52 protein-coding genes (1 of these 52 running past the window's edge) are annotated in these 57,671 nt (G+C 40.7%); 39 read left to right on the top strand and 13 right to left on the bottom strand.

Translation table 11 applies throughout. The features are described from left to right. Both FTU06_RS00260 and FTU06_RS00255 read left to right on the top strand, forming a co-directional pair. Positions 1-1,962 carry the end of an RHS repeat-associated core domain-containing protein gene (locus FTU06_RS00260; RefSeq protein WP_180144225.1) on the top strand. Its footprint begins 2,757 nt before the window's first position, so the window shows 1,962 of its 4,719 coding nt (coding positions 2,758-4,719); the start codon falls outside the window, past its left edge; its stop codon occupies positions 1,960-1,962. 19 nt (positions 1,963-1,981) lie between these two features. Beyond that, positions 1,982-2,476, top strand: a complete 495-nt coding sequence (locus FTU06_RS00255) for a tetratricopeptide repeat protein (RefSeq protein ID WP_180004529.1) — start codon at positions 1,982-1,984, stop codon at positions 2,474-2,476. Between the two features lie 100 nt (positions 2,477-2,576). Here FTU06_RS00255 and FTU06_RS00250 read toward each other — a convergent pair. The 4 genes from FTU06_RS00250 to FTU06_RS00235 all read right to left on the bottom strand — a co-directional run bounded on the left by FTU06_RS00250 (position 2,577) and on the right by FTU06_RS00235 (position 8,784). Then, positions 2,577-3,328 (bottom strand): IS5 family transposase gene (locus FTU06_RS00250; RefSeq protein ID WP_373683053.1). Its coding sequence is split into 2 segments (ribosomal slippage): positions 2,577-3,094 and positions 3,094-3,328, totalling 753 coding nucleotides; the frame shifts between segments, so codons are not numbered across the junction. Between the two features lie 716 nt (positions 3,329-4,044). Further along, positions 4,045-5,448, bottom strand: a complete 1,404-nt coding sequence (locus tag FTU06_RS00245) for an efflux transporter outer membrane subunit (protein ID WP_180144224.1) — start codon at positions 5,446-5,448, stop codon at positions 4,045-4,047. Positions 5,449-5,458: 10 nt separating this feature from the next. After that, positions 5,459-7,438 (bottom strand): MacB family efflux pump subunit, encoded by a 1,980-nt coding sequence (locus tag FTU06_RS00240; protein WP_180144221.1) that lies wholly within the window; start codon positions 7,436-7,438, stop codon positions 5,459-5,461. A gap of 2 nt (positions 7,439-7,440) precedes the next feature. Beyond that, the gene (locus FTU06_RS00235) at positions 7,441-8,784 is read right to left on the bottom strand and encodes a MacA family efflux pump subunit (RefSeq protein WP_180144219.1); all 1,344 of its coding nucleotides are present in this window, start codon (positions 8,782-8,784) and stop codon (positions 7,441-7,443) included. Positions 8,785-9,298: 514 nt separating this feature from the next. On the opposite strand from FTU06_RS00235, the gene FTU06_RS00230 reads away from it, so the two are divergent. Then, positions 9,299-9,748: a bacteriohemerythrin gene (locus FTU06_RS00230; RefSeq protein WP_180007206.1), complete on the top strand. Its 450-nt coding sequence runs from the start codon at positions 9,299-9,301 to the stop codon at positions 9,746-9,748. Here FTU06_RS00230 and holA read toward each other — a convergent pair. The 4 genes from holA to FTU06_RS00210 form a co-directional block, all read right to left on the bottom strand. Beyond that, entirely contained in the window at positions 9,745-10,743 is a 999-nt protein-coding gene (gene holA, locus FTU06_RS00225; protein ID WP_180144216.1) for a DNA polymerase III subunit delta, read from the bottom strand. The two genes, FTU06_RS00230 and holA, sit on opposite strands and share 4 nt — an antisense overlap. Positions 10,744-10,752: 9 nt before the next feature. Beyond that, positions 10,753-11,286, bottom strand: coding sequence for an LPS assembly lipoprotein LptE (gene lptE / locus FTU06_RS00220; protein WP_078192675.1), 534 nt, complete (start codon positions 11,284-11,286; stop codon positions 10,753-10,755). A 215-nt stretch (positions 11,287-11,501) separates the two neighbouring features. Beyond that, positions 11,502-14,123 (bottom strand): leucine--tRNA ligase, encoded by a 2,622-nt coding sequence (gene leuS / locus FTU06_RS00215; protein ID WP_180144213.1) that lies wholly within the window; start codon positions 14,121-14,123, stop codon positions 11,502-11,504. Between the two features lie 127 nt (positions 14,124-14,250). After that, positions 14,251-14,592, bottom strand: a complete 342-nt coding sequence (locus FTU06_RS00210; protein ID WP_257234196.1) for a DUF4124 domain-containing protein — start codon at positions 14,590-14,592, stop codon at positions 14,251-14,253. Positions 14,593-15,289: 697 nt separating this feature from the next. On the opposite strand from FTU06_RS00210, the gene FTU06_RS00205 reads away from it, so the two are divergent. From FTU06_RS00205 to der, 22 genes are all read left to right on the top strand, one after another. After that, a complete protein-coding gene (locus FTU06_RS00205) occupies positions 15,290-17,017 on the top strand; it encodes an acetolactate synthase 3 large subunit (protein ID WP_078192673.1) in 1,728 nt (575 codons plus the stop codon). Continuing rightward, complete coding sequence (ilvN, locus tag FTU06_RS00200; RefSeq protein WP_078189625.1) at positions 17,014-17,505, top strand: acetolactate synthase small subunit; 492 nt, start codon at positions 17,014-17,016, stop codon at positions 17,503-17,505. The genes FTU06_RS00205 and ilvN overlap by 4 nt, the downstream gene beginning before the upstream one ends. Positions 17,506-17,614: 109 nt before the next feature. Continuing rightward, positions 17,615-18,631 (top strand): ketol-acid reductoisomerase, encoded by a 1,017-nt coding sequence (gene ilvC / locus FTU06_RS00195; protein WP_078192867.1) that lies wholly within the window; start codon positions 17,615-17,617, stop codon positions 18,629-18,631. A 704-nt stretch (positions 18,632-19,335) separates the two neighbouring features. After that, positions 19,336-20,160: a hypothetical protein gene (locus FTU06_RS00190; RefSeq protein ID WP_257234195.1), complete on the top strand. Its 825-nt coding sequence runs from the start codon at positions 19,336-19,338 to the stop codon at positions 20,158-20,160. 837 nt (positions 20,161-20,997) lie between these two features. After that, the gene (locus FTU06_RS00185; RefSeq protein WP_180011654.1) at positions 20,998-21,498 is read left to right on the top strand and encodes a hypothetical protein; all 501 of its coding nucleotides are present in this window, start codon (positions 20,998-21,000) and stop codon (positions 21,496-21,498) included. 92 nt (positions 21,499-21,590) lie between these two features. Further along, the gene (locus FTU06_RS00180) at positions 21,591-22,319 is read left to right on the top strand and encodes a molecular chaperone (protein ID WP_180005391.1); all 729 of its coding nucleotides are present in this window, start codon (positions 21,591-21,593) and stop codon (positions 22,317-22,319) included. Positions 22,320-22,324: 5 nt separating this feature from the next. Further along, a complete protein-coding gene (locus tag FTU06_RS00175; protein ID WP_180144207.1) occupies positions 22,325-24,634 on the top strand; it encodes a fimbria/pilus outer membrane usher protein in 2,310 nt (769 codons plus the stop codon). 13 nt (positions 24,635-24,647) lie between these two features. Next, on the top strand, positions 24,648-25,058 hold the full coding sequence (locus FTU06_RS00170) for a hypothetical protein (RefSeq protein ID WP_180025983.1): 411 nt from the start codon (positions 24,648-24,650) through the stop codon (positions 25,056-25,058). Between the two features lie 369 nt (positions 25,059-25,427). Beyond that, positions 25,428-27,002: a 7TM diverse intracellular signaling domain-containing protein gene (locus FTU06_RS00165; protein ID WP_180082327.1), complete on the top strand. Its 1,575-nt coding sequence runs from the start codon at positions 25,428-25,430 to the stop codon at positions 27,000-27,002. 57 nt (positions 27,003-27,059) lie between these two features. After that, positions 27,060-27,344: a sensor histidine kinase gene (locus tag FTU06_RS00160; protein WP_168378455.1), complete on the top strand. Its 285-nt coding sequence runs from the start codon at positions 27,060-27,062 to the stop codon at positions 27,342-27,344. Positions 27,345-27,463: 119 nt separating this feature from the next. Next, positions 27,464-28,741, top strand: coding sequence for a glycosyltransferase family 4 protein (locus FTU06_RS00155; protein ID WP_373684678.1), 1,278 nt, complete (start codon positions 27,464-27,466; stop codon positions 28,739-28,741). A gap of 192 nt (positions 28,742-28,933) precedes the next feature. Next, positions 28,934-29,485 (top strand): phosphatase PAP2 family protein, encoded by a 552-nt coding sequence (locus tag FTU06_RS00150; RefSeq protein WP_180144203.1) that lies wholly within the window; start codon positions 28,934-28,936, stop codon positions 29,483-29,485. A 120-nt stretch (positions 29,486-29,605) separates the two neighbouring features. Continuing rightward, positions 29,606-29,806 carry a Fe-S cluster assembly protein IscX gene (gene iscX / locus FTU06_RS00145; RefSeq protein WP_078189615.1) on the top strand — a complete coding sequence of 67 codons (201 nt, stop codon included), beginning with the start codon at positions 29,606-29,608 and terminating at the stop codon, positions 29,804-29,806. A gap of 109 nt (positions 29,807-29,915) precedes the next feature. Next, on the top strand, positions 29,916-30,347 hold the full coding sequence (gene ndk, locus FTU06_RS00140; RefSeq protein WP_078189614.1) for a nucleoside-diphosphate kinase: 432 nt from the start codon (positions 29,916-29,918) through the stop codon (positions 30,345-30,347). Positions 30,348-30,470: 123 nt separating this feature from the next. After that, a complete protein-coding gene (gene rlmN, locus FTU06_RS00135; RefSeq protein WP_078189613.1) occupies positions 30,471-31,706 on the top strand; it encodes a 23S rRNA (adenine(2503)-C(2))-methyltransferase RlmN in 1,236 nt (411 codons plus the stop codon). 15 nt (positions 31,707-31,721) lie between these two features. Beyond that, a complete protein-coding gene (pilW, locus tag FTU06_RS00130) occupies positions 31,722-32,525 on the top strand; it encodes a type IV pilus biogenesis/stability protein PilW (protein ID WP_078189612.1) in 804 nt (267 codons plus the stop codon). Continuing rightward, positions 32,516-33,310, top strand: coding sequence for a RodZ domain-containing protein (locus FTU06_RS00125; protein ID WP_180144201.1), 795 nt, complete (start codon positions 32,516-32,518; stop codon positions 33,308-33,310). Before pilW ends, FTU06_RS00125 begins: the two co-directional genes overlap by 10 nt. Positions 33,311-33,333: 23 nt before the next feature. Then, entirely contained in the window at positions 33,334-34,455 is a 1,122-nt protein-coding gene (gene ispG, locus FTU06_RS00120; protein ID WP_180011668.1) for a flavodoxin-dependent (E)-4-hydroxy-3-methylbut-2-enyl-diphosphate synthase, read from the top strand. A gap of 3 nt (positions 34,456-34,458) precedes the next feature. Then, positions 34,459-35,754: a histidine--tRNA ligase gene (gene hisS, locus FTU06_RS00115; RefSeq protein WP_180144198.1), complete on the top strand. Its 1,296-nt coding sequence runs from the start codon at positions 34,459-34,461 to the stop codon at positions 35,752-35,754. 30 nt (positions 35,755-35,784) lie between these two features. Then, positions 35,785-36,483 carry a tetratricopeptide repeat protein gene (locus tag FTU06_RS00110; protein ID WP_078192660.1) on the top strand — a complete coding sequence of 233 codons (699 nt, stop codon included), beginning with the start codon at positions 35,785-35,787 and terminating at the stop codon, positions 36,481-36,483. Then, entirely contained in the window at positions 36,480-37,625 is a 1,146-nt protein-coding gene (gene bamB, locus FTU06_RS00105) for an outer membrane protein assembly factor BamB (RefSeq protein ID WP_180144196.1), read from the top strand. Before FTU06_RS00110 ends, bamB begins: the two co-directional genes overlap by 4 nt. A gap of 174 nt (positions 37,626-37,799) precedes the next feature. Next, positions 37,800-39,209, top strand: coding sequence for a ribosome biogenesis GTPase Der (der, locus tag FTU06_RS00100; protein ID WP_078189606.1), 1,410 nt, complete (start codon positions 37,800-37,802; stop codon positions 39,207-39,209). A gap of 76 nt (positions 39,210-39,285) precedes the next feature. Here der and FTU06_RS00095 read toward each other — a convergent pair whose 3' ends face one another. Next, positions 39,286-39,855: a hypothetical protein gene (locus tag FTU06_RS00095; RefSeq protein ID WP_180144193.1), complete on the bottom strand. Its 570-nt coding sequence runs from the start codon at positions 39,853-39,855 to the stop codon at positions 39,286-39,288. 277 nt (positions 39,856-40,132) lie between these two features. Here FTU06_RS00095 and FTU06_RS00090 point away from each other — a divergent pair, with 277 nt between their 5' ends. Beyond that, positions 40,133-40,774, top strand: coding sequence for a 4'-phosphopantetheinyl transferase superfamily protein (locus FTU06_RS00090; RefSeq protein WP_180144191.1), 642 nt, complete (start codon positions 40,133-40,135; stop codon positions 40,772-40,774). Between the two features lie 87 nt (positions 40,775-40,861). On the opposite strand, the gene FTU06_RS00085 is transcribed toward FTU06_RS00090, so the two are convergent. After that, on the bottom strand, positions 40,862-41,281 hold the full coding sequence (locus FTU06_RS00085) for a hypothetical protein (protein WP_180144188.1): 420 nt from the start codon (positions 41,279-41,281) through the stop codon (positions 40,862-40,864). Positions 41,282-41,446: 165 nt separating this feature from the next. After that, positions 41,447-42,223, bottom strand: a complete 777-nt coding sequence (locus FTU06_RS00080; RefSeq protein WP_180144186.1) for an SDR family oxidoreductase — start codon at positions 42,221-42,223, stop codon at positions 41,447-41,449. 104 nt (positions 42,224-42,327) lie between these two features. Between FTU06_RS00080 and mazG the strand changes: the two genes are divergently transcribed. From mazG to yjgA, 9 genes are all read left to right on the top strand, one after another. Beyond that, complete coding sequence (gene mazG, locus FTU06_RS00075; protein WP_180144183.1) at positions 42,328-43,122, top strand: nucleoside triphosphate pyrophosphohydrolase; 795 nt, start codon at positions 42,328-42,330, stop codon at positions 43,120-43,122. Then, positions 43,100-43,531: a ComEA family DNA-binding protein gene (locus FTU06_RS00070; RefSeq protein ID WP_180005384.1), complete on the top strand. Its 432-nt coding sequence runs from the start codon at positions 43,100-43,102 to the stop codon at positions 43,529-43,531. Before mazG ends, FTU06_RS00070 begins: the two co-directional genes overlap by 23 nt. A gap of 134 nt (positions 43,532-43,665) precedes the next feature. Then, positions 43,666-45,135 (top strand): polynucleotide adenylyltransferase PcnB, encoded by a 1,470-nt coding sequence (gene pcnB, locus FTU06_RS00065; protein ID WP_180144180.1) that lies wholly within the window; start codon positions 43,666-43,668, stop codon positions 45,133-45,135. Then, entirely contained in the window at positions 45,132-45,617 is a 486-nt protein-coding gene (gene folK / locus FTU06_RS00060) for a 2-amino-4-hydroxy-6-hydroxymethyldihydropteridine diphosphokinase (protein ID WP_078192650.1), read from the top strand. The genes pcnB and folK overlap by 4 nt, the downstream gene beginning before the upstream one ends. 46 nt (positions 45,618-45,663) lie before the next feature. After that, positions 45,664-46,473 (top strand): 3-methyl-2-oxobutanoate hydroxymethyltransferase, encoded by an 810-nt coding sequence (gene panB / locus FTU06_RS00055; RefSeq protein WP_180020987.1) that lies wholly within the window; start codon positions 45,664-45,666, stop codon positions 46,471-46,473. Between the two features lie 3 nt (positions 46,474-46,476). Then, positions 46,477-47,325, top strand: a complete 849-nt coding sequence (gene panC, locus FTU06_RS00050) for a pantoate--beta-alanine ligase (RefSeq protein WP_078192648.1) — start codon at positions 46,477-46,479, stop codon at positions 47,323-47,325. 22 nt (positions 47,326-47,347) lie between these two features. Beyond that, entirely contained in the window at positions 47,348-48,199 is an 852-nt protein-coding gene (rapZ, locus tag FTU06_RS00045; protein ID WP_078189595.1) for an RNase adapter RapZ, read from the top strand. Beyond that, positions 48,196-48,465 (top strand): HPr family phosphocarrier protein, encoded by a 270-nt coding sequence (locus FTU06_RS00040; protein WP_067763492.1) that lies wholly within the window; start codon positions 48,196-48,198, stop codon positions 48,463-48,465. The genes rapZ and FTU06_RS00040 overlap by 4 nt, the downstream gene beginning before the upstream one ends. Positions 48,466-48,467: 2 nt before the next feature. Beyond that, positions 48,468-49,001 carry a ribosome biogenesis factor YjgA gene (gene yjgA, locus FTU06_RS00035; RefSeq protein ID WP_180144177.1) on the top strand — a complete coding sequence of 178 codons (534 nt, stop codon included), beginning with the start codon at positions 48,468-48,470 and terminating at the stop codon, positions 48,999-49,001. A 175-nt stretch (positions 49,002-49,176) separates the two neighbouring features. On the opposite strand, the gene FTU06_RS00030 is transcribed toward yjgA, so the two are convergent. Continuing rightward, positions 49,177-50,817 (bottom strand): acyl-CoA synthetase, encoded by a 1,641-nt coding sequence (locus FTU06_RS00030; protein ID WP_180144174.1) that lies wholly within the window; start codon positions 50,815-50,817, stop codon positions 49,177-49,179. Positions 50,818-51,354: 537 nt separating this feature from the next. Between FTU06_RS00030 and FTU06_RS00025 the strand changes: the two genes are divergently transcribed. The 4 genes from FTU06_RS00025 to infC all read left to right on the top strand — a co-directional run bounded on the left by FTU06_RS00025 (position 51,355) and on the right by infC (position 56,646). Continuing rightward, positions 51,355-52,635 carry a D-arabinono-1,4-lactone oxidase gene (locus FTU06_RS00025; RefSeq protein ID WP_180144443.1) on the top strand — a complete coding sequence of 427 codons (1,281 nt, stop codon included), beginning with the start codon at positions 51,355-51,357 and terminating at the stop codon, positions 52,633-52,635. A 57-nt stretch (positions 52,636-52,692) separates the two neighbouring features. Then, a complete protein-coding gene (locus tag FTU06_RS00020; protein WP_180144171.1) occupies positions 52,693-53,844 on the top strand; it encodes an alanine racemase in 1,152 nt (383 codons plus the stop codon). Between the two features lie 325 nt (positions 53,845-54,169). Continuing rightward, positions 54,170-56,092 (top strand): threonine--tRNA ligase, encoded by a 1,923-nt coding sequence (thrS, locus tag FTU06_RS00015; protein ID WP_180020981.1) that lies wholly within the window; start codon positions 54,170-54,172, stop codon positions 56,090-56,092. A gap of 5 nt (positions 56,093-56,097) precedes the next feature. Then, entirely contained in the window at positions 56,098-56,646 is a 549-nt protein-coding gene (gene infC, locus FTU06_RS00010; protein WP_180144441.1) for a translation initiation factor IF-3, read from the top strand. Positions 56,647-57,335: 689 nt separating this feature from the next. Here the strand turns inward: infC and FTU06_RS00005 are convergent. Beyond that, a partial coding sequence (locus FTU06_RS00005) for an IS5 family transposase (protein ID WP_180144168.1) occupies positions 57,336-57,671 on the bottom strand: 336 nt, incomplete at its 5' end.

Raw genomic sequence — 57,671 nt, 5'->3', positions numbered from 1 at the left:
TATATGCATGTGCAAACAAGTCATAGTCAAACCGAAGAATTCGAATACAACCTGAATAATCAACTCAGCCAGGTGACAAATAAAGAAAGCCAAATTAACTTTTATCGAAATCCGCTCGGGCAGTTGGTACGCGAACATCAGCACTATAACGTGCCAAATTTAAAGCCGCTGACTGCAGTGTTGCGTTACGAATACGATGAGTTGGGCAACTTAAGCAAGACTATCCGCCCAGATGGACAAGTCCAAACCAATCTGACATATGGTTCAGGGCATATCTATGGCATCGCCTTTAACCAACAAGATATGGTGGCATTCCAACGTGATGATTTGCATCGTGAAACAGTACGCATGTTGGCCAATGGCTTAATTCAAAGCAAAAATTATAATGATGTCGGTCTGCTGAGTTCACAAATTATTCGACCAGAACAAGAAACTACAGGTCGTGTACAGCATCAAGCAGAACGTCATTATCAATACGATAAAAACTACTTACTGACCCAAGTTGAGGACAGTCGCTTAGGTCAACTCAACTATCAATACGATGTAATTGGACGATTGATCAAAAGCCAAGGTCCGCAACTTACAGAAAGCTTTGCCTTTGACCCAGCGGGTAACTTGATTGACCCGATTGCGACACAATCATCACAAGTGAAAAATAACCTGATTACGCAATATCAAGGCAAACACTATAAATACGATGCACTGGGCAATGTGGTTGAAACCACCCAAGCTGGTAAAACGCTTAAATTGACTTGGGATAACCTGAATCGTTTAGAGCGAAGTGACAATAATGGTCAAGTCACGACTTATGGCTATGATGTCTTTGGGCGACGCTTATATAAACATAGCCCGATAGAAAACAGCTTAACGTTATTTGGTTGGGATGGTGACTTAATGATTTGGGAGTCACAACAATCCAGTAATGAACAAACACAATATACCAAACATTATGTTTATGAGCCGAATAGCCTTGTACCATTATTACAAACAGGCTATGCAGGATTTATTAAATTAATCGAAACGCCAGATTACTTAAAGTTCCAAACAGAACCTTACTCAGTTTATAAAGACCCTGTATGGAAAACTGAAACACGGAAGAATAAGGCTGAGTTAGAACGGGTTACGTTTTATCATTGTGATCAAGTGGGTACACCACAAACACTAAGTAATGAGTTAGGTGAATGCGTTTGGGAAATCAAACAGGATACATGGGGCACTTCTTTAGGGATCAAGGCGAGTGAAAACTCACTTGAACAAACCAATATCCGATTTCAGGGACAATACTTTGATCGTGAAACAGGTTTACATTATAACCGTTACAGATATTATGAGCCACATAGTGCAAGGTATTTGAGTAAGGATCCAATTGGCTTATTTGGGGGGGTAAATAATAGTAGTTATGTAAGTGATCCGAATCTGTGGGTGGATCCATTAGGGTTGATACAGTGGACGGGCAGTGCATACCAAGTAAGTTTAGCATTTGCTAATGGGGGGGATTTTACCCTAACGAGTGAGTGCAAGAATGGGCGAAGAGCAAAAGTACAAATTTATGCTGGGGGAGTAGGTTATTCCAAAGGGCTTTCTGTTGGCGCTTTTGGCATGAATTCTGTAACGTTTGAAGATGGGCTTAGTAGAATTGAACCTGATGTTTTTAACGGGGATTGGGTAGATAAAGGAGTTGCGCTAAGCGTTGTAAAAGGTGTTTCAGTTGGTAATACACATATAGGAAAAGCTCGATCAGTAGGATGGTATACATGGATTACTAGAGGCTATGTGGCGTCAGTTGGTGCTACAGGGGGGGAAGCAAGAGTTACTAGCCAAAGGTTTGAGAGTTGTAGAAATTACACATGTGATGATACGTGTAGAGAGGAGATTAAAAGAAGAACTGAGGAAGCGAAAAAATATCCAAAGCCAGATCCAATTTATATTCCACCGTCTTCTCAGTGGTTTAGTGGATTTTAATATTTATTGAGGTTATCAAATGAAAAAAAGTGTTTTAGTTTTAATGGTGCTATTAATCTGTTCTTGTTCTAATACAAAGAATGTTATGAATGATATTAAAAATAATCAAGAGGATAAGCATAATGTTGAAATTAATGTTTTAAGTGATAATGAGAATTATGAAATAGCTATTAGCTATAAAGATTCAAATCCAAAATTATATATTCAGTATCTAACAGAAGCAGCTCAAGAAGGAGATCCAATAGCACAAGATGAATTGGCGGGCGAATATGCATTTGGAGAAAGACTAGAAAAAAATCCTAATTTATATTTATATTGGGAGGAAAAATCTGCTTTACAAAATTATAGTTTGGCTCAATTAAATTTAGGGTTGTCCTATTTGTTAGGTACGAATGGGTTAAAAAAAGATAATTTAAATGCAAAAAAATGGTTAAATAAGGCTGCTTTAAATGGTGAGGAGGTAGCGCAAGAGTATTTAAAAAGACTTGAAAATGGTGAATTTAACTCTAAATAACTTTACATTATTTGTGGGTGTCTTAAATTATTATAGGTATTATGTTGAGATATTTTGATCATAGTTTTTTTTGATGATATGTAATTACTAGGGTGTGTCCTCATTTGGCTTTGCACCAAATAAATATACAGGCTATACGAATCATAGATTTATAATTGCGTGCCAGTTTATCAAATCGAGTTGCAATAGCACGGAAATGTTTTAATCTCGCAAAAGCATTTTCAACTAAATGTCTTAATTTATATAGATATTTATCAAATTCCTTATTCGATCTCTTACTGTTTGATCTCAATGGAATAATGGGAATCATATTCTTGTTCTTGGCATATATTCTAATGTGCTCAGCATCATACCCCTTATCAGCAATGAGATAAGTTGCCTCGTCTACCGTATCAATCAGTTGTTTTGCAACTTGACTGTCGTGGACGTCACCCTCAGTGATTTTAAAATCAATCGGTAATCCATTCACGTCGGTTGCAAGATGTATTTTTGTTGTTCGTCCACCGCGTGATTGTCCAATTGCTCTTTCGAAACCATGCCGAGCTCCACTTGCATGTTGATGCACGCGTATGTAGCTTCCGTCAATGAATACCCATTCTTGATCCAAGATGCCTCGTAATCTAAAAAAAATTTATCCCACAATCCCTTGCTTGCCCAACGATTAAAGCGATTGTAAGCAGTTTGCCAAGGACAAAATTCTTGGGGAATATCACGCCATGTGGCGCCTGTACGCAGTTTCCATAAGATCGCTTCCATGATATTTCTACTATTCTTTGAACAGTAACAACCGTGTAATCGCATAGTATCTTGAATTTGCTGCCAGATATCATCGGTGAGAAGAGTACGTGCCATTGAAAAAATATAGAAATCAAAAGAGCTTAAAGGAGGATTTTAAGTATTTAAAACCAATTTTTCAAATGAGGACACGCCCTAAAATAATTCTTAAATGGATTTCTTAATGAGGCAAAGAAATCTATTCAAGAATTATCAATTTCGTATGATTGAATAATTGGTGAGTATACTAAGTTGGAAATTAGTATAGATAAAAGTGGAATTGATTTATCGGGATAGCTTTATTAAATTATCATTAAATACTTATTTGGTAATATAATATTGGTATGAATAAGTCTGCACCTAAAATTTATTATACAATCAATCATCATATAATTAAGTTTTTATTAATCACGATAATATTGGCTATTAGATTTAATTTTAAAACTCAATGATATACGTAAGAAAATAATAAACGAGCTAGAAATTAAACTTACTCTGATACAGCGCTTCAATGTTATTTAATGATCAAATATCTATTTTGACTTTTTTGTGAGTGGTCACAGGTTTTGTTCAGAGTGTTGTTAAACTCTATGGATAGACTTTCTCTGAATATCAAAAAAGTAGTGATGGACAGCATCTATTCATTGATTTCACTGGCATGGAATTTTCAGGTACAAAGTTAAAAACGTTATATCAGTATAAAGATATTATAGAAAATGGTAGTTAAGTGGTAACTCAAAGATTAAATAACAGACTTTTAATGAAAAGCCCCTCTAGGGCTTTTTATCTATAACTTAAGGCAACTGCTTTATCGGACTACCACCTAAAGCTTGCATCAAGATCACATAAGCATTGTATTGACTTTGCTTGGTTTGAACCAAAGACAGTCGAGCATTACGTGTGGTTTCTTGTGCATCGAGTAAGTTTTTCAACGCAATGGCACCATTTCGATAACGTACTTCTGTTAAATGTTCAGTCTTCTCTGCAAGCTGTAAATTACGTTCTTGTAATGCAACTTGTTGGCTTAACTCAGTACGATTGGATAGTGCATTTTCCACATCGGCAAAAGCCTGATACAAGGTCTGACGATATTGAATAATAGATTTTTCATAATCTAAATCACTAATCGCAAGGTCTTTCTTCATATCGTTATATTGCAAGAAAGGTAAACTTAAACTTGCACCCAAAGCCAAAGCTGGGTTTTGTAATAAATTACTCAAAGACGTACTGCTCGAACCTAAACTGCCAGTTAAACTGATTGAAGGATAGTAACTGGCTTTCGTTGCATCTTTATTTGCCAAAGCTTTACGTAATCTTAATTCGCTCGCTTGTAAATCTGGACGGCGAGACAACAACTCGGCAGGTAAACCTGCTGCAATCGTCGGTAATGCAATTCGAGGTAAACGCTGTGGCTCAGCAATATTCAGTTGCTGTACAGGCTGATGCAATAACACAGCCAATGCAGTACGTGTTTCCACTTTTTGTTGGGCAATTTGGCTTAAGGTCGCTTTTTGACTTTGTACAGATTGTTCCGCTTGCGTTAGATCTAAACCTGATACGGCGCCAGCTTTGTATTGCACCTTGACCAAGTCATAGGTTTTTTGCGTACTGGCTAAGTTTTGCTGTGCAATACTGTAGCGCTCATTTAAATAGCCGAGCTGCCAATATAGATTAGCTGTTGTTGCAATCAAGCTTTGAGCAGTGGCTTGCAGGTCTTGTTCAGTTGCTAAAGCTTCCCATTTTGCGGCCTCTGTCTGGCTAGCCAAACGACCAAATAAATCTACTTCATAACTAACACCACCGTTGAGTGACACACCTTTTGATGAATCATCACCTGAGTTAAGGTCAAAGTTATGTCCAGTTGAAACACTTGAGCTCACGCGTGGCCCTTGTTTATTTTCAGCCAAACCTGCTTGTAGTCGAGCTTGCTGTAAATTAATACCTGCAACAGCGAGGTCAGTATTGGCAGCTAAAACTTGATTCACCAACTGGTTTAATTGAGCATCATTAAACAATGTCCACCATTGGTCAGCATACGTATCGGCATGAACTTGCTGACTCATGGCTTTCGCATTTTGAAATTGCGTCGGGATTTGTGTTGCAGGAGCTTCATACGGCGTCTTAACCACAGCGGCACAGCCGACTAGGCTACTTCCGAGAATGAAGGCACTTGCAAGTTTAGTTAAGGTCATTTGCATCATTATTTCCTTATTCGCGAGAAAGCGCATCGACAGGGTTAAGCTGTGCGGCATTACGTGCAGGAATAAAGCCAAACACAATACCAATCATACTTGAGCAGACAAATGCAGCAACGATAGATGTCGTTGAATAGGCCATTTGGAATGTTCCACCGGCAAAATGACTAATCAATTGTCCAATACCCAAAGATAATAAAACTCCAAGTACACCGCCTAAAATACACACCAACACCGCCTCAATCAGGAACTGTTGCAGAATGTCACTTTGACGGGCGCCCACGGCCATACGCACACCAATTTCTTGAGTACGCTCAGTCACAGAAACCAACATAATGTTCATGACCCCGATACCACCGACGATCAATGAAATCACCGCAATCGCAGACACCAATAAGGTCATAGTTGCTGTGGTTTGTTGAATGGTTTCACGGATACTATCGGAGTTCTGTGTAAAGACATCTTGCGCGCCATGACGTTGCACCAATAAGTTTAATATGGCGTTCTCAGCAGCAGCACTTGGGTATTCATCTTTTACGCGGACAATGATGCTGCGTACATTCGACTGACCTAACATACGACTCATGACCGTGGAATACGGCAAATACACATTCAGGCTATCTGAGTTACCCATCATGCTTTTTTGTTCTTCGATCACACCAATGATACGGCTCGGCACACTGCCTAATAAAATCACTTGACCCACAGGGTTGGTGCCATCGGCAAAGAAGGTATTTTTAGTATTACTATCAATCACCACATCTTGCGCTTGCTCAGTCACGCTTTCTTTATCAAAAGGCTGACCCGAAGCGAAGTTCATTCCTTTGACATAGAAAAAATCTTCACTCACGCCATTCACTGTGGTCGACGCTTCTGTGTCTTTAAAACGTGCTGTAACAGATGAATTGACTGAAGGACTAACGCCATCGACATAAGGTTGTTCCGCAAGGGCCGTCGCATCGGCTGGAACCAATGTTTTTACTTGCGATGATCTTGAGTTATCACCAAATCCACGACCTTGATAAACCGTGATGGTATTGGTACCTAAACTGCTGATATTTTCTAAAATTTGCTTTTGTGAACCATTCCCAAGAGCCACAACAGAAACCACAGAAGCGATACCAATAATGATCCCGAGCATGGTTAAAAATGTACGCATCCGGTGTGCATTCATGGCAAGAATCGCCATACGGAATGCTTCACCAAGGCGGTCAACGGCTGAGCGCCAGCTCGAGGTTTTTTTCTGTGTGTTTGGAACGAGTTGTTGTTTTTCTAAAGGTTCATCACCTGTTTCAGGTACATTGGGCTGATCTGAGATGATATTACCGTCAGAAATTTCAATAATTCGAGTCGCATTTTTTGCAACATTATGGTCGTGCGTGACCAAAATAATGGTATGACCTTTGGCATTGAGTTCGCGCAAAATCCGCATCACTTCAATACCACTATTCTTATCCAATGCACCGGTGGGTTCATCGGCAAGAATAACGTCACCACCATTCATGAGGGCGCGGGCAATCGACACACGTTGTTGCTGACCACCCGAGAGTTGGCTCGGACGGTTTTGAGTTTTTTCACCCAATCCTAGGTCGGTCAGCAGTTGCTTGGCACGTGCATTACGTTCGGTTGCATCTGCACCGGCATAGATAGCGGGAACTTCGACGTTACCCGCAGCATTCAAATCACCGAGTAAGTGATAACGCTGGAAAATAAAGCCGAAATATTCACGGCGTAACTGTGCCAGTTCATCAGGTTCAAGTTCACGGGTTTCACGCCCCTTGACCTTGTAACTACCTTTGGTTGGCTTATCTAAACACCCCAAAATGTTCATGAGGGTAGATTTACCAGAACCGGACTGACCTACAATCGCCACCAGTTCACCTGGGTAAATCTCAAGATTAACCCCTTTTAGAATCTGGACTGTGCTTTCACCAGCAGGGAATTCACGAGTCAGATTCTTGACCTCGAGTAGAGGCGTCTGATTTTGACTCATCATTACATTCTCATTGGGCCGCCGCGATTACTGCGTTTTGCAGAATCATTACTAGTGTCTGAACCGTCGGCAATCACGACTTGATCACCTTGTTTTAAGCCACGAATCACTTGTGCGGTCACACGGTTATTTAAGCCAAGTAATACGGGTTGAGGTTGCGCAGCGCCATCCGCTTGTAATACACGCACCATGGCAACGCTCGCTTTACCTTGTTTGACCAGTGCCTTTTCAGCTTCAGTCAGTTCTAAACCTTTAGGACGATTTGGATGGTCTTTGTTCGATTTAGCTTCTGCGTTGGCATTTTTATCCGCAGATCGACCATCGGTAGACGTATTATTTCGGCTACGTTGTGGACGGTTTGAGGTTTGTACGGCAGCGGCAGGTACCGTTAAGACATTCTTGGCTTCATCTAAAATGATATACACCTGAGCGGTCATATCGATACGCAATTTGCCATCTTCATTTGGGACATCAAATAACGCATTGTAGTAAACCGCAGTACTTGAAGACGAAGAGGTATTGCTGTTGCTTTCGGTGTTAATTGAATTTGGTGCAGGTTCAACTTGGCGCAGGGTAGCATAGTGTTTTGTTTCACTGTCGCCCAAGGTTGTAAAATAAACGTTTTGACCTTCTTGGACTTTCATCACATCGGCTTCTGAAATTTCAGCTTTAATGGTCATGGTGTCGAGTTTTGCCAATTTCACAATGGTTGGCGCACTTTGGTTGGCATTTACGGTTTGACCTTCTTCAGTCACAATCGCCACGATGGTTCCATCCATAGGTGCAACAATTTGTGTATAGCCTAAGTCTTCTTTTGCAGTCGCTAAAGTTAAACGTGATTGTTCGATTTGTGCATTAATGGCTGCAATATCAGCTTGCGCAGTTTTATAACTTGCTAGCGCAGATTCAAGTTCTGCACGACTAGTCGCGTCTTGAGCGTACATTGCTTGTTGACGATTATATTCAGCTTGGACTTTTGCAAGATTTGCTTGTTTAACTGCCAATTGCGCTTGTTGGTTTTTGATGCTGGCTTCTGCAGTTTTTAAATCATTTTCCTGACGTACCGAGTCAATTCGGGCAATCAGCTGACCTTGTTTCACTTCATCACCGAGCTGCACATACATCTTTTTCACCTGACCAGAAACCTGTGCACCAACACTCACCATTTTGGTTGCTTCAAGTACACCTGTTGCAAGCACAGAGTTTTCAATGTCACCACGACTCACTTCAGCAGTAATATATTGCGGCTGAGTTTCTTTAGGTTTTAGGAAATGCCATGCAGTGACAGCGATTGCCAAAGCAACGATGATGGCTACGATCAATTTTGCTGGTTTTATTTTTGGCATGATTGGCAGTTAAAAGTTTAGAAAGATGATTGAATTATAAGATTTAAATACGGATAAATTGTGAATATTTTAGCAAAGAAGTAATGATTATTATTTCCTTTTAGGCTTTCCGATTGATATGAAGGGACTTAGCAGAATCTGTAAACAGACTCATTCTACTGCGTAAAATAATTTTTTAACTGTAACTAAATGCCAATTAAAGTACAAAAAGCATATTTCATGCCTATTTATTTGAATCTAATTTCAAATTAGAAAAAAGTTGAATGAAAATTAAAAAAAGTGGTGATATAAAGCTTTTTTGTAGCCTATGTTAATGATATTAAAATAAAAATATGCATTGTGTTTGTGCTTTAGTGTGCACAGTTTTTGTTGAGCGTGTGTGATTTTTTGCAATAGTCTTGTTCTAAAAATGCAGCTAAGATCAAAACCCATAAAAAAATTATGGGTTTAATGATAAGTGGTTTTTTTTCATTAAATATACAAAATAAAATAGGAATATAAGTCGGGGTTAGATATGGAATGGAATGAAAAATATAATATCGGCATTGATGTTATTGATAATCAACATCGCCAGATTTTAGATTATATCAATACGTTGGAAGCAATCCTCGTGAATGGCAGTCGAGAGAAAATCAAAGAGGTTTTGGATGATTTGATTGACTATACACAATCGCATTTCAGCTTTGAAGAAAATTTATTGGAACAGGTACATTATCAGTATTTGCCGTCTCATCGTGGGATTCATGAGCATTTTGTGAGGCGACTGAATGAGTATCGAACCAAATTTGAAAATGGTGTTTCGGTTGAACAAGATTTATATCGTTTATTGTCTAAATGGCTGATTAATCACATTCAGCATGATGATCAAGATTATGTAGATTCAGTGCGAGACAATATGCTGCACTATCTGCGCTCGCAGGAACAGAAAAAAGGCAAAAGTTGGTTTGCTCGCTTTTTTAGTTAAGTCAACAGGGACGGAAATAACCTTTTACCGCACATCTGAGCAATGGCTTGCATAATCAGATGTTCGGCATTTTCATGTCCCAAACCTTTAATCGAGGCATCTAAACGTAACAGTAGGGCAGGCCAAGTCAAAAACTCATTGGCATTTAAACGGCGTAAAGCTTGTTGATACAGCCCGACTTTGGTTTTCCAGATACCAATTTGTAAGGCATTTTGTGGTTGCTCAAACAGTTGCATAAGCAAGCGCATTTCCTTACTGATACTCCATAAAATGAGTGACATTGGCTCACCAGAGGCAATCAAATATTGAAAAATTTTAATTGATTGCGCCAAATTGCCTTGCAGCATTGCATCATTTAAATCATAGGTGGTGTAGCGTGACTGATCTTGTAAGCAAGAGTACAGATGATCTATCTGGATCATCTCTGCCTCAGGAAAAGTATCTGCGACACGCATTAAACTATTTTTTGCAGCCAGTAAGTTGTGCTCATGATGCTGTTCTAGCCATTGCCAAGCATCATTGGCGAGTTTAATGCCGAGCTTTTGTGCTTCAACGGCCAAAATTTGCTGACGATCTTTAGGGTAGTTTGCAGTCAGTGCAACATTGACTCCATTGGCATCAATGGTTTGGAAAAAACTGGTCTTTAAACTCGCACTGTCTTGCTTCGGCATGACCACGAGCAGCAAGTTACTTTCATTTTGCTGCAAATAGCTTTTTAACAATTTTAGTCCATTGGCATCGGGTTTAATGCTGCCATGTGCCTCAATTGCCAGTTGACTGGAAAATAATGACAAGCTATTTAAAGCATTAAAGACATTTTTCCAATCGGACGCAGAGCTAATGTCATACCGTTGACGCTCGATTTCTCTAGCGTTCCAACTCTTACGAAATGCATCGAGGAGATTTTGTTCAAGTAATGGCTCTTGACCATGTAGCACCCAGGCACCTTGCGCTTCATCTACACGTTTTAATGCCTGAAGATAGTCAAGTTTCATAAATCAAAATTACTCAGCTTTGGTCGGTGCAGTTAGTGGGTTTGCTTTTGGTAAGCGGTTTGATGAAATTTGGCGCACGATCTGTTGTGCAATGTCATCAATAATCACTTGTTTTAAATATTTTTCTTCTTGGTCATCAGTGTTCACGGTTGCTACGTCGTATTGGTAGCTACGTGTTGCCATCAATGTACGTGGTTCTGTCACAGGGTTACCTTGAGCATCTTCAATTTGGAACGTCACATTCAAGCGCAGTAAAGTTTCAACCAATTTACCATTGAGTTCTAAACGACGTGGAGTGTAATCCAACACATGTAAGACATAGGCATTTTGATTATTACTCAGTTGCACACCCGCAGAACCTAAATAAATCGCTAACTTTTCATGTAAGTCATCCGTATCTTCAGGAAGTGCCAATCGCATATTGGAATAGGCCACAGGTACAGCAGCAGGGTTGGTGCCTTTTAAATGAAAACCACAACCGACCATGCCTGCGCTAAGGCCCATAGTTAATACAATTGCAGCAACACGTTGAACCAAGTGCATAAAGTGTCCTCTGTTTCCCGAAGGGATAATGTTGAAATCCTGTGTGGATTGTAAAGTCAAAGCCCGTTGACTGGCAACGGGCTTTGTTTGGGAATTGTTTTTTAATCCCTCCCGACCTCCCTTTAAAAAAGGGAGGAGATCCGATTTTTTGTTGGGAGCGGGAAGTCCCCCTTTTATAAAGGTGAGAAGCAATGCTTCGCAAGAGGGGGATTAAATTAAACCACCAAATTCACTAATTTATTCGGCACAACAATCTCTTTCTTGGTTGGACCAGTCAAGAATTGCTGAACTTCAGGTAATGCTTTTGCTTGCGCCAGAATGTCATCTTTAGAGGCATCGACAGACACTTCTAATTTGCCACGAAGTTTACCGTTCACTTGCACTACAATCGTTTGTGTATTGCGAGTCAGCGCAGATTCATCTACCGCAGGGAAGCGTGCTGATGTTAATTCGATACCAAACTCAGCCAATAAGGTTTGGCTTAAATGTGGTGCAAAAGGAGCAAGTAAAGTTAGAAGAGTCGTGATTGATTCACGTGCAACGGCAACGTCATTGTCATCTTTCGCTTCAAACTTATTGTTGGCATTCAAAAGTTCCATCATCGCAGCAATCGCGGTGTTGAAGGCATGACGACGTGCAATGTCATCACTCACTTTTTGAATGGTTTCGTGTGTTTTACGACGCAAGTCTTGTGCAGCGGTAGATAGTGTCGCTTTGTCGATGTTTGCAGCAGAGTTGCCTTGTTCAAGGAAACCAGATGCTAGGCGCCATACACGTTTTAAGAAACGGTTTGCACCTTCAACACCTGCGTCAGACCATTCTAGTGATTGATCTGGTGGAGCTGCGAACATCATGAATACACGTGCAGTATCTGCACCGTATTGGTCAATAATTGCTTGTGGGTCGATCCCGTTGTTCTTCGATTTCGACATTTTTTCTTGACCACCAACGATCACGTCTTGACCATCTTCTTTGTATTTCGCAGAAGTGATACGACCTTTTTCGTCACGCTCAAGTTCGATGTCAGCAGGGTTAAACCATGTTTTCTTACCTGATTCCGCTTCACGGTAATAGGTATCCGCAAGTACCATACCTTGTGTTAACAAGTTGGTGAATGGTTCGTTGCCTTGGACTACACCTTCATCACGCATCAATTTGTGGAAGAAGCGTGCATAAAGTAAATGTAGAATCGCGTGTTCAACACCACCGATGTATTGGTTTACAGGTAACCATGTTTGACCTGCAGCAGGATCCACCATGCCGCCAGTAAAGTCTGGAGATGCATAACGTGCGTAGTACCAAGACGATTCTACGAAAGTATCTAGCGTATCTGTTTCACGACGAGCATCGCCACCACAGCATGGGCAAGTGGTTTCATAGAACTCAGGCATTTTGTTGAGTGGATTGCCTGAACCGTCTGGAACCACGTCCGTTGGCAATACAACTGGAAGTTGTTCTTCAGGTACTGGAACCTGACCACATTTTTCACAGTTGATCATAGGAATTGGACAACCCCAATAACGCTGACGAGAAACACCCCAGTCACGTAAACGGAATTGAACTTTTACATTTGCAAGCTTTTGAGGCTCAAGTTTTGCAAGGAATGCATCGAATGCGCCTTGGAAATCTAAACCGTCAAATTCGCCTGAATTCACCAGTTTGCCTTCTTTAGAACCGTACCATTCTTGCCAAGTGGTTGCGTCAAAGTCTGCATCGTCTGCACCTTTGGCATCAATCACTTGCTTGATGGTTAAGCCATATTTGTTGGCAAATTCGAAGTCACGTTCATCGTGTGAAGGCACTGCCATCACCGCACCTGAACCGTAAGACATCAAGACGTAGTTTGCGATCCAAACAGGAACTTCTTCACCTGTAACTGGGTGCTTCACAGAAAGACCAGTTGCCATGCCTTTCTTTTCAGCAGTCGCAAGATCAGCTTCTGCAACAGAACCCATACGGCATTCTTCGATAAATGCAGCAAGCTCAGGATTGCTTTCCGCAGCTTTAAGTGCCATTGGATGCTCTGCTGCAACTGCAACATAAGTCACACCCATGAGTGTGTCAGCACGAGTGGTAAATACAGTTAAACCATCTGCATAAACGTCTGGATTCGCTGAAGGGAAGGTAATTTCCATACCCTGTGAGCGACCAATCCAGTTACGTTGCATGGTTAAAACTTGCTGTGGCCAGCCGTCTTTTAATGTTTCTAAATCGTCAAGTAATTCTTGCGCATAGTCAGTGATGCGGAAGTAGTACATTGGAATATCACGTTTTTCGACCAATGCACCAGAACGCCAGCCACGACCATTTTCAACTTGTTCGTTTGCTAAAACAGTTTGGTCTACAGGGTCCCAGTTCACTGTAGAAAGCTTACGGTAAATTAAGCCTTTTTTATAAAGCTGAACGAATAACCATTGTTCCCAGCGGTAGTATTCCGGTGTGCAAGTCGCAAATTCACGATCCCAATCTACAGACAAACCAAGCTTTTTCAACTGGTCACGCATGTAGGCAATGTTTTCAAAAGTCCATTTTGCGGGTGCCACCTGATGTGCAATTGCCGCGTTTTCAGCAGGCAAACCGAAAGCATCCCAACCCATGGGTTGTAGCACAGTTTCACCTTGTAAACGGTGGAAACGGCTGATCACATCACCAATGGTGTAGTTACGCACATGACCCATATGCAGTTTGCCACTTGGATAAGGGAACATAGAGAGGATATAACGACGTGGTCCTTCTACTTGGTCGGCAACTTTAAAGGCTTTGCGATTTTCCCAGTCTTGTTGGACTGTAGGTTCAATCGCACTGGCTTGATATTCAGGGTCAATGTGAGTAGTCATAAACGTAAATAGAAATAACGGTTAAAAAGTTTGTGCTACAGCATAGCGCAAAATACGCCTAGAGTGAATTTTGCGATGCTGTGTAGATGTAAATAATTTAAGTCAAAATTGAAGGCTTTGGCGTAAATTATTGTGGTGCGGAGGCTACGGCTTGACCTTGGCGGAGCGCTGCATTGGCTTCGCGTTGTTGTTCCGCCAGTTGCTCATTTTGTTCATTCGACTGTTCGGCTTCACGTGAAACCTCTTGTTGGCTTTTGGCTGGAGCAGATTGCGTAGTCGTTGTTGCACCATAGGTATTCACTTTACCTTTACGCTGCGCATTTTTTGGCGGTGGCGTGGTGGTGTAATGCGTTGAACCTTTTGCATCCACCCACTTGTAATATTCTTTCGCTGAAAGGTCCAAACTGGTCAGGCAAAATGCCATGCTAGATAAAATACAGGCAGTGCGAGCAATCGTCGTCTTCATCATAAATTCAGTCCCAAAGTTAGAGTGATCATGCAAAATTATGCTGAAAATTTTGCGCTTTTTTGACAGTAGAATCTATGCATTTTTTAGCACAAAGGATAAAAGGGACATCGCGTGGGATGAATAACTTTGTGAATGATGAATTGGGGGATTTATAAGCAATAAAATATTGGATTCTTATCATTTAATCTATGCAGCAACTTCAATGAAGGCAATTGAATTAAAAACTCACATTCATTCATTTAATTTATTTATTAGATTTATAAAAGTATTTTATTAAATATATGCTAACTGGTTATAAATAAACAAACTACAAAGAATACGAAGAAAGAGAGGGCGCTTAAAAAACAAACGGTCTGTAAGTAATCAGAAAAAAGCCGATTTTTAAACTTGACTTTAATGGTTGAAACTACAAAAATGCTGTCTTTAGTTTTATATGCCTTAGATCGATCACCCTTCGAATGAGTGCATTTTAGCAATGGACTTCTTCTCTAGCCGAGAGGTTGAACAAAGCCAACAAAATATGTTTATCCCAACATGTTTTAGACCCCATATTGCTCAAACAGCAAGCAGGTCAGATTTTTTTCTTATTGCTATGAAAACTATGAAATTTGTGTGCTATAACAGAGCACACAGTTAATGAATTAACCACGACAAATGCCCTCCATTTGTGCGTGAAAAAAGATTAGGGTGAATCACGTTGGAACTTTTATCTGGTGGTGAAATGCTTGTTCGCGCTTTAGCGGACGAAGGCGTTGAACATGTTTTTGGATACCCAGGCGGCGCAGTACTGCATATTTATGATGCGCTATTTCAACAAGAAAAAATCAATCATTACCTAGTGCGCCACGAGCAAGCTGCTGGTCATATGGCTGATGCTTACTCACGTGTCACAGGTAAAACAGGCGTCGTATTGGTGACATCTGGTCCTGGTGCAACAAATACCGTAACTCCAATTGCAACTGCCTATATGGACTCAATCCCAATGGTGATTTTGTCAGGTCAGGTTGCAAGCCATCTTATCGGTGAGGATGCGTTCCAAGAAACGGATATGGTCGGTATTTCGCGCCCAATCGTAAAACACAGCTTCCAAGTACGTCATGCAAGCGAAATCCCTTCGATTATTAAGAAGGCATTTTATATCGCTTCAAGTGGTCGTCCGGGTCCTGTTGTCGTTGATATTCCAAAAGATGCGACGAATCCTGCAGAGAAATTTGCTTACGAATATCCTGAAAAAGTGAAAATGCGTTCGTATCAACCGCCGCATCGTGGTCACTCAGGTCAAATTCGTAAAGCAATTGATGAATTGATTCATGCTAAACGCCCAATTATTTATTCAGGCGGTGGTGTGGTTCAAGGCAACGCTTCTGCACAGTTGACAGAACTTGCACATTTATTGGGTTATCCAGTAACCAGTACCTTAATGGGTCTTGGTGCGTATCCGGGCAATGATGAACAGTTCATCGGTATGTTGGGTATGCATGGTACTTACGAAGCCAATATGACGATGCACAATGCAGATGTGATTCTGTGTGTAGGCGCGCGCTTCGATGACCGTGTAACCAATAATCCAGCGAAATTCTGTCCAAATGCAAAAGTCATTCATATTGATATTGACCCAGCAACGATTTCAAAAACAATTATGGCGCACATCCCAATTGTGGGTGCAGTAGAGCCTGTATTGACTGAAATGTTGGCGCAATTAAAACAATTGAATGTGTCTAAACCAAATCCTGAAGATATCGGGGCTTGGTGGAAACAAATCAATGAATGGCGCCAAGTTCATGGTTTGAACTATGACAAACCAACTGATGGTTCGATGAAGCCACAGCAAGTTGTTGAAGCGTTGGATAAAATTACCAATAGTCAAGCCATCATTACTTCAGACGTTGGTCAACACCAAATGTTTGGTGCGCTTTACTACAAATACACACGTCCACGTCAATGGATCAACTCAGGTGGTCTAGGAACCATGGGTGTAGGCTTGCCTTATGCCATGGCTGCAAAACTCGCGTTCCCGGACCAGCAAGTGGTATGTATTACCGGTGAAGCATCGATTCAGATGTGTATCCAGGAATTATCAACATGTAAGCAATATGGCTTGAATGTAAAAATTCTATGCTTGAATAACCGTGCATTAGGTATGGTGAAACAGTGGCAGGATATGAACTACGAAGGTCGCCATTCAAGCTCGTATGTTGAGTCACTTCCAGACTTCCCTAAATTAATGGAGGCGTATGGTCATGTAGGTATTCAAATTGACCATGCAGATGAACTCGAGTCGAAGCTTGCTGAAGCGATGGCGATCAATGACAAGTGCGTGTTTATTAACGTGATGGTTGACCGTTCAGAGCATGTATATCCAATGTTGGTTGCTGGCCAGTCAATGAAAGATATGTGGTTAGGCAAAGGAGAGCGCACACAATGAGACATATTATCTCTGTACTTGTAGAAAACGAAGCAGGTGCGCTTTCACGTTTGGTAGGTTTATTCTCTCAGCGTGGTTATAACATTGAGACATTAAACGTAGCGCCAACAGAAGATCCGACGCTTTCGCGTTTGACTTTAACCACGTATGGCGATGAGCATAAAATTGAACAAATCACCAAACAACTCAACAAGCTTGTCGAAGTTGTTAAAGTTGTTGATTTGTCTGAAGGTGCTCATATTGAACGTGAATTGATGTTAATTAAAGTCAAAGCACTCGGTTCAGCACGTGCCGAAATTAAACGTACTGCGGATATTTTCCGTGGACAAATCGTAGACGTAACGCCAACGACATATACTATTCAAATCGCAGGTACAACTGAAAAGATTGATGGCTTTATTGATGCCTTAGCTGAAAATACAATTCTAGAAGTTGTACGTTCAGGTGTTTCAGGTATCGCACGTGGCGAAAAAGTTTTAACTATCTAATTTTATATATTCACCTCACTCCTATGGGTGAGGTACTTGAAACGTGAATAATCAAACAGAATCACGGTATCAAGTTAAAGGAAACAAAAGCATTTTAGCGGAGACAGCAATGCAAATTTTTTACGATAAAGACACAGACTTATCTATCATCCAAGGCAAAAAAGTAGCAATCATTGGTTATGGTTCACAAGGCCATGCTCATGCGCTTAACCTTAAAGATTCAGGCGTTGACGTAACTGTAGGTCTACGTGCTGGTTCTACTTCTTGGAAAAAAGCTGAAAATGCTGGTCTTAAAGTTTCAGAAGTTCCTGCTGCTGTAGCTCAAGCTGACTTAGTTATGATTTTGACTCCAGATGAGTTCCAATCACAACTTTACCGTGACGTAATTGAGCCAAACATCAAGCAAGGTGCAACGCTAGCATTTGCTCATGGTTTCTCTGTTCTTTATAACCAAGTTGTTCCACGTGCTGACCTTGACGTAATCATGGTTGCTCCAAAAGCGCCTGGTCATACTGTACGTTCAGAATTCCAACGTGGTTCAGGTGTACCTGATCTTATCGCTGTTCACCAAGATGCTTCTGGTAATGCACGTAACGTTGCGCTTTCTTACGCTTCAGGTGTGGGTGGTGGTCGTACTGGTATTATTGAAACTTCATTCCGTGAAGAAACTGAAACTGACCTTTTCGGTGAGCAAGCAGTTCTTTGTGGTGGTGCTGTTGAATTGGTTAAAATGGGCTTCGAAACTTTGGTTGAAGCTGGTTATGCACCAGAAATGGCTTACTTCGAATGTCTACACGAACTTAAATTGATCGTTGACTTAATGTTCGAAGGCGGTATCGCGGACATGAACTACTCAGTATCAAACAATGCTGAATATGGCGAATACGTAACTGGCGTTGAAGTAATCAACGAACAGTCTCGTGAAGCAATGCGTAATGCACTTAAACGTATTCAATCTGGCGAATACGCGAAGATGTTCATCCAAGAAGGTGCGTTGAACTATCCTTCTATGACTGCTCGTCGTCGTCAAAACGCGGCGCATGGTATCGAAGTAACTGGTAACAAGTTACGTGCGATGATGCCTTGGATCCAAGCGAACAAAATCGTAGACAAAGAAAAGAACTAAGTTCTGATATCTAAGTCAAAAAGCCCTTGTTTTTAACAGGGGCTTTTTTATGCCTTACAAAAGACGGTATCAAGGCTGCGTGCCTCAAATGATGTAAGCAGTGCTTTTATTCCTTGCGCTTCACTCAGAACAGTGTTCTGAGTTTGCTCATACCTTGGATTCAAGCGAACAAAATCGTAGACAAAGAAAAGAACTAAGTTTTGATTTCTAAGTCAAAAAGCCCCTGTTTTTAACAGGGGCTTTTTTATGCCTTACTGAAATCAGCATAAAGGCAAGTAAAACCGTTGATAAAGAGAAAAACTAATTTCTCCAATCAATTGATTTGAATGTGAAAGCCCACTCATTTGAGTGGTATTTAAATTTGCTAAGTACCTAGAAAGGATAAAAGGCAGTACGTGGCCTCTTTGCGTCCACAACAGTGATTTGCTTTTTGGGTTTCATTCAAAGCAGTACTTTTTCTTCCTTGTATTCAAGTAAAAAAAGTTGTAGAGCAATAAAAGAACAAAATTTTATTTCTCAGTCAAAAAAGATGTTTTTAATGGGGATGCCAAAGATTGGAAACATGGGCTTTAAAAGCGGCACCAATTTAATCTAATGGTTTGAGTCATAGATAGTTTCAAAACTCCTATATTTGTGTCATCTGTGTTGAATTTAGGTTGTGATAGAGTAGGCATTATTCATGCTGTATGGAGTGTGTAATTGCAATGAAAATATCAAAACTCTCTCTTTTACTCGCTCTTTGTCTACCTGTGGTGGGTTTTGCACAAGATGCAGATATAGCACAGCCTGAGTTAAAGCCTTTACCTGAGGTTCGGATATCCATGCAGCGGATGCTTCGCTCGATTGAAGGACGTTATTTCTTAGATTTGTATGCTGGTATATGGAATCCGCACGGGACGTTGACTAATCTACAAGAGCCCAAACAAATTAACTTTAAAGGGACTCAAAAAGCTGATTTTATTGACTTGAATTCAGTTAATGTTGGGACTGAACAAAGTGCGGCAACAGCTTATCGATTGGCAGGAACCTTGAATGCAAATACAGGCTCGTTTAAAGCAGAACTGACTGAACAAACGGTACCACCATCTACAAGTTATTTACAGTTTGAACCTGCGTTTAAAGCAGTAGATAAACCTATCCTGCTGTTTAAGTTTTATGGGGTGCAATCCGCAGACCAACCTTATGGGAAGTCTCTAAAACGCGTAGATGTGATTAATAAATCGAATGGCAAAGTACTACAGTCATTACAAGGCTTTAATGCTTTTGGGAATAGTATGGGATTCTTAGATGTAAACTTTGATGGATACTATGATGTTGTACTTTCAGATACCTCTGATGGTCGAAAAATAGAAGATAAGCGATTTATTTATTGGATGTACAATCCTAAAACGAAGAATTTTCAACGTTCACCGCAATTGGAGAAAATTGCTGGATTCCCAAAATTAAAAGGAGAGTTGCAGCAGATCGACTTTGGATCAGGTCAAATCTTTCGAGTCGATCAAGGATTGCTTTATCCAGTCAGTGAGTAAGTTAAATTTTTTAAAAAGCCCCATAACTTGGGGCTTTTTTTTATTTATAGAATTTTCTAAAGAAGAATCCAGGCAGTTTTAAAAGAGGTGGTCCGTATTTTGAATAAAAAAACAAAGTAAAAAGAGGGTTGAAAGAGAGGGACTGAATTTTAACATACATGATATTTCATGTAATAAATGAGATTCTAAAAATTTGAAAAACAAAAAACTGAAATTTAAAGAAAGAAAATATGATTTACAAAAGCTTAACATTGGAAACTAAGACGTGTTTCAAAACCTGTAATTTAATACAAAGGCTCAGTATTTGGTGACGTAATTCTTGTATTGCGTTTCAAAAGACATACCTGAAAGTGGTGATTATACATTCGAGATTCTATTTAAAATTTAAATTTAATCGGTCTTTACTATTAATATAGTTGAATATTCACGTAGTATTGGTTTGTTTGAAAATTATTTTGAACTATTTCACAAATATTTGGTGAAATATGTAACAGCCTATATTATTTTTAATGTTACTAAATTTAATAAAAACAATAAGATATGTTATACCAAAAAATAGGGATATGAAAAAAATCCCCAAAATTTGGGATAAAGAGAAAAATTAAATAAAAATATAAAAATTAAAAATATTTAATATATTACAGCCACATAATTTAAATATTCGTAAAAAATAATATTACATTAATATTCGTGTGAATATTCCACATTAGGTTCTTTTTTTCTCCACATGATTAAGAATGAATCAGCACCTAGGGAAAGTAAGATTAATTAGTTTTTCTTAACAAATATCCTTTGATGCACATACTAATAAATCTCATATGAGAATGGAGAAGTGAAATGTCTACATCTAAAATTTTAACCGCAGTACTATCTGCAACATTGTTCGTAGCACTTCCAGCAACATCTGCAATCGCTGGTGGTAAAAAAGAATCTAAACAATGTGGCGGTGCGCCGTGTGAAGGCGAAATCGACATCGAGTTACAGATTCTTAAAGCATGTGAGCTTTTGGTAGGTAAAGACATCAAACTCGTTGAAGACAGTTATAGGGGTGCTAGTGGCTTTACAGTTACAACGAACACTCCATATACATTAAATCTATCTACGCTAAACGCGGGTTCAAGTGCAGATACTTTTGTAAAACATGAAACCACTAGTGACAAAGTATTTACAAAAATCACGACTTCAAAAGGTGGTGTGAATTATCCAATCGGTTCTACACCTGTAACTGGTATGAGCGTTGATAACTTTGCTGTATCTGTAGCTCCAAAAAATACAATTTCAGGTACTCAACGTGCTGGTACATACAAAGATACTTTATATATCAAAGTAGCTTACTAATCCAAATTTAGGGAGTTGATTCTACACAGTTAGGGTCAACTTCTTTTTATTTTTGAATTGATAATAATATTTAAATGTACTGGGGTGGGTGTATGAAAAGTTTATTCAAAGTCGTTTCATTTAGTTTAATGACTTGCTTATTGAGTCCTCAAATATTTGCAGGTATTTCAATTAGCCCTGTGCAGTTATATTTAACCGATAAATCTAAACAACGCAGTGCGACATTTACTTTGGAGTCGAAAGGGGATGATGAGACACCACGTATTTTTGAGGCTCAAGCATTTAAATGGACTCAAAATGCTGCAGGCGAAGATGTTCTTTCACCTGAATCCAATATTATTATCAATCCGAAAAACTTTATTTTAAAACCAAATTCAAAACAAATGGTTCGTGTGGGATTTACTCAATCTGTAGAAAGTATGAATCTACAACAAGAAGAAGCATGGCGTATTCTTTATACTGAGCTACCACAAGTGACGAACTCTGAATCGAAAATTGCACTGTTATTAAGTATTAATGTGCCATTTTTTGTCGGCAAACAAGAACCCGCTTATTTGAAATTTATTGCTAAAAAATCGAATGGTCGCACCATTATTCAGGTTGAAAATTTAGCAAAATCACACATTCAAATCCAAAAACTTTATGTCATCGATAAAAGCAAGAAAACAGTCGCTGAATCTTCCGATATGAAATATTTATTGGCATTAGGTAAAAACCAATACGACATCGGGAGTGTTTCTTTACAAGGCGCTAGTAATTATAAAGTCGTTGTGGAAACAGATAAAGGTGACACTCCTTTGGAGTTTAATTTAGTTGAGTAGTGGCTATGAATAGAATTACATTGCTTCTATATTGTATTTTATGTGCTAATTCTGCTCATGCAGAAGCTGTTGATATACCTGATGATTTATTTCCAACCAGTATTTGGGTAAACGAAGTAGACCGCAAGAGCGAAGTATTATTACTGACTGAAAATAACAAGTTTTATATAGAGTGCGCAGATCTTGATAAGCTGCAAATTAAAGTAGAAATTCTGAAACGACATGCAACTAAAAATTCATTTTGTTTGGTAACGGATCAAGATATTCATTCTGGATTTGATCCTCAATTGCAAGCTATCAAAATTAATCTTCCATCAAAATATTTCTTTGGGCTAGAAACGGATGCCTTAATCAGTCAGCCGATGCCTGCAAATTTTGGTGCATTTCTCAATTATGAAATGCACTTTGAAAATAACACTCAACATAATAATTTTGGTGTACTGCCTGAACTTGGGGTGTTTAAAGACAATTGGATTTTAAGAAATAATGCCTTTTATCGAAATAATAAAGGGGATGATTATCGTGAAGAAAAATTTGTAAGGTTAAATAGTAGTCTTGAGTTTGATTTCTCCAAAAATGCGACCAAGCTGATTATTGGTGATACGACCTCTGCCTATAGCGCATTAATTCATGGTGTGCGATTTGGTGGTTTGAGTTTTGGTACAGACTATACGTCACGTCCAGATTTTGTGTATTGGAATATTCCAAGTCTAAAAGGTAGTGCAGTTTTACCTTCGACTGTTGATTTATATATTGATGGCGTAAATATTTATCAGAAAAAGATTTCACCTGGAGATTATAACCTACAAACAGGTGCCAATATTGAAAGTGCTGGTACAGCGCAAATGGTTGTACAAGATGTATTGGGGAATACCACTGTTCGAAGTTTTCCGGTGTTAATTAGCAGTAAATTGCTTAAAGAAGATTTAAATGATTACAACATATCATTAGGGAAACTACGCTTCAGTTATGACGAAGAAAATAGCGATTATCGCGATTTTTTCAGTTCAGCCTATTGGCGTAGAGGTGTTACCAGTCGTACCACGTTGGGTGCAAGTGCTACCTATAGTGACAAAGTAAAAAATGCAGGACTGCTATGGACGCAAGCGGTCAATCGATGGTTTGTTTTAGACAGTATTTTTTTAGGCAGTAAAACCGATGACGACGATGGCTATTCTGCAGGTTTGGCTATCAGTCGTAATTTCGGGAAACTCAATTTTGGTGTGAGTTCACGCTATGCTACAAATGATTATCGGGCGTTGGGCTATGAAGATAATCATATTTTTCCAAAATTTGAAAATATGGCGTATTTAAGTTTTGCTAATTTTCCATTCTTTCAAAATTTAAACCTGAACTATATCGAACAAACTCAGTATGAATCTAATGATCCTTTATTTGAATTAGAGGATCGCAAAATGCTCACTGTAGGTGTGAGCCGCGAAATTACACAGAATTTAATGTATACCGCCAATTATTTTAAAGAATTTGGTGATAGCGATGACTCAGGTGCCTTTATTACATTTTCTTATAATTTTGGTGGTGGTAAACGTATTCAGGCTGATGCAGGTACCAATAAATCCGGCGGTGTACGTTTCATCCAAAATGCATTTGGTGAATATGGTGCAAATTATGCGCTAGGTGTGGATTATCGTAATGATGAAACAGTATTAAATGCCTATGGTGGTTTGTCCACTGATGTTGGTGATTTAACCTTAAGTCATCTCTATAGTGAAAATGATTCAACAACACAGGTTGGCTACCGTGGCGCTATGGTGTGGTTGGGTGGTCAATACGCATTGACCAGTTTTGTCGATAATGCCTTTGCTTTAGTGAATGTTGGTGGTCGTGAAGATATTGATGTCATGCGTTCAATGTCTCCAGTCGCGAAAACCAATAAAAAAGGCTATGCCTTTGTACACGATATCGTTCCTTATATTAATTACGATATTTCATTTGATGAAAATCAATTACCGATCGAAAGCAAAGTTCCAAATGCTGCACATCGTTTAGTCGCATTAAGACAGCGTGGTTATAACATTAATTTTTCAGTATTTGATACACAACAAATATTGGTCAAAATATTGGATGAACAAGGTCATCAATTTGTTGCAGGAAGTGAAGTTGCAATTGATACCCCAGAAGCTGATGTTTATCCAGTGGGTTCAGATGGCACGGTAATGTTATATGGTTTGGTTGAAGGCTACTACAAGTTGACGGTGAGGACCAGTGGTGGTCGATCTTGCCAAACAGCATTAACAGTGCCGAAAAAGGTAGAAAACCAAACTCCTGAATTAATTACATTGCAGTGTAAATAAAGGAGTATTTCCAATGAAAAGTATTTTACTCATCTCAGCAGCGTTATTTAGTTCAATAACATTTGCTGCACCGAATCGTTGTGAAATGGGACGAATCAGTGAAACCAATATGCGCTTGGCGAATTACTATAATAGTCAAGCGGCGAGTTCATTTAGTGTCGATTGTTCCGGTAAATACCGCATACGCTTTAATAGCCGTAATTTGCAGGATACTTCGGGCAGTAGTTTTGTGACGAATGGCCCGATTAAGCTCAAAACACGAATGACTGTTTCAGGTGCGATGGAAAATCTGTGGAATGTTTCTACAGAGCAAGGCGCTGGCAAAAATAACTATGTGATTGCTGTGCGTTTGGTGGAGCGAGTGAATGCAACGACACCTGCAGGAATCTACCGCGATACAGTCTTTGTAAATATGGTGTTTTGAGAGGCTTAGCGAGTGATTTTATTTCATGGTTAAGGTGATTATATGCAGAGTGCTAAGTTCATGTCGCTAGATTGAAGCTTGAGTATAGATATTAATGTGAGTCTCTAGCTTCAATCTAAGTAGCTCCATTCTCTGTTGCAAATATAAAGTTGGATGTGAATGTCTTGAGTATTCGAGATGTTAAAATATCGATATAGCGTTAAGAATAAATAATTCAGAAAAAGTTTTTCTTATTAGAGTTCATAGGTTTAATATGTGATCTTGTTTTTATTTTAGCCATTTTATTTCGGCTAACGGGGAAGGTCAGTATTGAATCGCTATCATTCAAATGCTCCAAGTTGCGCATGTCGGAAAAAAGGTTCGATGTGCTTGGCGTATTGCGTTCAAACACGTCTGACATTTTTAAATGTCCTCATTTCTCTAATTAAACCTTTAAAGCTGAAATTTACCGTTCTTTGTCTTGTATTTGGTGCAATTGGGCTAAGTCCACAAGCTATTGCCCAATCATGTCAGTCAAAATTAGTCAGTCAAGAAGTCGCTCAGGCGCAGATGCCAAGCGGAGAATTGACCGGGCATGAGCATTGGCAAACGATAGAAAAGTTACCAGATCGTTGGAAAGATCGTTGGGATAATTATTCTGGCACAGCTTGGTATCGCTTGAAATGGCAATACACGTGTCAAGATGCAGGCTCAGATCCGCTTTCTTTGATGGTGAGTTACATCAATATGGCAGGGCAAGTGTATTTGAATGGTCAGCTGTTTTGGCAGGATGATTCATTACAAGAGCCTTTGTCACGAAGTTGGAATATGCCTCGGCAATGGGTAATTCCACCCAACAGCCTAAAGCAAGGTCAGAATGAAGTGCTGATACGAGTGGTGGGCGTCAATGCACTGAATCTAGGGCTTGGTGAGGTTAGTTTAAACCGCTATCACGATAATACCAAAGTGTATGAAAAACATTGGTTGGCTATGCGAGGCTTGCATAGCTACACCACTATTTTTGAGTTTATCTTGGGGATCATTGCGGGGCTGGTTTGGCTGTTTCGACGCGAAGAGAACGCTTTTGGTTGGTATGCCATAACCAGTTTTCTTTGGGTGCTATACGTTGGGCAACTTTTAGCTACCGAGACGCTTTGGGGGCTATCAACGCTAGATTTCTATCGTTTGCATATCTTTATCTTTCTTTGTTTTACGACAGCGACTTGTCTCTATCCTTGGCGTTTTGCAGGACGAAAATTTCCACGTCTTGAAAAAGTCATGGGGATGACTGTTTTTGTATTGGGTTGCTTGATTTTTTTTACACCACAGTCTTTGGTACAACCTGTCTTAGATTTGAGTTTTATGGTGGGCTATGCTTGCTATATGCTGAATTGCCTGACATTTTCGTGGATTGCTTATAAATCAGGACAAGTTGAAGCCAAGTTGCTGGCAGGGATTATGTTGTTGATTTATGTCCCAATTGGTGCCCATGACGGTTGGCGCTTAATGATGAATGAAGGGGATTTGATTTCGGCATATGCTTCCCCGATAACAACCTTGGGTGTGGCGATTATTTTTGCACTACGCTTGACTAAAAGTGTGAGACGAATTGAAAAGTTTAATCAAACGTTGGCAACAACGGTCACTCAAGTAAAGGAAGAGTTGACGCATACCCTACAAAATCATTATCAGTTAGAAATGGAAAATACCCGCTTGCAAGAGCGTATTCAAATTGCACATGAGCTACATGATGGCTTAGGTGGCTCCTTGGTTCGTTCAATGGCATCGGTTGAGCAGAGTTCCAAAGATCTGACCAATTCGCAATTTTTATCGATGTTGAAAATTTTAAGAGATGATTTACGACATATCATTGATAGCGGTTCAAGTTTAGGCACCAAACTGCCTGAAACCCCATTGTTATGGATGGCACCCTTTAGGCACCGTTTTAATCAGTTATTTGATTAGCTCGATATACACGCTAAATGGTCAGTTCCTGCAAAATGGGAAGTGGATGTTACTCCAATGGAATGTTTAACCCTACAGCGTGTAGCCGAAGAAGCATTAACCAATATTGTGAAGCATAGTCATGCGACCGTGGTGCAGATTCGGATTTATTATGAAAACTCGGCATTGATAATGGAAGTAGAAGACAATGGTGTGGGGTTTGATGTGAATTTGGTCAATCAAGCCGGTTTGAGTGTGGGGCTTCGTAGTATGAGTGGGCATTTAGAGCGGATGAACGCAGATATGCAAATCACTTCTCGTGCGGGTCAGACGATTTTAAAAGTGATTAAAAATTACGGATAAATCATGATTTTGTAGAAGAAATTAGTCAATTTTTTTCAATAAACTGTCATCAAATAATCATCAAAATGCAAAAAACTGCTGCTTAAACTGTGACTATACATTTATAAGAAGCATGTAAGATCATGACAGAATCGGCTATTAATTTAGGGCGTATGCAGGATGAACCTGCGCGATTTCAGTTCCAATTTAAGCATATGCAATCACGAATGGATGTGCAAACGGTCTCAACATTAATCCGTCCAGGTCTAAAAATCGCCATTGTTACAGATACGTGGGCGCCAGAAATTAATGGTGTTGCACATTCTTTATTGCAGTTGTGTAAAGGCTTGCAGCAACAAGGCAACTCAATATTTTTAATACGCCCTGAACAGTCCGAAAGTTGTCAGGATTTCAGACCTGATCAAGAGTGTTTGGTTCGAGCGCAGTCGATTCCTAAGTATTCAGGTTTACAATTTGGCTGGCCGCAACTGATCAAACTCAGTAAAGCTTTAAAAAAAGCCCAAGTCGACATTGTGCATATAGTCACTGAAGGGCCTTTGGGATTTGCTATGCTTCAACTGGCGCGTTCTTTACACATCCCTGTGTCCAGTGGTTTTCATTCGGCCTTTCATGATTTTAGTCGCTTCTTTGATTTAGCGTTTTTAATGAAGCCTGTACAGCATTATTTACGATGGTTTCATAACAATACTCAACTTACCTGTGTCCCGAGCCAAGATACTGCAGATGCCTTGCATCGATTAGGTTTTAGCTGTCCATTGGTGGTGGTGGGGCGTGGTGTGGACCATAGTCGATTTTCTCCCTCACATTATCGAGCAGATCTGAGACAACAGTGGCAAGCAGATGAACATACCCGCGTGATGCTGTATGTCGGTCGGCTATCTCCTGAAAAAGAGGTAGATGTTTTAATTTCAGCCTATCGCTCGATGTTGGCTATGGATGCACGAACGAAATTGGTCATTGTGGGTGATGGCCCAGATCGTGCGCGATTAATGCAATTGGCAAAATCACTAGATGTTATTTTTATGGGAAGTTTAAGTGGTCAGGCTTTATCGGAAGCCTATGCTAGTGCGGATGTTTTTGTTTTCGCAAGTCAGGTTGAGACTTTTGGTAATGTGGTTTTGGAGGCGATGGCCAGCGGATTGCCTGTGATTGCATATAATGCTGCATGTGCCCAACTGCACGTGAGAAATCAGCAAACGGGATGGTTATGTCACTTATCTCGAACCGATGAATTTATTCGGCTTATGCAGCAATTGCCGCAACGCGCTAAATTAAAAACAATGGGCATCGAGGCGGCAAAAGACGCTGCTAAAATCGGATGGCAATATCCTGTACAGCAATTTGAGCAAGCGCTATATCGCGTGGTGGATCAAGCCATGATGAGCCAATGGAGCTAGCGCTATTGGTTGTATAGAGAAGTTGAGCATCCTCATAATCAGTATTCATTGAACTGTCATCAAAGCATCATTGCACTGTCAAAAAGAGAACCTAAGCTAAGTTAAACACAGAACTAAACTTGTAAAAATAACAACACAAATCTAGCTCAACCCCAACACAGTCAGGCTTTGACTGTAGATAGGAGATTAGCGATGAATTTTAAAAATGCAAAAACAAGAATGCTGCATCTCGATTTAAAAGGCTGTATTTATCTCAATCATTTTTCGCATCAACAAGTTGTTGCTGACATATTTAAAATGGTGAGTCGACTTGGTGATGGTGTGTTTTGGTATGTCATGTTGGCGACGGTCTGGATCGTGCAGGGCATGTCTTACAGTGTACAAATCGTCTATGTATTACTGGGTGGTTTCGTCGGCACCTCGGTCTACAAACTCCTCAAAAAGAAAACTGTGCGCCCAAGACCGTACCAAGTGCATCAAGTGATTCGCTTAGGTGAACGTCCTCTAGATCATTTTAGTTTTCCATCGGGGCATACTCTACATGCAGTCATGGCGACAACAGTATTGGGCTATATTCAACCCATGCTGTTGGTCTTAATGTTGCCCTTTAGCTTATTAGTGGCATTATCCCGCATGATCTTAGGTTTGCATTACCCAAGTGATGTCGCTGTCGGTGCTGCTATAGGTGCTGCAGTGGGTGCGGCGATTATTCTCTGTGCACCTCTTTTGGGTTTGGTTTTATAGTTTGATTGGACATCACAATTGCAAAATCTGGTAATAAAAAAATTAAAAGGGTTTATCACGTCCAATTGCTGAAATTTGTTAAAGTAAGCCATCATTCTATAGACGATGTTAGGAAGACCCATGGGTTTACGCTGGACAGATACCATTGATATCGCAATTGAGCTGTATGAAGCTCACCCTGATGTTGATCCGCAATGGATTCGCTTTACTGACCTACATGCATGGGTATGTGCATTGCCAAATTTCACTGATGACCCAGAAAAGTCGACTGAAGGTCTGCTTGAGGGAATTCAGATGGCCTGGATTGATGAGGCAAGTTAATCCCTACATCGAAAAAAGCAATTTTTTTGTATAGCAAAAGCAGAAAATAGCGCATTATTCGGTATAATGCGGCAAATTTTTCACGTCAAATTGACTTAAGGAGCCTCTCATGGCTATTGAACGTACTTTATCTATCGTTAAACCAGACGCAGTTGCTAAAAACCACATCGGCGACATCTTTGCTCGTTTCGAAAAAGCGGGTCTTCAAATCGTTGCAACTAAAATGAAACACTTGACTCAAGCTGAAGCTGAAGGCTTCTACGCTGAGCACAAAGAACGTGGTTTCTTTGGTGACCTAGTTGCATTCATGACTTCTGGTCCAGTTGTAGTTTCAGTTCTTGAAGGCGAAAACGCAGTTCTTGCTCACCGTGAAATCCTTGGCGCAACTAACCCTAAAGAAGCTGCTCCTGGTACTATCCGTGCAGACTTCGCTGTAAGCATCGACGAAAACGCTGCTCACGGTTCTGACTCTGTAGCATCTGCTGATCGTGAAGTTAACTACTTCTTCGCTCAAACTGAGATCGCTCCACGTACTCGTTAATTCGAAGTATTCAAACCAGATAAGTGGTATACTGCTTGTCTGGTTTTTTTATTCTCTGAATAACTCTTTGCTCAATAACTGAGCTTCTCCTTTGATCTTTAGACATGGTTTAGGTAATTACACATGAGTACTGAAGTAGTCGCTACATCAGCTGTTTCTGATGCACAGCAACAATCTCCATCCGCTCCGACGCAGCAAAATACTGTGGAGAAAGTGAATTTACTGGGCATGTCACGTCCGCAAATGGAAAAATTCTTCGAAGAAATGGGGGAGAAAAAGTTCCGTGCTGGGCAGGTGATGAAATGGATTCATCAGTTCTTCGTGACTGATTTTGCTGAAATGACCAATATTTCTGGTAAATTGCGTGAAAAACTAGAAAAGATTTGTGAAATTAAAGCGCCTGAAGTGGTGCATAAAAATTATTCAAAAGACGGTACTCGTAAATGGGTGTTCCGTGTAGGTGATGGTGCTGGTTCATTGGTTGAAACTGTACTCATTCCAGCAGAAGATAAAACCGGCGCACGTAAGACCTTGTGTATTTCATCACAAGTGGGCTGTGCTCTGGACTGTTCATTCTGTTCAACCGGGAAACAAGGTTTCCAACGTGACTTGAGCCAAGCTGAAATTATTGGACAGCTTTGGATGGCGAACTTCTCTTATATGGAAGATGTGCCAGTTGCGGATCGTGAACGTTCAGTGACCAACGTAGTGATGATGGGCATGGGTGAGCCGCTGTTGAACTATGATGCTGTATTGAATTCAATGCGTATCATGTTGGATGACTTTGCGTATGGTATGTCCAAGCGTCGTGTGACTTTATCAACCTCAGGTGTAGTGCCGAAAATTGACCAATTGGCACAAGACATTGATGTAGCCTTGGCAATTTCACTCCATGCGCCAAATGATGAACTACGTAACGAACTTGTTCCGATCAATAAAAAGTATCCGTTGGAACAATTGATTGCTGCTTGTCAGCGTTATATCGCCAAAGATGGTAATGAAAGTTCGCGTAAACACGTGACCATCGAATACGTGATGTTAGATGGTGTAAATGACCATCCTGAACATGCACAGCAAATGTTAAAGCTGTTGAAAAACTTACCAAGCAAAATTAATTTAATTCCGTTTAACCCGTTCCCGCATGCGCCATACGGTCGTTCAAGCCGTAACCGTATTATTTCTTTCCAAAAAACTTTGTCTGATGCCGGTTTTGTGTGTACGATTCGTCAGACACGTGGTGATGATATCGACGCTGCGTGTGGACAACTCGTGGGGCAAGTTGCTGACCGTACTCGTCGTGCGGAGCAATGGAAAAAGAAAGTTGCGCAGCAAAATGAGATACTGCGCTCACAAGGATAATAAAGAGGCAGCCAATTGAAAAAGTTAACGTATAAGTTCACTTTCGTTTCAGCTTTATGTGCATCGGTTTTGGCATTAACAGCATGTCAAACGCCTGAGATTGGGAAAAAAGACCCAGAGAAAGCCGTAAAAATCAGAACGCAATTGGCTGTTGAACACCTGAAAGCAGGGGATTTGGACTCTGCTAAACGTGCATTAGATCAGGCTTTAGAGGTGGATTCTCGCGATTCCCAAGCCAATATGATGATGGGTGTCTTACTACAACGAGAAGGCAGCCCAGCCAACTTAGAAAAAGCAGATAGTTATTTTAAGCGTGCAATTTCAGCAGACTCAAAAAATTCTCAAGCGCGTAACAACTACGGTACGTATTTATACCAAGTTGAGCGCTATAATGATGCGATTGAACAGTTCAGCATCGCAGGTTCAACTTTAGGTTATGATCAACGTTTCAAAGCATTGGAAAATTTAGGTCGAATTTACCTGAAAGTGGGTGATGTGGCGAATGCTGAAAAATCATTCAAACAAGCTTTACAGGCTAATCGTGATTCCTATGTTTCAATGTTAGAGTTGTCTGAAATCTTTTATTTGAATCAGCAGTTCCCTGCTGCCACACAAATGTATGAACAATTTGTACGTGCAGTAGGACAAAAAAATCAGGGTGCGCGCGCACTCTGGATTGGCATTCGAACAGCGCGTGCCAATGGCGACAATTTGGGTATGCAAGTACTGGTTAACCAGTTACGTGCTTTGTTCCCAGAAAGTCCTGAATACCAACGCTATTTGCAATTACAGTACAGTACTGAGGCCGTATGGAAGTAAATCCTAATTCACCGCAATCGAATGGTTCGAGCGTAGCTCCAAATGCATTAGGAAATGTACAACGCCCAGGTGAGTATTTACGTCAAGTACGTATTACGCAAAAACTGGAACTTGAAGCTGTCGCATCAGAACTCAATATTCCATTAAAAACACTGACTGCACTTGAGCAAGATGATTATAAGTCATTGCCTGAAGCGACCTTTATTAAAGGTTACTACCGCACTTATGCCAAATATTTAAAAGTTGATGCAACCAATATCATTCAACGTTTTGATGATATTTATGCCAACGATACGGGATTGTTGCCAAATCACGCGTTAAATAATTCACCGATTAAAATTATGGGTAAATTACCCGGTTCTAACCGTGACCGTAATCGTAAATGGATCAAACGTGGTTTGATTGCATTGGCGGTGTTGGTGGTCATTGGTGCGATCGTGGCAGCGATTCAAGGCATGACCTCGGGCAGCGATAATGAAGACGCTGTGACCAGTGATGTCGCTTCAGAAGTTCAAGTCCTCGACATGAATGGCGGAAATGCAGCGGTCAGTGGCGATCAATTGACATTGACCTTCAGTAGCCCGACTTCATTACATATTGTTGATTCGACGGGTAAGGTGTTGGCGACAGGTCGTCAAGCATCGACGCTCAACTTAAACGGTGAAACACCATTCCAAATTCGTTTGGATGATGCAACAGCAGTGTCATTAAGCTTAAATAATGAAAATATTTCATTGTCACCATATACCGTAAACGGCAAAGCAGATTTCCGTTTATCACGTTAAGGGACAACAGAGCAGACTGAACAATGATTGAAAATCCAATTAAGCGCCGTCCAACGCGTAAAATTAAAGTAGGTTCGGTGTATGTCGGTGGTGATGCGCCGATCAGCATCCAAAGTATGACCAATACTGAAACCTGTGATGTCGAAGCGACCGTGGCACAGATTCAGCGCTGCGTAGATGTGGGCGCAGACATCATGCGTGTTTCAGTACCAAGTATGGAAGCCGCTGAAGCTTTTGGTGAAATTCGTAAACGTGTGCAAGTGCCACTGGTTGCCGATATTCACTTTGATTATAAAATTGCTTTACGTGTTGCAGACCTTGGTGCAGATTGTTTGCGTATTAACCCAGGTAATATTGGCTCGGAAGCTAAAATCCGTGAAGTGGTTGCTGCTGCACAACATAATGACATCTCTATGCGTATTGGTGTCAATGCAGGTTCGCTCGAAAAAGATATTCAAAAGAAATATGGTGAGCCTACAGGTCAGGCCTTGCTTGAATCTGCAATGCGCCATATTGATATTTTAGACCGCTTAAATTTCCATGAATTTAAAGTCTCAGTCAAAGCATCGAATGTATTTTTGACAATGGATGCGTACCGTTTGCTTTCTGCACAAATTGATAACCCATTACACTTAGGTGTGACTGAAGCAGGTGTCTACCGTACGGGTTCAGTCAAATCTGCTATCGCTTTAGGCGGTTTGTTGATGGAAGGCATTGGTGACACCATGCGTATTTCATTGGCAGCAGAGCCTGAAGAAGAAATCAAAATTGGCTTTGATATTTTAAAATCATTGGGCTTACGTTCAAACGGCATTAACTTTATTGCGTGCCCAAGTTGTTCACGCCAAGAGTTTAATGTCATCAAAGTTATGCAAACATTGGAAGAGCGTTTAGAAGATATTCGTACCCCAATGGATGTATCGGTGATTGGTTGTAAAGTGAATGGTCCGGGTGAAGCCAAAGAAGCCGATATTGGTGTAGTTGGTGCAAGTCCGCGTTCACTGGTGTATCGTAATGGCGAAAAGAGCCATTTAATTGACACAAATCAGTTGGTTGACGAAATCGAAGCGATGGTTCGTCAACGTGTTAGCGATCTTGAAGACGCTAAAGCTAAAGAGATTATTCGCACAAGTTTTTCTGAGTAGATCATGAGTTCAATCGTCGCAATCAAAGGTTTTAATGACATTCTCCCTACGCAAAGTCCTGCATGGAGACGTCTAGAACAGCATCTATCAAGCCTGATGGATGCTTATGGTTATCAGCAAATTCGCTTGCCGATTGTGGAGCAGACTCATCTGTTCAAACGTTCTATTGGTGATGCAACGGATATCGTTGAAAAAGAAATGTACACATTCCTAGATAAAGGTAACCCGCCTGAGTCTTTGACTTTGCGTCCAGAAGGAACAGCAGGGTGTGTGCGTGCAATGCTTGAACATAACTTACTTCGTGGTGCTACACCGCGTGTATGGTATGTCGGCCCAATGTTCCGCTATGAAAAACCACAAAAAGGTCGCTACCGTCAGTTCCATCAATTTGGCGTAGAAACCTTTGGTGTTGCAACACCAGATCAAGATGCAGAATTGATTTTAATGACTGCGCGTTTGTGGAAACGCATGGGCGTTGCAGATAAAGTTCAATTAGAGCTCAATACTTTAGGTGAGTCTGATGAACGTTCTGCCTATCGTGCGGCATTGGTTGAATTCTTAGAGTCACATAAAAATGACTTAGATGAAGATTCTCAGCGACGTCTAGCTACGAATCCACTGCGTATTTTGGATTCTAAAGATGCAAAAACACAAAGCATTTTGGAAAATGCGCCAAAACTTCACGACTTTATGGGTGAAGAAACGTTGGCTCACTTTGCTCAATTGCAGCAGTATTTGACAGACGCTGGTATTGGTTTTGTGATCAATCAAAAGTTGGTTCGTGGTCTCGACTACTACAATAAAACGGTCTTTGAATGGACAACTACACACTTAGGTTCTCAAGGAACGGTATGTGCTGGTGGTCGTTATGACGGTTTAGTCGGTCAGCTTAAAGGTAAAGCAGACCAGTCTGTGCCTGCTGTTGGTTTTGCAATGGGTATGGAGCGTTTGCTTCTTCTACTTGAACAAGTGGAAGATAATACCCCTGTGCGTGACTGTGAGCTATTCTTGGTTTCAGATCCTGCAACTCAAGGTAAGGCATTGGTCCTTGCTGAACAAATTCGTGATCAACTTGAAGCAGCGGGTAGCAACATTCGCTTAAAAGTTGGTTCACAAGGTTCAATGAAATCGCAAATGAAAAAAGCAGACCAATCGGGTGCTTTATTTGCTGTGATTTACGGTGAACGTGAGCAATCAGCAGGGCAAGTGCTGGTGAAAGAGCTAGCGATTGCAGAACAACACGAAGTGAATGTGGCAGACTTTGTTGCCTTCATTATCGAAAAAATTTCTTCAAAATAATCCCTATAACATAAGGAAAAAGGTAATTTCATGAGCGCATTGAGTGAAGAAGAACAACTTGATAATTTAAAATCGTTTGCTAAAAAATATGGCTCTGCCATTGTTAGCGGCATTTTAATTGCGTTGATTGCCTTTTTCGGATGGGAATACTGGCAGAAGAAAACTTTGGCTGAATCGCAAATGCAAACAGCCAAAGTCCAGCAGTTAATGGATGATGCTCAGTCGGCGACGGGTGACGCTTTTACACAACTTTCTGCGACTGCAGATAAGATTGTAAAAGAAGCGCCAGATTCGCCACAAGCCATCCAAACTCAGTTGCTTATGGCAAAATTGGCATATGATAAAGCGGATTATGCCAATGCTGAGAAAGCTTTGAAAAAAGTTGAAAATTCAAAAGTTGATGATGCAGGCTTAATTCAATTGGTGAAATTACGTTTGGCGTATGCACAATTGGCGCAAAAGAAATTTGATGAAGCATTAAAAACCTTAGAAGCCGTTAAAGAACCTGCTTTCCAAGCGACTGCAGATGAAGCCCGTGGCGATGTCTATGTTGCAAAAAATGATATCGAAAATGCAAAGAAAGTTTATCAAAGTGCATGGGATGCTTTGGTTGAACGACAAGAAGAACGTCAAATTTTACAAATTAAACTCGAAAGTGTAGGCGTTTTAGTTGATGATCCTGAAATTGAACGTCCAATTATAGATACACAAGTGGAAGCAACTGAATGAATAGAAAATACAAAATTACCTGTGCGCTGACAGTTTTAACACTTGCTTTGGCTGGTTGTGCAAATAAAGGAAAAGTAGAAAAAGTAAAACCAAATCCTTTACCAAAATTGGAACAGGCAAAAACTTTAGCACCTGTATTTTCAAACAGTGTGGCTTCAACTGAAGAAGCAGATCCGCTGCGTTTACGTATGGATGCAGATAATGGCGTTGTTTTTAGCGTAAATCCTAATGGTGAAGTTCAAGCCTACAAAGGCAAAGAGCGTTTATGGCAGAAGAAAATCTCTAAACAAGGTTTGACTGCAGGTGTAGAAGCAGCTGACGGAATTGTGGTTGTTGGTAATGCAAAAGGTCAATTATTTGCATTAGATCAGGCAACAGGTGAACAAAAGTGGACTGCGCAATTAACCGGCGCGTTACTTTCACCGTCGTTGATTCAAGCAGGTCGCGTTATTTCAGTTACCAATGATGGTACGGTATACGCAAACGATGTGGCAACGGGCCAACAAACTTGGACCTATAACTTGCCAAATGTACAGTTTAGTTTACGTGGTATGGCAGCACCGGTATCACTCGATGCGCGTCATGTTCTCATCGCTTCTTCAAATGCCTATATCTATGTGATTGATGCATTGAGCGGTATTCCGAAAATGCAGCGTCGTGTTGCAGTGTCAGACGGTCGTTCAGATGTACAACGTCTCATTGATATTGACGGTGAACCGACTGTAGCAGGTCAATTTTTAATTACCACCAGTTACCAAGGCCAAGTGACAGCACTTGATCTTGCATCACAACAAGTGATCTGGAGTAATGATGCGAGCAGCATTCAGCGCCCTGAAGTTGCAGGCAATGGTGTCTTTGTGACACAAACTGATGGTAAAATTGTGGCTTATGAAATTACCACTGGTCAAATATTGTGGGAAAATGACCAATTGCTTAATCGTAATTTGAGTAACCCAGTGATGTTAGGTCAAGACCTTGTGGTTGGTGATCTGGATGGTGTACTTCACTTAATCAACCCAGCGACAGGCGAGTTGGTTGGTCGTTCTAAAACCAGTGGTGAAGTACGTTCACTACGTGTAATTGACAACCAATTATATGTATCGACACGTAAGGGTGCATTAAGCATTTGGCAGAACCGTTAATTTTTCTGCGGCTTATGTTAAAATAAGCCAAACCGTATTTTTGAACGCGGGGGATTGAATCATCAATGCCCCGTGTTTTTATTTATTTTAGGCATTTATCCTATTTCCATTCTTCCTAAGCTTTCTGATGTTCAGACCAGACCAAACTGGCTGATCTGGAATAAAGGTTAATCTATGAAACCCGTAATTGCGCTCATTGGTCGTCCGAACGTCGGAAAATCAACGTTGTTTAACCAGATAACCAAGAGCCGTGATGCTCTCGTTGCTGACTTTGCCGGTCTTACTCGTGACCGTAAATATGGTGACGCGACTTATCAAAATAAATCTTTCATTGTTGTTGATACTGGGGGTATTGGCGAAACTGAAGGTGGTATCGACTCGTACATGGCAGAACAGTCAAAAACTGCCATCAATGAAGCAGATATTATTGTCTTCGTGGTCGATGCGCGCGCAGGATTATTGGCATCTGATGAGCAAATTGCACGTGACTTACGTACGCTAGGTAAAAAAGTTTATCTTGTTGCCAATAAAGTTGATGGTGTTCATGCCGAAGCAGCTTTAGTTGAATTCTTCAAATTGGGTATGGGTGAACCACTTCAAGTGGCTGCCAGCCATGGTCGTGGTGTTCAGCAAATGCTTGAAGAAGTGTTAGCTGAAGTGCCTGAAGATGAAAGTGAAGAACAACACGATAAAGACACTGGCTTACGTTTAGCGATTATTGGTCGTCCAAACGTGGGTAAATCGACTTTAGTGAACCGTTTGTTGGGTGAAGACCGTGTGGTTGCATTTGACCAGCCGGGTACTACACGTGACTCAATTTATATTCCATTTGAACGTGACGGTCGTAAATACACATTAATCGATACTGCGGGTGTACGTCGTAAAGGTAAAGTGGACGAAATGATCGAGAAATTCTCGATTGTGAAAACTTTACAAGCGATGAAAGATGCGCATGTTGTGGTAATTGTTGTCGATGCACGTGAAGGGATCGTTGAGCAAGACTTGCATTTGATCGGTTATGCGCTTGAAGCAGGCCGTGCGATGGTGATTGCCATCAACAAATGGGACAACATGTCTGACTACGACCGTAAACAGTGTAAATTAGATGTTGAACGTCGTTTTGACTTTATTCCTTGGGCAAAAATTCACTTAATTTCTGCACTTCACGGTACAGGTGTTGGTGATCTTTATCCATCGATCCACCGTGCTTATGATTCTTCTCATTTGAAAGTATCACCTGCGAAAATCACTCAAATCTTGAATGATGCAACGGATGCGCACCAACCACCAATGGTTCAAGGTCGTCGTATCAAAATGCGTTATGCGCATATGGGCGGACAAAATCCACCGACGATTGTGATTCACGGTAACAAAGTTGATAAAACGCCAAATGACTATCGTCGTTACCTAGAAAACGTGTTCCGTAAAGTTTATAAACTTGAAGGTACGCCAGTCAAAATTGAATTTAAAACCTCTGATAACCCATTTGAGGGTCGTAAGTCGCAAATCGATGAGCGTACGGCTGCACGTAAACGTCGTTATGTTCAGAAGTTCAAAAAAGCGGAAAAGAAATTCAAACGCTAAGTTTAGATGAACAAAAAAAGCCTGCAGATATGCAGGCTTTTTTATTTCACTTTATTTATCTAAAAAGATGTAGAAATTAGTTTTTACACTTTTTAGCTTGGCGGTAAATATCAATATTATCCAGGTTAGCTTGAGCAATTTCCATGGCTTGCTGTGCGCTGCTGCTATCCTGTTGGGTATTTTTATTGCCCGAAAAAGCCGTAGCAAATTGTCCCATACGGGCCGCTGTTTCAGATTGACCTGAAAATGCGGATAGCGCGTTGCCAGCAAGCCCTGCCCATTTTGAAACTTGGTTATTTTGCTGTGCTGACGCTTGGCTTAATGCCTGTTGCGATGCTTCCAATGTACGTTCAAAGGTCTTACGCTCAACGCTTAGGTCAGTGCAATCTAAGGTTTTTAAATAACTGGTGCTATAAACACTATTGTTGGTTTGACTAGCTTGATTGAAATTTGAGGCATAGCCACGGTCTGCTTGAGCTACAGCATTGGCAGCTTCTTGACGGCTTTGATTCATACGAGCTTCAGCTTGGTCCATAATCGCGCCATTTTTGGCACCCATTACTGCAACAGCTGCATCCAATAAGCCTGCTTGAGCGAAACATGGTAGGACACAAAGTGAACTGATTAAGGTGATTTTTCTTAGCATGTGGTTTACCCCGAGTTTTAAATTAAAGTTATAAGAATCTAGAGTATTTTATCTAATTAAAGATGTATTTGAAATATTTATTATACTTAAGTATTTGAATATATTTATAATATTAAGTATTTCTTAAGTGGTTTGAAATATTTTTAAACTGAGTTTTAAAATCTCTATAAGTCAAAGGACCGATGCGCTCATCTGTATTGTGGTGTATTTTGTGTCGGAGAGTCGCATAAAATATAGCGTCATGGACGTAGTGTAAAAGATATTGGATCAATAACTTATGGCGAAAATTCAGCTTGAATATAGTGCAATTACTGACTTCTTTGTGGAGCCGCATGGCTTGAGTCGTCAAGAGGTAATTGCCGTGCGTAAACAAGCCATTTACCAATATCGAAATCAATTACTCGGGCAGCGGCTAAATAGGTCAGTTGAAAATTCAGATTTTTCAAAGTCTGCGTTTGGTAAGCCTTTTCTTCCGGATTTGCCACATTTTCATTTTAATCATAGTCATAGCCAGCAGCATTATGTTTTGGCCAGCAGTGAAAAAATCGCCAATATTGGTGTGGATATTGAAGATTTAAATCGAAAAGTTCGTTTTGATGCGATGGCTCAACATAGCTTTCATCCCGAAGAATTGCTCAATTGGGACAGTTGTGAGCATAATCCTGATTATTGGTTTAAAGTTTGGACCACCAAAGAGGCGGTACTTAAAGCATCAGGTTTAGGGATTCGAGTGAACCTGAATGAACTGAATACGCAGTGTCATCCTGAGCAGAATGGTGGGATGTGTAGTCATCCCGCAATTGGCACTTTTGCTTATCAGAATATTCAACTGCCGCATGTGATGTTGACGGTGGCATGGCAAAGTGAACAATCTTGCCGAGGTTTTCATTTGCCTAATATTGAGTTGAATGTCTTATAAATCGGTATGACATATAAATCACCATGAAAAAAGCCCTGTTCTGGCTGAACAGGGCTTTTTTGAAAATCAATCTAAACTGGCTTTAGATTAGATTTTGCATTTTTTAGAACCTTGGTAGATACCAATGTTGTCGATGTTTGCTTGAGCAGCAGATTTATTCGCTTGTTGAAGTTCAAGGTTGCCTGCTTCTGAAGTATCTTGCTCACCAGCCAAGCTGTTTGCAATGTTGCCTGCACGAGCGGCTTTTTCAGAGTTACCACCGAAAGCAGCAAGAGCGCCACCCGCTAAACCAGCAAATTTGCTCAATGATTTGCCTGGCGCTTGAGCAGATGCTTGGATGTTTGCAATGTTTTTTTCAGCAGCTTCTAAAGAGCGCTTAGCATTCGCTTTTTCAACAGCAAGAGTTGCACAATCCATCGCTTTTAATTCTGAAGATGCGAATTGAGTTGTAGCAAAAGCAGAAATTGAAATAGAAGTAACAGTTGCAAGAACAAGTAATTTTTTCATGAAATAATTCACTTTTATTGTTAGAAAATAAACGCCCGAAAGTAATGGGCGGGTGAATATTATTCAAAAAAAGGAATTTTGTCCTGTTAAAATGTGACAATTGTGTAACTTTGTGTAATTTGCGTACAAATATGATTACAAAATTAAATGATTAGTAACACGTTACTATTTGGGTTTTTGTGCAATCCAAATATTACTTAAGCGGTTGACAAATTGCGGGCTAAACTTCGATAAATTAAATAAAAATTTAGCTTTCATCCCCACAGGTGTATGTGTAGCCATTAAGACCGAATCCCGTTTTTGTACCAAGGCATAAATTTGCTGAGCGACATCGCTCGGTTGAAGATTGACGCCCATTTTCTTAATACTTTGTGCATCCATGTCTTGCACCATCGCGGTTTGAACAAATAAAGGCATCACATCTAAAACGCGAATATTGTATTTTTGCCATTCAATATCCAAACTTTCAGTGAACCCGCGGACAGCAAATTTAGATGTGGCATAACTGGCTAAATCCGCTTGTCCATAAATTGCTGAAGCCGAAGAGAGGTTAATCACACGAGCAAAATTGCTTTGTTTTAAATAGGGAAATGCCGCATAGCAACCGTTTATCACCCCTTTGACATTGATATCAATCGTACGGTGGTGTGCAGACAGTTCCGTATGTTCAAAGCTGCCTGAATGCAGAATTCCGGCATTATTGACTAAGATATTCAGCTGACCTGCCCATGCAACAAATTCAGCTAAAGCGCTTTGCCATTGCTCTGGTTGTGTTACATCTAAATGTCCAGCTTTGGCATGGCTACCGAGTTCGGCAGCTAAGGAGGTAACTTGAGATTGGTTAATGTCGTAGAGCCCAACTTTATATCCTTGTTGTATGAACAGTCGTGCAATTGCTGCGCCAATCCCTTGTCCTGCACCGCTAATAAAAATACTTTGCATGTTATGCTTCCCTGAATTGAGTTGCTCATTCCTTGAGTGAATTTTGAGCATATCAAATTCTGTAATCGAAACAATGTACTGATGAGTAAATAGCTGGAGTTCACATGGAACAATTATTAGCAGTGATGAAAGAATTACGTGAAAAATGTCCATGGGATCAAAAGCAAACCCCAGAAAGTTTGACTCGTTATGCCATCGAAGAAGCCTATGAAGTTGAAGCGGCAGTTCGTTCAGGTCAGAGTGATGATGTACGAGATGAACTGGGGGATTTATTACTACAAGTGGTTTTTCAGTCGCAGATGTATAGCGAACAAGGCGCATTTGATTTTCAAGATGTGGTGCAAGCCATTACAGATAAATTAATTCGCCGTCATCCCCATGTGTTTCAGGCAGAGCAATTCTCAGCACTCAATGCGGATGATGTGGCAACACTATGGAAACAGATTAAACAACAAGAAAAAGCAGGGAAATCAGTATCTAGATTAGATGAAGTTAAACATGCTCCTGCATTAAGCCAAGCAGATGAAATCCAAAAAAATGTGGCGAAAATTGGATTTGATTTTCCAGATATTGAAGGGGCTTATGGCAAACTTGAGGAAGAGCTAGGGGAGTTAAAAGAGGCCTTAGCAGGCAAAAAATCCGACGAAATATTTGATGAATTTGGTGATTGCTTATTTTCTCTAGTGAATGTTGGACGTAAGATTGGCATCTCAAGTGAGATGGCACTGTTAAGTACCATTCATAAATTTAGAAGCCGTTTTGCTTATATTGAAGCACAGGTCACATTACAACAAAAACATGTAGAAGACTTGTCCCTGACTGAAATGGATCAGTTATGGGAACAGGCAAAACAACAATTAAAACAACAGGCTGAATATGTACCACATCCTAAAGAATAAATACTCTACACAATTACTTGTCTTGGTTTTGGGTTTAATGGCAGATTTAACTTTTGCTCAAAGCCCTTCGGGCTACGCGGAATGGAAAGCCATGCAGCAAGCTCAAGATCAGCAATTAAAAAAGCAATCTGAGGCCTCGAAGTCCAAAGTGGCAACTGCACCGAGCAATGCCAACTATTATTTGTCACGACCCAGCACCCAACAAAATAGTCGAACAGATCAGGTACGTTTAAATACAGCCTCAGTCGATGAACTGCAGACATTGCATGGAATTGGTCAGAAAAAAGCAGAAGCCATTGTGCAATATCGCAAAAGTAATGGCTTATTTAAAAGCATTGATGATATTCAACAGGTTAAGGGAATCGGTCCTGCGCTGTTTGCTAAAAATAAAGCAAAATTGGCACTTTAAGTGAAGTGTAAAAAAAAGAATTAGGTTAAGCTCAGCTTGAGCATCGAGATAATCAAATTGCCCTTTGATTGTGTTAGAGATATCATTAGCGACATCTTAAGAATTTTACGTTCAGACGTAGGAGACAGCGTCTTTTGCAAACTTTGCGCGCGTCCAAATGTGGTTTATCAACCGCACAATTACCTTCTTCCATTTTAGATGTGATTGATGCCTTAACTAAGGCAGGCTATGAAGCTTATATCGTGGGTGGCAGTGTCCGCGACCTAATGTTGGGTCATGCACCTAAAGATTTTGATGCCGTAACTAATGCGACACCAGCTCAGGTGAAAGAAGTCTTCGGGCGACGTTGCCGAATTATTGGTCGTCGTTTTGAGCTGGCGCATGTCTACTCAGGACGTGAACTGATCGAAGTTGCGACCTTCCGTGCGCCGCCTAAAAAAGCCGTGACTTCTGCTGCGGGCATGATTTTACGTGATAATAATTGGGGTACGATTGAGCAAGACTTTGCACGCCGTGACTTCTCGATCAATGCGATGTATTACCAACCACGCAAAGGCGAAGTGTTAGATTTTTGTCATGCAGTAGATGACATAAAACATAAAACGTTGCGTTTATTGGGTGATCCACAACTCCGTTTTGAAGAAGATCCTGTGCGGATGCTTCGAACTTTACGTTTTGCAGCCAAATTAAACTTTAATATTGATGAAAAAATTCTGGATGTCTTTACCTCAGAACTTACTCAATTGCTGCGTGATGTGTCTCCACATCGCTTATACGACGAGTCACAAAAACTCTTTACTATGGGGCATCTCAATCGCGTCTTACCGATGCTGATCGATTTTGGTATTTGGTATCAGTTATTTGCAGATATCAAACCAGTCGTAACCCCATTTATTGAGTTGGCTGCAAAAAATACCGATCAACGTATTTCGATTGGGAAAACCATTAACCCTGCATTTTTCTATGCCGTGTTATTGTGGATTCCGTTCCAAGAACGTTGTACGTTCTATCTAAACAAAGGTGTAGTTCCTGCTGAAGCACGTGCTCAAGCAGGCTTGGATGTATTGAAACGTCAGGCTACACGAACCATTATTCCACGCTTTGCAGAAACATTTATTCGTGAAGTTTGGGAAATGCAAACCCGTTTGCTGAATCCAAAACCACAGCAAATTGAAGCACTTTCAGGTCATGCACGTTTCCGTGCAGGCTTTGACTTTCTGCTGCTGCGTGAAAAATCGGGCGATATAAGCACGCAAGGCATGGGGCAGTGGTGGGATGCTTATCAGCAGATGAGCACTGACGAAAAAGAACTGGCAATTAGCCAATACAATCGTCAACGTGCCAAGAGTCGTCGTAAAGCGGCGCATGAAGATATGGAAGCCAAAACTTCTGCACATCAGCAAGTTGAAATTGAACCGCTGGTGAATGAACCAGAAAGCAGAAGTCGCCGTCAACGTAAGCCTAAATCACATGCCAATAGTCTAGAGACAGTGTCAATCGTTGCAGCGTCAGCCAGTGGTGAAATTGGTGCAGATCATCCGATTTTAAAACGTAAACGTGTGAAACGAGATTTGACTCAGGTTATTTTTGGGCCAACACAATGACGCTGACATATATTGGTTTAGGTAGTAATTTAGGTGATTCTCTACAGATCCTCAGTGAAGCGGTGCATAAACTTGCAACGCTCGGAAAAGTGAAAGTCTCAAAACTGTATCAAAGCCCGCCAATGGGGCCACAAGATCAGCCGAATTATTTAAATGCAGCGGTTGCATTAGAAACTGATCTAGCACCTTTAGCCTTGTTGGATGAATTGCAACGCTTTGAACAAGAGTCGGGGCGTGTACGCCTACGTCATTGGGGGGAGCGTACACTGGATTTAGATTTACTGATTTATGGTGAACAGCACATTCAAAATGAACGTTTAACGGTGCCTCATGTTGGTGTTTTAGAACGTGATTTTGTGTTGAAACCTTTGTTGGATTTAGATGAGAATCTACAAATTAAAGGACAACCATTAAAAGATTTACCTATTTTGAATAATCCAAATTTAACTGTATTGGATGCAGGAAACTGGGCCCATCTTTAATTTTTGTATGACCACTTGAGAAAGCCGTCATCTGAGGAATATTGAAATGATTAGTCTAAGTGACTTGAAAAAATTTAAAGCGGAAGGCCGCAAATTCTCCTGCCTGACTTGCTATGATGCGAGCATGGCAAAAGCAATGGAAGTTGCTGAAGTCGATAGTATTCTGATTGGTGATTCATTGGGGATGACCATTCAAGGGAATGACTCGACTTTACCTGTCACTGTTGAAGATATGGTATATCACACTGCTGCAGTGCGTCGTGGCAATAAACATGCGTTTATTTTGACTGATTTGCCCTTTATGACCTATGCCACTTTGAATGACGCTTTGGTGAATTCAAAGACCGTGATGCAAGCAGGCGCACAGATGGTCAAATTGGAAGGTGGTGCATGGTTGTCAGAAACAGTTGAAGTATTGACCCGTAATGGTATTCCAGTGTGTGTGCATTTAGGGTTAACTCCGCAATCGGTTCATGTGTTTGGCGGTTATAAAGTGCAAGCACGTACACGCGAAACCGCGGATCAACTCATTGCAGATTGTAAAGCTGTGGTTGATGCAGGTGCAGCAATTTTACTTTTGGAATGTGTTCCTGCCCAAGTGGGTAAAGAAATTAGTGAATTATTCCCAAATACACCTGTTATTGGGATCGGTGCCGGTGCAGAAACGGATGCTCAAGTCTTGGTTCAACAAGATATGTTGGGACTGACGTTTAGTCACGTGGCGAAATTTGTTCGCAACTTTATGAAAGAGCAAGCAGGGGAAACAGCAATTGTGGATGCGTTTAAGGCGTATCATACTGCCGTACTTGATGGTAGTTTCCCTGCCAAAGAACATACATTCCAAATTGAGCTGTAAGACATGAAAACTGAAACAACGATTCAAGGTTTAAGTGCATCGCTAAATCCAGCACGTGCTGCGCGCAAAATCATTGGTTTTGTACCAACGATGGGGAACTTGCATGAAGGTCACCTTAATTTAGTTCGTGAAGCACGTAAACTGTGTGATGTCGTGGTGGTGAGTATTTTCGTTAACCCAATTCAGTTTGGTCCAAATGAAGACTTTGACAACTATCCACGTACTTTGGAACAAGATCAGCACTTATTGGCTGAAGTGGGTTGTGACATTGTGTTTGCACCGACTGTTGAACAAATGTATGGCAACAAACCGCGCTTAACCAATATTAGCGTGGGCGGCATTACCAATGATTTGTGTGGCGAACAGCGTCCGGGTCATTTTGACGGTGTTGCTGTTGTTGTGACAAAACTCTTTAATATTGTTCAACCGAATTTTGCATTCTTTGGGCAAAAAGATTACCAGCAACTTGCAGTGATTCGTCAGTTTGTACGTGACTTAAATATTCCACTAGAAGTGATTGGTGTGCCGATTACTCGTGCTGAAGATGGTTTGGCATTGAGCTCACGTAATGGTTATTTAAGTGCGGAAAATCGTGCGATTGCACCAACGATTTACCAAAGCTTGAAAACGGCTGAGGCAGAATTACATGCTGGAACTCAACTTGCAGATGTGTTAGCGAATATTAAAGCAACATTGACAGCAGCGGGTTTTGTTGTGGACTATGTTGAAGCACGTACACCTGAATTACAGAAAATTGAAGAATTTGATCAAGACGTGGTGTTGTTTATTGCGGCTAAATTAGGCGCAACACGTCTTATTGATAATATGCAGGTTAAATATACTGCAGTTTAAAACGGCTATGGGGTAGCAAGCGATGAAGCGCATTTTAATTGTTACAGGACAATCTGGATCTGGAAAGTCATCTGCATTACAGATACTTGAGGATTTGGGCTATTACTGTATCGATAATTTGCCATTGGCCTTACTCCCCGAAATTGTTGAAAAACTCGATTCAGAAAATAATCTTGAACAATTGGCACTGGGTGTGGATGTCCGCAGTACACGTGCAGATTTACAAGAGTTCGATTTGGTTTTTCAACAGCTACAACGCCATGGCTCAGTCGATATTATTTATTTGACCACGCGTGATCAGGAATTGATTGCGCGATTCAGTTCATCTCGACGTCCCCATCCCTTGGCAAGTCGTTTCAAAAGTTTAAATGAGTGCATACAGGAAGAAAAATCTTTACTGTTGCCGATTCAATTACGCTCGACAGTACATATTGATACTACAGATAAGAGCGTACATGATTTAAAACATACCTTGCTGTCTAAACTCGGACAGGCAGATAATTTAATTTTGATCTTACAGTCTTTTGGCTATAAGCATGGTATTCCTCTCGATGCAGATTATGTTTTTGACGTCCGTCATTTGCCAAATCCACACTGGGATATGGAATTACGTAAGTATTCAGGATTAGATGAGCCAGTTCGTCAGTTTTTACAACAAAGTGAACAAACCAATGAAATGTTCCAAGATATTTATAATTTCTTGGATAAATGGCTGCCGGCATTTGCCGAAGGGCATCGTCATTACATGACGGTGTCGATCGGTTGTACAGGTGGGCAACACCGTTCGGTATATATCGTAGATAGACTAAAAAAAGCACTTGAGGCAAAATGGTCTATTCAGGTTCTACATAGAGAAATGAAGCACTGGTCATGATCGACACAACTGTTGACGTAATTAATAAACTGGGTTTACATGCGCGTGCATCTGGCAAGCTAATCGAAGTCACGACCAAATTTCGCTCGTCGATTCAAATTGGTAAGGGTGGAAAATTAGTAGATGCCAAAAATATTATGTCTTTGCTGATGCTTGGCGCAGGCAAGGGCACAACTTTACGCTTAGTGATTGAAGGTGCAGATGAAGAAAAAGCTTTATCTGAAATTCAAGCACTGTTTGCGGCAAAATTTTACGAGGCAGATTAAACGTGGCACGTCGACCGAACCGCTATACCGAAGAAGACTTTGAATCCTTAGAAGGACGTGCAAGTAAAACTGAGCAAAAGAAAGCTGTACAACGTATGGCTGCTTTGGGCGAGGAACTTGCAAAACTGAATCCTAAACAGATTAAAAATCTTCCTGTTGAAGAGCGTCTGATCGAAGCACTACTTGATGCACAAACAATTACTTCACATGAAGCGCGACGCCGTCAGTTTCAACGTGTAGGTAAACTACTGCGTAATGAAGATGAAACCATGATTTTATCTTACTTAACCCCGCAGCAAGGTGCGAAAAAAACAGCGCAGCTTCAACGCTGGGCTGAACGTATGATTGCCCAAGGTGATCCCGTCATTAAAGAGTTCATGAAAGCCCATAATGCTGCTGAACATCATCCTATTCGTCAGCATATTTTGCGTATTCAACGTGATATAGCAAAAAATGTAAGCGAAGAAGAACTGACTGCGTCAAAGTTGAAATTGTTTAACTACATTCAACAAGTGGCTTTATTATCTGATAACTAATGCATGATTAGATAGCCAAGTACTTAGATAGCTCAATGATCAGAGAATTCAACATGATCTGATCATTGAAGCAAAACGTGAAGTTATATACTTCACATCAAAAAAGCGACCTGATTAGGTCGCTTTTTTTGCTTAAATGATTGAAAAAATCATGCTTGGCTTTTGAGTTTGAATATTAACCAAATTCACCAACAGCGCGCTCTTTAGCCCATTCACGGAGAACGAACTTCTGAAGTTTACCTGTCGAGGTTTTTGGAATTTCGGTAATCACTACATCTTTAGGTACTTTGAAACGTGCAAGGTGCTGCTTACAGAATTCGATCAGTTCTTCAGGCGTTGCTTCTTTACCTGCTTTTAATTCAATAAAGGCACAAGGCACTTCTTGCCAACGAGGGTCAGGTTTTGCAACCACTGCAGCTGTCAGTACAGCAGGGTGTTGATATAGAATTTCTTCTACTTCGAGCGATGAAATGTTTTCACCCCCTGAAATGATCACATCTTTAGAGCGGTCAGTAATTTTGGCATAACCGTCAGGTTGGCAGACTGCTAAGTCGCCGGTATGGAACCAGCCACCGGCAAAGGCTTCAGCCGTTGCTTCTGGGTTTTTCAAATAACCTTTCATTACGATGTTGCCACGGAACATGATTTCACCCATGGTCTGGCCATCATGCGGAACAGGTAACATGGTCTCAGGGTCAATGACTTTCATGCCGTCTTGAAGCGGGTATGGTACACCTTGGCGAGAATGCAACTGTGCTTGTTCTTGAATGGAAAGATCAGACCAACCAGCTTGCGATGCGCAAAGTGCTGATGGACCATAGGTTTCAGTCAAACCGTAAACATGTGTGACATTGATGCCAATATTACGCATCCCTTCAATAATCGCAGCAGGTGGCGCTGCACCAGCCACCATCACTTCAACGCGATGGTCAAATTGCGCTTTTTTCTCTTCAGGCGTATTGATCAGCATTGAAAGTACGATTGGCGCACCGCAGAAATAATCTACTTTGTGTTCTGCAATCAGTTTGAAAATCAGTTCAGGGTCGATTTTACGTAGACAAATATTGGTTCCGCCATTGGCTGCCATTGTCCAAGCAAAGCACCAGCCATTACAGTGGAATAGAGGAAGCGTCCACAGATACGTTGCACGTGGCGTCATGCCGCAAGCGATGATGTTACTCGCTGCATTGATATATGCGCCGCGGTGATGATACACCACGCCTTTTGGGTTCCCTGTGGTGCCTGAGGTATAGCTTAAGCTAATTGCATCCCATTCATCTTGAGGTAAGTGCCATTCAAAGTTGGCATCGCCTTGCGCCAACCAGTCTTCAAATTCGACTTGTCCAATCGGTTGTGCTGTACCTTCAAATTCAGCATCTGCCACATCAATGACATAAATCTCTTGATCGATTAAAGCTAAAGCTTCTGTGGCAACCTGAGTGAATTCAGGGTCAACCAACAGGACTTTGGTTTCAGCATGTTCCAGCATGAAGGCAATAGTTTTTGCATCAAGGCGTGTATTTAGCGTATTCAATACTGCACCCGCCATCGGTACGGCAAAGTGTGCTTCAACCATAGCAGGAACGTTTGGTAATAACACAGACACGGTGTCGTTTTTGCCAATGCCTAATTGTTGCAATTGATGCGCAAATTGACGACAGCGGTTATACGTTTGGCGCCATGAAATATGACGATTGCCGTGGATAATGGCATCCTGATCAGGATAAATATAGGCTGCACGCTCTAAATAACGTAGAGGCGAAAGTGCCACAAAATTTGCCGGGGTCCGTGGCAATTCATCGTATGCGCTAACCATCGTGGTACTCCAAGTCCATATATATATTTGTTTTAAATCTGACTTAACAATAATTCAGTCCGTAGCTTCTCTGCATTTATGCTTTAGTCGAGTATTTACACTAAATTTTTAAGTGATTGAAAATGAATAAAATAAAAACAATAAAGTGACGAAAATGAACCCTGTGGTTCTCAAAATTGATTTTTTAGCATAAATAATTTAGCTGAAAAATATACAAGTGTTGTTGGTTTTTTATGCTGATTTTACCGATGTTTTCATGCGTGATCTTTTTTATTGGTTCGGTTTGAATGACGCTTAACGAATAATATAGAGCACTTTGAACAGTCTGTATGTGCATATAAACGAATGGTTTTTTCTTTAATCAATCGTGGCTTATTTGCTGTTTTATAACAATAAACTTAAATTTGAGAAGATGCTGAACTTCGTATAATCTAAGTAAAAAATCAAGATGGCTTGTGCATCAACATTGCAAAAGCGGAAATCAAAAATAAAACAATACGGCTGAATACAATAAAAAGTATGGCGATAAGGATGAATATGACAATTCAACACGACATTGCATGGGAAAATTGGTCAGGTGCTCAGAAGTCGATCCCGAAGTCATTTATACAACCGAAAAATCTTGAGCAGTTAATGGATGTGGTGCAATCCCAACCTAAGATTCGTATGGTTGGCGCAGGGCACTCTTTTAGCCCTTTGGCAAAAACCACAGATACCTTAGTAAGTTTAGATCATCTCAAAGGCATTCTAGATATCGATGCTGAACGCTGCCAAAGTACCGTCCAAGCTGGCACACGATTATTTGATTTGGGGGAGAAGCTCGCGTCTTTTGATCAGGCACTGATTAATCAAGGTGATATTGATCGTCAAAGTTTGGCTGGAGCGATTGCAACAGGGACGCATGGTACCGGACTCGAATTACCATGTTTATCGGCATTGGTTACGGGGTTTGAATTATTAACCGCGCAGGGCGAATTACTACAATGCAGTGCTGAACAGAACAGCGAAATTTTCCAAGCAGGGCGTGTTTCACTCGGGAGTTTAGGCGTGCTGACGCATGTACAGCTGCAAAATCGGCCGATGTATAAACTCAAAGAACAAACGCGATTATGTCCGCTGAAAGATGTCATGCAGAATATGCAGCAATGGCAATATGCACATCGACATATTGAGTTCTGGGTATTTAGTCATGCCGATCAGGTTATTTTAAAAACCTTAGATGAGACGGAAGATGACCTTCAACCGCGGAAAGACCAGTGGTTAGATGACGACGTATTACTCAAATTTTGTGCAGAATTGACGCGATTCTTTCCACCACTGAATCCATGGCTACAAAAATTATTGGGTGTTTTTGTCAAACCTTCGATGAGCGTAGATTGGTCAAGTCGAATATTTCCTTCTGCTCGAAATACAAAATTTAATGAGATGGAATACCAGATTCCGCTGCAACACGGGATGAATTGTTTAGAAGAAATTTTGCATACCCTTCGACGTCATAAGGTGCCGATGTTTTTTCCGCTAGAATATCGACTTGTACGTGGGGATGATATTTGGCTCAGTCCGTTTTATCAGCAAGATTCGGCCTCAATTTCGGTGCATCAGTTCTATAAGCAAGATTATCAAGTCATCTTTAAGCTCGTGGAGCCGATTTTTTTAAAATATGGCGGGCGACCGCATTGGGGGAAATTGCATAGCCTAAATGCACGGCAGCTTCAAAATGTGTACCCCAAGTGGCAGGATTTTTTTAATATTCGACAAGAATTAGATCCGAAGCAAAAGTGGCTCAGTCCAGAGCTACAGCAATTACTGATTGAATAAGCATCGTGGAAAGTTAAACGTTGAAGACCAATTGAACGATATGAAAAAGGGGATGGCATGGATGTATATTTTCAACAGTTGAATACGCTGCTAAAGCAAAACGGGACGGGGATGCCCCAGTTAATCGTGGATGTTGATGCATTAAATCACAACTTGGTGGTCACTCAGCAGCAAATGCCAAAAGGGCTGCATCCGCGCTTGGTGGTGAAATCCTTGGCGTGCATGGCTCTGCTTCAACACTGTGCTACACAGCTCAAGACACAGCGTTTCATGCTATTTCATTTTGCACATCTAAAAACACTTTTCGAATCGATACCGCAAGCCGATGTGTTGTTTGGAAAACCGATGCCGATTCAGGCTTTGAACCATGCAGACAAGGCGTTTTTGCAGGCAACGCAATCGCAAGTGCAATGGCTGATTGATAGTGAACAGCGTTTAGCCCAATACCTCAAATTTGCTGAGCAGCATCAACTGTGTCTACGCATCAATATTGAAATAGATGTGGGTTTACACCGTGGTGGTCTGAAAACGATCGATGAGCTAAAGGCTGTTTTGGATGAAATCGTTCAACATCCCCAACATTTAAAATTTTCAGGATTAATGGGCTATGACGCACATGTGGCGAAGATTCCACGGCTGATCCAATCTGCTGAACAGACTTATCAACAGTCCCAGCAAAGTTATCAACAATTCAAAGCTTATGTACAACAGCGCTACCCAACCTTATGTGATGAACACACCTGTTGGAATGGTGGTGGTAGTCCTAGTTTTAGTTTTCATTGTCAGCAGAGTGTCTGTAACGAAGTCTCGTTTGGCTCGATGTTATTAAAACCCGCAGATTTTGAACTGAAAAATTTACAAGCTTTCCAAAGTGCCTTGTGGATCGCCACGCCTGTGTTAAAAGTGTTGCCGCGGACTGAATTACCACAGTTAGAATGGCTCAGTCGTTGGGCAAAATATCAGGCTGTATTTATTTATGGAGGCTATTGGCGAGGGGACTATGTTTATCCTCAAGGCAGTCAGCCCCATGCGTTATATGGTCGCAGTAGTAATCAGGAGCTTGTGCAAATTCCACAGACAAGCAGCATAGATGTAGATGATTATATTTTTTTACGCCCTACCCAGAGTGAAATGATCATCCCTCAATTTGCACAGCTTTGGTTGTACCAAGCTGATCAATTCATGGCCTTTGAGACCTTCAGAGAATAAAAAAGCGTCCTTACGTTCTTTGGTTCAATTGTTTCGCAATTTTTTTTACGTGCGTAACATCAGTTATGAATGAGAACGTGATTATTATGTTGACAGCATAAAGCGCATTTCGGCTGAAATCTGCTTGAATTATCAGGAGTCTTGTAAAAGGCGGTAGAAAAATCAACTTCTATGGGATTAGAGGTTTATTAAAGTTGACAGGGCGTGTAAAATTTAGGTCGAATTTTATTTATCCACCGTTTTTATCTTTTGAGGGTCTCCCTCGATCATAATCTCGCGGTGACATGCTCCATTGTACGGGGCATCACTCCTTAAGGATTTTTATATGCCAATTATCACTTTGCCAAATGGCGATCAAAAAGAATTTGATCATGCCGTATCTGTGATGGAAGTTGCTCAAAGCATCGGTCCTGGTCTAGCAAAAAATACAGTTGCGGGTCGTGTAAACGATCGTTTAGTTGATGCGTCTGATTTAATTACAGAAGATGCTAGCCTACAAATTATCACGCCTAAAGATGAAGATGGTATTCACATCATTCGTCACTCTTGTGCGCACTTGGTGGGTCATGCAGTTAAGCAATTGTTCCCAGAAGCAAAGATGGTGATTGGTCCTGTCATTGAAGAAGGTTTCTACTATGACATCTGGATGCCACGTCCCTTTACTTTAGACGACATGGCAGCAATCGAAGAGCGCATGAAAAAGCTCATCGACCAAGACTATGATGTCATCAAAAAAATGACTCCACGTGATGAAGTGATCCAAGAGTTCACTGCACGCGGCGAAGAATACAAACTGCGTCTGATCGAAGACATGCCTGAAGAAACTGAAATGGGCTTGTACTACCATCAAGACTACTTGGACATGTGCCGTGGTCCGCACGTTCCAAATACTAAATTCTTAAAATCGTTCAAGTTGACTAAAATCTCTGGTGCTTACTGGCGCGGTGATGCGAAAAACGAACAGCTGCAACGTATTTACGGTACAGCTTGGGCAGATAAGAAACAGCTCGCTGCGTACATTAAACGTATTGAAGAAGCAGAAAAACGCGATCACCGTAAAATTGGTAAAGCGTTAGACTTGTTCCATATGCAAGAAGAAGCGCCGGGTATGGTGTTCTGGCATCCAAACGGCTGGACGATTTACCAAGTGCTTGAACAATACATGCGTAAAGTTCAACAAGCCAACGGTTACCAAGAAATCCGTACACCGCAAGTGGTTGATTTCACGCTTTGGGAAAAATCAGGTCACGCAGCAAACTATGCTGAAAACATGTTTACGACTCACTCAGAGAACCGTAATTATGCAGTAAAACCAATGAACTGCCCATGTCACGTGCAAGTGTTCAACCAAGGTTTAAAATCTTACCGTGACCTGCCAATCCGTTTAGCTGAGTTTGGTTCATGTCACCGTAACGAACCATCGGGTTCATTACACGGCATTATGCGTGTACGTGGCTTTACCCAAGATGATGCGCATATCTTCTGTACCAAAGAACAAATCGGTACTGAAGTTGCAGACTTCATTAAATTGACTTTAGATGTTTATAAAGACTTTGGCTTTGAAGAAGTACAAATGAAGTTGTCGACACGTCCAGAAAAACGTGTAGGTGATGACAAACTTTGGGACATGGCAGAAAAATCTTTAGCAGATGCTTTAGATGCTGCAGGCCTAGAGTGGGAACTTCAACCGGGTGAAGGTGCATTCTACGGTCCGAAAATTGAATTCTCATTGAAAGACTGCTTAGGTCGTGTATGGCAGTGCGGTACAATTCAATGTGACTTTAACTTACCAGAACGTTTAGATGCGTCTTATGTGACTGAAGATAACGACCGTGATCAGCCTGTAATGTTGCACCGTGCAATTCTTGGCAGTTTCGAGCGTTTTATTGGTATACTTATTGAACACTATGCTGGTTTCATGCCACCTTGGTTGTCTCCAATTCAAGCATGTGTGATGAACATTACCGATTCACAAGCTGAAGCATGTGAGTCAGTCGTCGCTAAACTTAAAGAAAGCGGTATCCGCGCGATTTCAGACTTGAGAAATGAGAAAATCGGCTTTAAGATTCGTGAACGTACTTTAGAGCGTATTCCTTACTTATTGGTTCTTGGGGACCGTGAAGTTGAGGAAGGTACTGTAAACGTCCGTACTCGCTCTGGAAAAAATTTGGGTACTATGTCAATTGATGCATTCGTTGACCTAGTAAAAGCAGCCGTAGCCGAACGCGGCCGGTACATTGTGGAGTAAAAGCGATTAAACAGCCTGACCGTAATCAACAGGGCGGAAAATCAAACCGTCCTGCCTTGAATGATGAAATTCGTGCAAAAGAAGTCCGTCTAGTAGACGAAAATGGCGAGCAAAAAGGGATTGTATCTCTTACTGACGCCTTGCGCGCTGCTGAAGCAGTAGATCTTGACCTTGTTGAGATCGTTGCCAATGCTGAGCCACCAGTCTGCAAAATCATGGATTTCAACAAGCATTTGTTTGATCTAAAACAAAAGCAAAAAGAAGCGAAGAAAAAACAACATCAAGTACAGGTGAAAGAAATCAAGCTACGCCCTGGTACTGATGTTGGTGACTACAACGTTAAACTACGTGCCATTATCAAGTTCCTTGAAGAAGGCAATAAGGTAAAAATCACGCTTCGTTTCCGTGGTCGTGAAATGGCACACCAACAGTTAGGTTTGGCTCAATTGCAAAAAATTGAAGCTGACGTGGTTGACTATGGTATTGTTGAACAAACACCAAAAATGGAAGGCCGTCAAATGGGTATGCTACTTGGTCCTAAAAAGAAAAAGTAAGTATCCATTAAAAAAGCACTGCATTTGCAGTGCTTTTTTTTGCCTATATTTTGGTTTTTAATCTCAATGATGTTCAAGGGCACAAATAATTTTTGCTGCTTATTGATTGGAAAATAGAGCAAAATTCATGAATGCGAACTTATGTCTGAGAGTATTAAGTAAGTTTCTTTAAGAAAGACAAATTTGATTATATTTTAATTGATATTCAATCGTTGTTTCGATTCAGACGTTTTGAAATGCTTTAATTTAGTTTTAATGTAGGTATAAAGTGAGCAAAGCTTTTTATTGAGCTAACTATGTGAGATCTATTTACATAAAACAGGCCGTGAAATAGGGGTTTTCAGTACCCTCCAATAGATTTTCATCTTGGTAATATTAGGTCGTATATTCCATGTCATAAAAGCAATCAGAACAAAGTACATTTCATATAAATAGATAGTAATACAGAGTAGGATTATTTTTTGCAAGATACGCCAAAATTTAAAAAGAGTAGATGAGCAGCTTGTAAGCCAGACCCACCAAGGATTCATTAAAAACACCTATATGGAGTATTTAGTTTGGAATAAAAAATCAGAACATAAAATTTGCAATCTAGACACTATATTTTTGAGATGGGATGATTTTAATTCTTTTTTATCATGTTACGAATTTAACTAGGGTGTGTTGACATTTACAGCCGATAAATTGAGCTAAAGAGGCAACCATATAAATATACAAGCTAAAGCAACAGCGCTTTGATAGTTACGTTTTAGCTTATCGTATCTTGTGGCAATTCCTCTAAATTGTTTTAATCTACAAAATGCATTTTCAACTAAATGTCTGATTTTATACATATACCAGTCCATATCATCATTGCTAGATTTGGCATTTGATCTTCGAGGAATGTTTGCTTTCGTATTACTTTCTCTAATTTTCTTTCTGAAACTTTCTGAATCATAGCCTTTATCTGCACATAGCATTTCTGACTCTGTTAAATCTAATTTTGATACAAGATCAGGTGCAACCTTAATATCATGTGAAGTTCC

This window comes from Acinetobacter sp. YH12052, assembly GCF_013419835.1.
Lineage (GTDB): Bacteria > Pseudomonadota > Gammaproteobacteria > Pseudomonadales > Moraxellaceae > Acinetobacter > Acinetobacter amyesii.
Note: the sequence above shows the minus strand (reverse complement) of the source record. Positions and strands in the feature narration are given on the sequence as shown.

Excerpts from the sequence above, each read along its gene's own strand:
- FTU06_RS00235 (WP_180144219.1), bottom strand. The coding sequence starts at position 8,784 with ATGCCAAAAATAAAACCAGCAAAATTGATCGTAGCCATCATCGTTGCT.
- FTU06_RS00185 (WP_180011654.1), top strand. The coding sequence starts at position 20,998 with ATGTCTACATCTAAAATTTTAACCGCAGTACTATCTGCAACATTGTTC.
- FTU06_RS00180 (WP_180005391.1), top strand. The coding sequence starts at position 21,591 with ATGAAAAGTTTATTCAAAGTCGTTTCATTTAGTTTAATGACTTGCTTA.
- FTU06_RS00150 (WP_180144203.1), top strand. The coding sequence starts at position 28,934 with ATGAATTTTAAAAATGCAAAAACAAGAATGCTGCATCTCGATTTAAAA.
- panC (WP_078192648.1), top strand. The coding sequence starts at position 46,477 with ATGAAAACTGAAACAACGATTCAAGGTTTAAGTGCATCGCTAAATCCA.
- der (WP_078189606.1), top strand. The coding sequence starts at position 37,800 with ATGAAACCCGTAATTGCGCTCATTGGTCGTCCGAACGTCGGAAAATCA.
- lptE (WP_078192675.1), bottom strand. The coding sequence starts at position 11,286 with ATGCACTTGGTTCAACGTGTTGCTGCAATTGTATTAACTATGGGCCTT.
- thrS (WP_180020981.1), top strand. The coding sequence starts at position 54,170 with ATGCCAATTATCACTTTGCCAAATGGCGATCAAAAAGAATTTGATCAT.
- panB (WP_180020987.1), top strand. The coding sequence starts at position 45,664 with ATGATTAGTCTAAGTGACTTGAAAAAATTTAAAGCGGAAGGCCGCAAA.
- FTU06_RS00070 (WP_180005384.1), top strand. The coding sequence starts at position 43,100 with ATGTACCACATCCTAAAGAATAAATACTCTACACAATTACTTGTCTTG.
- mazG (WP_180144183.1), top strand. The coding sequence starts at position 42,328 with ATGGAACAATTATTAGCAGTGATGAAAGAATTACGTGAAAAATGTCCA.
- FTU06_RS00040 (WP_067763492.1), top strand. The coding sequence starts at position 48,196 with ATGATCGACACAACTGTTGACGTAATTAATAAACTGGGTTTACATGCG.
- FTU06_RS00210 (WP_257234196.1), bottom strand. The coding sequence starts at position 14,592 with ATGATGAAGACGACGATTGCTCGCACTGCCTGTATTTTATCTAGCATG.
- leuS (WP_180144213.1), bottom strand. The coding sequence starts at position 14,123 with ATGACTACTCACATTGACCCTGAATATCAAGCCAGTGCGATTGAACCT.
- rlmN (WP_078189613.1), top strand. The coding sequence starts at position 30,471 with ATGAGTACTGAAGTAGTCGCTACATCAGCTGTTTCTGATGCACAGCAA.
- hisS (WP_180144198.1), top strand. The coding sequence starts at position 34,459 with ATGAGTTCAATCGTCGCAATCAAAGGTTTTAATGACATTCTCCCTACG.
- ilvC (WP_078192867.1), top strand. The coding sequence starts at position 17,615 with ATGCAAATTTTTTACGATAAAGACACAGACTTATCTATCATCCAAGGC.
- folK (WP_078192650.1), top strand. The coding sequence starts at position 45,132 with ATGACGCTGACATATATTGGTTTAGGTAGTAATTTAGGTGATTCTCTA.
- FTU06_RS00090 (WP_180144191.1), top strand. The coding sequence starts at position 40,133 with ATGGCGAAAATTCAGCTTGAATATAGTGCAATTACTGACTTCTTTGTG.
- FTU06_RS00080 (WP_180144186.1), bottom strand. The coding sequence starts at position 42,223 with ATGCAAAGTATTTTTATTAGCGGTGCAGGACAAGGGATTGGCGCAGCA.
- holA (WP_180144216.1), bottom strand. The coding sequence starts at position 10,743 with ATGAAACTTGACTATCTTCAGGCATTAAAACGTGTAGATGAAGCGCAA.
- FTU06_RS00230 (WP_180007206.1), top strand. The coding sequence starts at position 9,299 with ATGGAATGGAATGAAAAATATAATATCGGCATTGATGTTATTGATAAT.
- FTU06_RS00160 (WP_168378455.1), top strand. The coding sequence starts at position 27,060 with ATGGAATGTTTAACCCTACAGCGTGTAGCCGAAGAAGCATTAACCAAT.
- FTU06_RS00125 (WP_180144201.1), top strand. The coding sequence starts at position 32,516 with ATGGAAGTAAATCCTAATTCACCGCAATCGAATGGTTCGAGCGTAGCT.
- FTU06_RS00190 (WP_257234195.1), top strand. The coding sequence starts at position 19,336 with ATGAAAATATCAAAACTCTCTCTTTTACTCGCTCTTTGTCTACCTGTG.
- FTU06_RS00025 (WP_180144443.1), top strand. The coding sequence starts at position 51,355 with ATGACAATTCAACACGACATTGCATGGGAAAATTGGTCAGGTGCTCAG.
- FTU06_RS00020 (WP_180144171.1), top strand. The coding sequence starts at position 52,693 with ATGGATGTATATTTTCAACAGTTGAATACGCTGCTAAAGCAAAACGGG.
- FTU06_RS00085 (WP_180144188.1), bottom strand. The coding sequence starts at position 41,281 with ATGAAAAAATTACTTGTTCTTGCAACTGTTACTTCTATTTCAATTTCT.
- FTU06_RS00095 (WP_180144193.1), bottom strand. The coding sequence starts at position 39,855 with ATGCTAAGAAAAATCACCTTAATCAGTTCACTTTGTGTCCTACCATGT.
- ispG (WP_180011668.1), top strand. The coding sequence starts at position 33,334 with ATGATTGAAAATCCAATTAAGCGCCGTCCAACGCGTAAAATTAAAGTA.
- FTU06_RS00170 (WP_180025983.1), top strand. The coding sequence starts at position 24,648 with ATGAAAAGTATTTTACTCATCTCAGCAGCGTTATTTAGTTCAATAACA.
- ilvN (WP_078189625.1), top strand. The coding sequence starts at position 17,014 with ATGAGACATATTATCTCTGTACTTGTAGAAAACGAAGCAGGTGCGCTT.
- rapZ (WP_078189595.1), top strand. The coding sequence starts at position 47,348 with ATGAAGCGCATTTTAATTGTTACAGGACAATCTGGATCTGGAAAGTCA.
- iscX (WP_078189615.1), top strand. The coding sequence starts at position 29,606 with ATGGGTTTACGCTGGACAGATACCATTGATATCGCAATTGAGCTGTAT.
- FTU06_RS00110 (WP_078192660.1), top strand. The coding sequence starts at position 35,785 with ATGAGCGCATTGAGTGAAGAAGAACAACTTGATAATTTAAAATCGTTT.
- FTU06_RS00175 (WP_180144207.1), top strand. The coding sequence starts at position 22,325 with ATGAATAGAATTACATTGCTTCTATATTGTATTTTATGTGCTAATTCT.
- FTU06_RS00240 (WP_180144221.1), bottom strand. The coding sequence starts at position 7,438 with ATGAGTCAAAATCAGACGCCTCTACTCGAGGTCAAGAATCTGACTCGT.
- FTU06_RS00245 (WP_180144224.1), bottom strand. The coding sequence starts at position 5,448 with ATGCAAATGACCTTAACTAAACTTGCAAGTGCCTTCATTCTCGGAAGT.
- FTU06_RS00030 (WP_180144174.1), bottom strand. The coding sequence starts at position 50,817 with ATGGTTAGCGCATACGATGAATTGCCACGGACCCCGGCAAATTTTGTG.
- bamB (WP_180144196.1), top strand. The coding sequence starts at position 36,480 with ATGAATAGAAAATACAAAATTACCTGTGCGCTGACAGTTTTAACACTT.
- FTU06_RS00255 (WP_180004529.1), top strand. The coding sequence starts at position 1,982 with ATGAAAAAAAGTGTTTTAGTTTTAATGGTGCTATTAATCTGTTCTTGT.
- ndk (WP_078189614.1), top strand. The coding sequence starts at position 29,916 with ATGGCTATTGAACGTACTTTATCTATCGTTAAACCAGACGCAGTTGCT.